Consider the following 40805-nt stretch of genomic DNA (forward strand, 5'->3'; position numbering starts at 1 on the left):
AGGACGATCGTGACCACGACTCAGCAGCGCCCGGCGACGCGCGCCCCCCGATACGACGACGGCGGTCGTCCTCCGCGAGTGATCTCGTTCTCGCAGAAGCTCAGCAAGTGGGATCTCCGCTTCTCGCCCTACCTCTACATCTCGCCGTTCTTCATCATGTTCGCGATCGTGGGACTGTTCCCCATCGCGTACACCGCGGTGATCTCGTTCATGGACTGGGACCTCATCCGCGGTGAGGGCGAGTTCATCGGCTTCGACCAGTACATCTGGATCCTGACGCAGCCCCATTTCTGGACGGCCCTGCGCAACACCTTCAGCATCTTCCTGCTCTCGAGCGTTCCGCAGCTCGTGCTCGCGATCTTCATCGCCGCTGTGCTCGACCGCAACATCCGGGCGAAGACGTTCTGGCGCATGGCGGTGCTCGTGCCCTACGTCGTCGCGCCGATCGCCGTCGGCCTCATCTTCAACGCGATGTTCGCCGACCAGTCCGGCTTCATCAACGGTGTGCTGCAGTCGATCGGCATCGGCGCCATCCCGTGGCACGTCGAGCCCTTCTGGAGCCACATCGCCATCGCGACCATGGTCAATTACCGCTGGATGGGCTACAACACCCTCATCCTGCTCGCGGCCATGCAGGCCGTGAACCGCGACTTCTACGAGGCCGCGACAGTCGACGGCGCGGGCCCCGTGCGGCAGTTCTTCTCGATCACGCTGCCCTCGCTCAAGCCCACGCTCATCTTCGTGATCATCACCGCCACGATCGGCGGCCTGCAGATCTTTGACGAGCCCCGCGTCTTCGACCAGGCCGGTCGCGGCGGCTCCGCCCAGCAGTGGCTCACCATCACCCTGTACCTGTACGACGTCGGCTGGGGGCAGTGGAACTTTGGTCGCGCGGCCGCGATGGCCTGGATCCTCTTCCTCATCATCGTGCTCATCGGCCTCGTGAACCTCGTCGTCACACGCACTCTCGTCCGCGACGAGGGGTTGCGGCGCGAGCTGTCGAAACGTCAGCAGAAGCAGCAGGCCAAGCAGGCGCAGCGCGCGCTGAAGGAGAACCAGGCATGAGCACGATCGGCACTCCCACCCCCCTCGCCACGGTCGAGGAGGGCATCCCCACCGCACGCGCGCAGCGTCGCGGGGCGCGCACCCGCCGCATCCGCGGCAGCCGACCGGGCTTCTTGACCTACGCCATCCTGGGTGCCGTGTTCCTGTCGGCCGTGTTCCCGCTCTACTGGTCGTATGTCATCGGATCCGGCGATTCCACGACACTGCGCAAGCCCTTCCCGTGGATCCCGGGCGGCAACTTCATCGACAACGCCATCTCGGTGATCTCCAACCCGGCCGTGAACTTCTGGCCGGCCCTGTGGAACTCCATCTACAGCTCGTTCCTCATCGCCGCAGCCGTCGTCATCACCTCGACCCTCGCGGGCTGGGCTTTCGCGAAGCTGCGCTTCCACGGCGGCCCCGCGCTGCTCGTCTTCGTCATCGCGACGATGGCCGTGCCCCAGCAGCTCGGCGTCGTGCCGCTGTACATCCTGTTCTCCGAGCTCGGGTGGACGGGGCAGATCGGCGCGATCATCATCCCGGCCCTCACGAGCGCCTTCGGGGTGTTCTGGATGACGCAGTATCTGCGCCAGGCGGTGCCCGACGAGCTCATCGAGGCCGCGCGCGTCGATGGAGCGTCGATGATCCGCACCTTCTGGACCGTGGGCATGACCGCCGCGCGCCCCGCCGCGGCGATGCTCTTCCTGTTCACGTTCGTCGGCGCCTGGAACAACTTCTTCTGGCCGTTCATCGTGCTCGACCGTCAGAACCCGACGCTGCCGGTGGCGCTCTCGCTGCTGCAGTCGAACTACTTCGTCGATTACTCGATCGTGCTCGCGGGCGTCATCCTCGCCACGATCCCGCTGCTGCTCCTGTTCATCTTCGCGGGCAAGCAGCTCGTCAGTGGCATCATGGCCGGGGCGGTGAAGGGATGACCCTGAACCTCGACCGCACCGAGCAGGAGACCATGACCGCGTCGCGCAGCTTCCCCACCGGCTTCCTCCTCGGAGCCGCCACCGCCGCCTACCAGATCGAGGGCGCCGCCTTCGAGGACGGGCGCACCGCGTCGATCTGGGATGAGTTCGCCCGCGTCCCGGGGGCGGTCATCAACGCCGACAACGGCGACGTCGCGTGCGACCACTACCACCGCTACCGCGACGACGTCGCCCTCATGAAGGACATCGGCCTCGACACCTACCGGTTCTCGACGTCGTGGTCGCGCGTGCGCCCCGACGGCGGCGCACTCAACCCGAAGGGCGTCGACTTCTACGAGCGTCTCGTCGACGAGCTGCTTGGCGCGGGCATCATCCCGTGGCTCACGCTGTACCACTGGGACCTCCCGCAGGCGATCGAGGAGCGCGGCGGTTGGACGCTCCGCGAGACGGCGGAGCGCTTCACCGAGTACGCCCTCGACCTGCACGATGCGCTCGGCGACCGCGTGCGGCACTGGACGACGCTCAACGAGCCGTGGTGCTCGTCGTTCCTCAGCTATACCGCCGGCATCCACGCGCCCGGCCGCTTCGACATCGGCGACGGCATGCTCGCGGCGCACCACTTGCTGCTCGGCCACGGGCAGACCGTCGCGGAGCTCCGCAAGCGCGACGCCGACCTGTCGCTCGGCATCACCCTCAACCTCACCGTGGCCGAGCCGGCCGACCCCGCCGACCCGGCGGACGTCGACGCGGCACGGCGCATCGACGGGCAGTTCAACCGGTGGTTCCTCGATCCGATCTTCCGCGCCGCCTACCCGGCCGACATCGTGGCCGACATCGAGAAGGTGGATGCGTCCGCCGTCGCCCGCTGGCGCGATGCGGTGCGTCCGGGCGATGAGGCGGTCATCGCGCAGCCGCTCGACGCACTGGGGGTCAACTACTACCACGGCGAGTTCGTCGGGGGACGTCCCGACCCGAACCCGCCGACCCCCGGCGATGCACCCACCGACCGCGTGACGGGCTCGCCGTGGCCCGCCGGCCACGACATCTTCTGGCACGAGCGGGGGCTGCCGCGCACGTCGATGCACTGGGAGGTGCAGCCCGCTGGCCTGACAGAACTGCTCGAGCGGGTGTGGACCGAATACGCCCAGCCCGTCGGCACGGTGCTGTACGTCACCGAGAACGGCGCCGCCTACGACGACGAGCTCGTCGAGGCGGAGGGCGAGAAGACGGTGCCCGACGCCGAGCGCACCGAGTTCTTGGGGGCCCACCTCGGTGCCATCCTCGACGCCCGGGATGCCGGTGTCGACGTCCGCGGATACTTCTACTGGTCGCTGCTCGACAACTTCGAGTGGGCCTGGGGATACGAGAAGCGTTTCGGCATCGTCCGCGTCGATTACCACACTCAGGAGCGCACGTTGAAAGACAGTGCGAAGGAGTATCGTCGGGTCATCGCAGATCGTGCGATCGACGTTCCCGCTGCCGCGGGCGCCGCCCGGACCGCTGTCCCGAGGTAGCCCCACCTGTGATCTCCGACCAGAACCGGACGGCCGCGACCATCGAAGAGGTCGCGGCCGTCGCCGGTGTATCGCGCTCCACCGTCTCGCGCGTCGTGAACGGCTCGACCGCCGTCAGCCCGGCCGCGCTCGAGTCCGTGCGGCGCGCGATCGCCGAGCTCAACTACGTGCCGAACCGCGCCGCGCGGTCGCTCGCGAGCCGGTCGACGATGGCGATCGCCCTGGTCGTGCCCGAAGACACCAATCGGCTGTTCGGCGACCCGTTCTTCGCCTCGGTCGTGTCGGGCATCAACGCCCGGATGAGCCGCAGCGACTACGTGCTGAACCTGATCATGGCCAGCGAGGACCCGGGCGACAAGACCGCCCAGTACGTCCGCAGCGGTGCCGTCGACGGCGCGATCATCGTGTCGCACCACACGAGCGACACGTTCATCGATCGCATCGCGGCCGCCGTCCCGGTCGTCTACGGCGGGCGCCCCGTGCGCACGCGCGGCGGCGACTACTTCATCGACGTCGACAACGTGGCGGGCGCGCGCGATGCGACCGCGTACCTCGTCGGGCGCGGGTGCCGTCACATCGGCGCCATCACGGGTCCGCCGTCGATGCCCGCGGGTGTCGACCGCGCGGAGGGGTACCGCATCGCGGTCGCCGAGGCCGGCTTGGCCCCGGCGCCGGTCGTCCAGGGCGACTTCACGATCGAGTCGGGCGCGGTCGCGATGCGCGCGATCCTCGCCGCGGGCGAGCCGCTCGACGGGCTCTTCGTCGCGAGCGACCTCATGGCGCGCGGTGCGATGCACGTGCTCGCCGCCGAGGGCATCCGCATCCCCGACGAGGTCGCCGTCGTCGGATTCGACGATTCCCCGATCGCACTGACCACCGAGCCCCAGCTGACGACCATGCGTCAGCCGTCGTTCGCGCAGGGCGAGTGCATGGCCGACGTGCTGCTCGCGCGTCTCGCGGGCCTGTCGCCGCCCGAGGTGACGATCCTCGACACCGAGCTCATCGTCCGCGGCTCGGCCTGACAGCGGCCCCGCCTGACAGCGCCGGGCGCGGTCGCGACGGCCGATCAGGCGACGGCGGCGTGGAGCGTGTTGTTCCAGGGGTCGTCGAACGAGACCGTGCGGCCGTCGTCGCGCACCGCGACGCCGTGATGGCGCAGGCGTTCGGCGAGGGCGCCGAGGTCGTCGGACGCGGGGAGGGCGAGGTCGACGCGGCCCAGGCCGAGCGCCGGCATCCGCGGGCCTGCGCCGCGGGAGTTCCAGACGTTCATCGCCATGTGGTGGTGGTATCCGCCGGCGCTGACGAAGAGGGCCTGGTCGCCGAGCGCTGCCGTGGTGTCGAAGCCGAGCGCGTCGATGTAGAAGGCGCGCGCCGTCGCGACGTCGCCGACCGACAGGTGCACGTGTCCGACCCGGGCGGGGTCGGACGCTGCGGCGACGGCGGTCGCGGCGCCGTCGAGCGCCGCAGGGTCGAGGTGCTCGCGCAGGAACGCATTCGGGTCGAGGTACAGGGTGGCCATCTCGACCTGCCCGTGCGTCCACGACCACGAGCTGCGATCGCGATCCCAGTAGAGCTCGATGCCGTTGCCCTCGGGATCCGTGAAGTAGAACGCCTGGCTGACGAGGTGGTCGGCGCTGCCGGTGAACGTGGTGGGGGCATGACGCGCGACGCTGTACAGCGCCGCGGCGAGGGCCGCCTGCGTCTCGAAGAGGATCGCCGTGTGGAACAGCCCCGCCGATCCGGCTGCCGCGTGCCGCAGCGCGGGCTCGTGGCGCAGGATCACGACCGGCCTGCCGGCGCGGCCGAGCGTGACGGTGTCACCCTCGGCCGCGAGCACCTGTAGGGTCACGACGTCGCGGTAGTACCGCGTCATCCCGTCGAGGTCGCCCACCAGCAGGGTGACGGCGCCCATGGTCGTGGCATCCGCCAATTTCCCATTCACACACATACACAACCCCCCGCCCCCCAGGGGCATTCCCCACGGGCGGCGCCGAGTGCACGGTGAAACGCCGAGTGCACGGCATCCTCGCGTCTGAAAGTCGTCCTTTCGACGGGATGCCGTGCACTCGGGGATGTCGCTACTGGGGGTCGCCGCCGAGCGGGCCGACGGCGGGGATGGGGCCGCCGTCGTCGGCGCCGGTCTTGCGCCAGCGGGCGATCGCGTTTCCTGCGTGATAGATCACGAGGGCGGCGATGGTGCCGAGGACGATCGCGCCGAACTGCAGCGAGCCGAGGTTCATCGCGAAGCCGGCGATCGCGATGACGAACGACACCGCGACCGTGTACTGGTTCACCGGGCGCGAGAAGTCGACGCGGTTGTCGACCCAGATCTTGATGCCGATCACGCCGATCAGACCGTAGAGCGCCGTCGTGACACCGCCGAGCACGCCCGCCGGGATGGTGTTGAACACCGCCCCCACCTTGGGCGAGAACGCGAGCAGGATCGCGACGATGCCCGCCACCCAGTACGCGGCGGTCGAGTAGACGCGGGTCGCGGCCATGACGCCGATGTTCTCGCCGTAGGTCGTGGTCCCCGAGCCGCCGAAGCCGCCCGCGAGGGTCGTCGCGACACCGTCGGCGATGAGGGCGCGCCCGGTGTGCTTGTTGATGGACGGGTCGTCGGTCATCGTCGCGACGCCGCGCACGTGGCCGACGTTCTCGGCGATCAGCACGAGCACGACGGGCAGGAACATCGGGACGATCGACCAGGCCGCGGCATCCCCGATCGCCACGAGGTGGAAGTCGGGCAGGCCGAACCAGTCGGCGGCCTCGACGGCCTCGAACTGCACCTGCCCCGTGACGGCGGCCACGACGTAGCCGACGATCACGCCGAGGAAGATCGAGATGCGGCCGAGGAACCCGCGGAACAGCACGCTGAAGAGGATGACGGCGCACAGGGTCACCGTCGCGATCTCGGGCTGCAGCTGGAAGTTGTTCCACGCCGCGGGGGCGAGGTTAAAGCCGATCAGCGCGACGATCGCGCCGGCGACCACGGGCGGCATGAGCTTCTCGATCCAGCCCGTGCCGAAGGCCTGCACGACGAATCCGACGGCGGCGAGCAGGACGCCCGCGACGACGACGCCGAGGAGTGCCTGCGTGATCTGCTCGGCGGTCTCGAGGCGATTGCCGCCGTTGAGCGCGGTGATCGGCGCGATGAAGGCGAACGACGAACCCAGGTAGCTGGGCAGCTTGTTGCGTGTGATCAGCAGGAAGACGAGCGTGCCGAGACCCGAGAACAGCAGGGTCGTCGAAACGGGGAAGCCGGTGATGATCGGCACGAGGAACGTCGCGCCGAACATCGCGACGACGTGCTGAGCGCCGATCGCGATGGTGCCGGGCCAGTTCAGGCGCTCGCCGGGCTTGACGACGGCGCCGCGCGCGACGGTGCGACCGTCGCCGTGGAGGGACCAGATGGGCATGGGGCTCCTCGGGATGATGAGGGATGCGGGATGGAGCGCGAGAGCGGCCCCACCCTACCTGGGAGATCCCTGGATGCCCGGTCGGCGCTCCGCGGAGCGGCACGACCCGTGATGCGAAGGGCGGGGTCAGCCTGCGAGCGTCTCGAGCAGCTCGCGGTACTTCGCCGCGGTGCGCTCGACGATCTCGGCGGGCAGTGCCGGGGGAGTGCCGGTCTTGTCCCAGTGGGCGCCCATCCAGTCGCGCACGATCTGCTTGTCGTAGCTCGCCATGCGCTCGGCGGGAGTCGTACCGGTTCGCCACGCGGCGGCATCCCAGTACCGCGACGAGTCGCTCGTCAGCACCTCGTCGGCCAGGACCAGAAGGCCGTCCTCGTCGAGGCCGAACTCAAACTTCGAGTCGGCGAGGATCAGACCATTCGCTTCGGCGAGGGCGGCGGCGCGCGTGTAGATCTCGAGCGACGCGTCGCGCAGGGCGGCGGCGGTCTCGGCGCCCACGAGCTCGACGGTGCGCTCGAACGGGATGTTCTCGTCATGCTCGCCGAGGGGTGCCTTGTAGGCCGGCGTGTAGATCGGCTCGGGCAGGCGGTCGCCGTTCTCGAGGCCGGCGGGCAACGGGATGCCGCACACCGTGCCGTTCTCGCGGTATTCGGCCCAGCCCGTGCCGGTCAGGTACCCGCGCACGATGCACTCGATCGGCTGCATGTCGAGTTCGCGCACGACCATGGCGCGTCCGGCGACCGCCGCGGGGGGCTCGACGCCGTCGAGGAGGTGGTTGGGGAGCGGGCGTCCGCCGTCGGCGCCCGCGAGCTGCGCGAACCACCACAGGCTGAGGCGCGTCAGCAGTTCGCCCTTGCCCGGGATCCCGGGTTCGAGCACCTGGTCGAACGCGCTGACGCGGTCGCTCGCGACGACGAGCATCCGGTCGCGCGCGCCGTCGGCAGGGCGATAGAGGTCGCGGACCTTGCCGGAGTAGACGTGCTTCCAGCCGGGCAGATCGAGGGCGCTCACCCGGCCATTATCCCGGAGCGGCGCGGATTGCCATCACCCGTCGAAACAAGCGTATAGTCCACATGGACTAATCGAGAGGGGGGGTGTCATGCCGGATGCCGTCGACCGACTCACCCCGCTGGGGCTGATGCTGCTCGCGCTGCTGCACGAGGACGACATGCACGCCTACGAGATGGTCCGTCTGCTGCGCGACCGCAAGGCCGACCGCCTCGTGGCGCTGACGCACGGCACGATCTACCACACGGTCGCCCGTCTCGAGCGGCAGGGTCTCATCGACGAGGTCGGCATCGACCGCGACGGAAACCGGCCGGAGCGCACGACCTATGCGCTCACCGATGCGGGCGCCGAGATGCTGCTGGCGTGGGTGCGCCGGGAGCTCCCCGCCATCGACCGGCCCGAGCGCTTCCGCGTCGCGCTCGCCGAGGCGCACAACCTCGACCGTGCCGACGTCGTCGCGCTCTTGAGCGAGCGACGCGAGGCCCTGGCGGCATCCCTCGAGGCGCACCGCAACGCCCGCGATCACGCCATCGAGCGCGGGTCCTATCCCCAGTTCCTGATCGAGGTGCACCGCGAGACGGCCCTGCTGTCAGCGGATGTCGCCTGGCTCGACGAAGCGGTCGAGTACATCCGTCGTTCCGACACCGTCTGGGGGGTCACCGACCTCTCCCCGACCGACCGCTATCTGGCACAGAGAGAAGCCGCACGCGCATGAGCGAGAAGACCAGCACCGTCCGCGCCCCTCAGGGCGCCCCGAACCCCGTCAGCCCGTGGCCCGCCCTGTGGGCGATGGTCATCGGGTTCTTCATGATCCTCGTCGACACCACGATCGTCTCGGTCGCGAACCCCGCGATCAAGGCCGCGCTCGACCCCTCGACCGGCAACCTCGACAACGTCGTGTGGGTCACGTCCTCGTACCTGCTCGCCTACGCGGTGCCGCTGCTGGTCACCGGCCGCCTCGGCGACCGGTTCGGCCCGAAGAACATCTACCTGATCGGTCTGGCCATCTTCACGGTCGCATCGCTCGCGTGCGGCCTGTCCGGGTCGCTCGAGGTCCTCATCATCGCGCGCGCCGTGCAGGGTCTCGGCGCCGCGCTCATGACCCCGCAGACGATGGCGGTCATCACCCGCACCTTCCCGGCGGAGCGCCGCGGCGCGGCCATGGGTCTGTGGGGCGCGACCGCCGGCGTCGCGACGCTCGTCGGCCCGCTCGCCGGCGGCCTGCTCGTCGACGGCTTCGGCTGGGAGTGGATCTTCTTCGTCAACATCCCGGTCGGCGTCGTCGCGTTCGTCCTGGCCTGGCGGCTGGTGCCGCAGCTCGAGACGCACGCGCATCGCTTCGACGTCGTCGGTGTCGTGCTGAGCGCGGTCGGTCTCTTCCTCATCGTCTTCGGTCTGCAGGAGGGCGAGCACTACGAGTGGGCCGCCGGCATCTGGGCGATGATCGCGGCGGGCGTCGTCGTGATGGCCGTGTTCGTCTGGACGCAGGCCCGGACCAAGAGCGAGCCGCTCGTGCCGCTCGAGCTGTTCCGCGACCGCAACTTCGCGATCTCCAACCTCGCGATCGCGGCGGTCGGGTTCACTGTGACCAGCATGGCCCTGCCGATGGCGTTCTTCACGCAGCTGGCCCGCGGTCTCACCCCGACGCAGTCGGCTCTGCTGCTCGTGCCGATGGCGCTGCTCTCGGGCGGTCTCGCGCCCCTCGCGGGCCGCATCCTCGACCGGGTTGACCCCCGTCTGCTGCTCGTCCCGGGCCTGACTCTCATGGTCGTCGGCCTCGTCGGGTACGCGCTGCTCATGAACACGGAGGCGCCGGTGCTGCTGCTCCTCATCCCGGCCGCGATCATCGGTATTGCGAACGCCGGCATGTGGGGTCCGCTCGCCACGACGGCGACCCGCAACCTGCCGCCGCGACAGGCCGGCGCGGGATCGGGCATCTACAACACGACCCGTACGGTCGGCTCCGTCATCGGCTCGGCCGCGATCGCCGCCTACATGCAGTCGCGGCTCACGGCGAACCTGCCCGGAGCGGGGGATGCCGCGAGCGGCGACTTCGCCAGCGGCGGCACGATGCCCCCGGCGGTCGCCGACGGTTTCTCGGCCGCGATGGCCCAGGCGATGGTCCTGCCGGCGATCGTCATCGCGGTGGCCGCGGTGCTCGTCATCTTCCTTAAGCGCCCCGCGCACCTCGCGCAGCGCTGAGCCGGGCTCGACCGGACGGGCCGCCCGCCGCCGCCATAACTCCTCAGGAACACGTCGACCTTGGACCGTCCTGCGGCCCACCGGCTGTGGGCGGCCCAAAACTGAGGAGTTGGCGCGGGCGGCCGCGGCCTAGTCCGCGACGCGCGCCGCGATATCGGTGCGGTGGTGCCCGCCCTCGAGGGTGATCTCGGCGAGGGCCCGGTAGGCGCGGTCGCGGGCTTCGGCGAAGTCGGAGCCGCGGGCAACGACGTTGAGCACCCGGCCGCCCGTGGCGACCAGCCCGTCGGTGGTCTCGGCGGTGGCGGCGTGGGCCAGGTGCACGCCCTCGACGGATGCCGCGGCGTCGAGGCCCTCGAGCGGGCGCCCGGTGACAGGCTGCTCGGGGTAGCCCTCGCTCGCCAGCACGACGGTGACCGCGGCGTCGGCGGAGAAGGTCGGTTCCGGCTCGGACTCCAGCCGCCCGCTCGCGGCGGCCATGAGCAGCTCCGAGAGCGGCGAGGTCAGCCGGGCGAGGACGACCTGGGTCTCGGGGTCGCCGAAGCGAGCGTTGAACTCGATCACCTTGATGCCCGCGTCGGTGAGGATGAGGCCCGCGTACAACAGCCCGATGAACGGTGAGCCCTCGGCGTCGAGGTGGCGGACGACGGGTTCGGCCACGGTCCGGGTGACCTCGGCGACGAAATCGCCCTCGCTCCCGAACCGGTCGGCGAGCCACGGAAGCGGCGAGTACGCGCCCATGCCGCCGGTGTTGGGACCCGCGTCGCCGTCGAAGGCGCGCTTGTAGTCCTGCGCCGGGCTGAGGGCGCGGACGGTGTCGCCGTCCGACACGAAAAACAGCGAGACCTCGGGTCCGGCGAGGAACTCCTCGACCAGCACCGGGCCGCTCGGCAGGTACGTGTCGGCGTGGGCGAGCGCGGCCGCGCGGTCGTCCGTGACGATCACGCCCTTGCCCGCGGCCAGGCCGTCGGCCTTGACGACATGCGGCGCGCCGAGCTCGTCGAGCGCCGCCTCGACCTCGGCGCGGGTGCGTGCGCGGACCGCGCGACCCGTGGGTACGCCCGCCTCGTCCATCACCCGCTTGGCGAACGCCTTCGACCCTTCGAGCTGCGCTGCGACCTTTCCCGGCCCGAAGACCGGGATGCCGCGCTCGCGCAGCGCATCGGCGACGCCGGCGATCAGCGGCGCCTCGGGCCCGACGATGACGAGATGGATGTTCGCGCTGCCGGCGAACTCGGTCACCGCGGCCGGGTCGTTCTGGTCGAGGCCCGGTACGAGCTGTGCGTCGCGGGCGATCCCGGCGTTGCCGGGTGCCGCGAGCAGTTCATGGCCGGCGCCTTCTGCGGCGAGAGCGAGGATGATGGCGTGCTCGCGCGCGCCCGAGCCGAGGACCAGGATCTTCACCCGGCCAGCCTACCGACCGGGCTAGCGTGGAACCCATGGCCCGCAGCATCCTCACCGCCGACGGCCGCGCCGCCCTGGCCGCGGTCGCCGCCGCCGACGCTTCCGGCGAGAAACCGGCCCGCGCCGACCTGGCCACCGCGGTGCGCTACCTGCTGCAGCTGCTCGTCGAGAAGGCACCGGGCAACTCCGTCGAGATGCGCGTCCCACCGTTCGGGGCGGTGCAGGTGGTCGAGGGCCCGCGCCACACCCGAGGCACGCCGCCGAACGTCGTCGAGACGGATGCCGCGACGTGGATCGCCCTCGCCACCGGTGAGCTGCTGTGGGCAGATGCCGCCACGGCGGGCCGGCTCCGGGCCTCGGGGACCCGAGCCGACCTCGGGGTGCTGCTGCCGCTGCGGCCCTGAGCCCGCTGTCGCGACGGGGCTGTTGCGACGGGGATCAGGCGGCGGGATGCGGTGCGTCGACCGGATCGGCCGAGGCATCCGGGTCGGCGCCGTCTCGGCCGCGTCGCGCGCGTCGCACCGCGAGCATGGTGCCGACGACGACCGCGACGATCGCGACCAGGAGGGCGTAGAGGCTCCAGGGGAGTGCGGCCGTGCCGATCTCGACGCTGACCGGCGAAGCCGACCCGCTGCCGATGCCGACGCCCTCGGGCACGACGGTCACCGTGCCGCCGAGCCAGCCGACCGACATGACCGGCAGCTCGCGCGTGATCTCGACGGTCGACCCGGGGATGATCTCCCGGACACCCGCGGGCTCGCTGTCGGTCGCGAACAGTCCGAGCGGTCCGGTGACGGCGATGGCGTCGGTGCCGATGACGCGGGTGTTCCCCGAGTTTTCGAGCGTGTACGTCACGGTGAGGGTGCCGGGCGAGAACGGGTTCCACGACGGCGCGTAGCCGGCCGAGGCTCCGGTGATCGACGCGGCGGGTGCCAGGTCGCCCGCGACGCGCAGGTTGATCCGCGTGCCCAGACGGCGGTCGACGGCGAGCGTGGCTGACGGATCGGTCGAGGTGAGGGAGGTCACGAGCCCGGCTGCGTGATCGCCGGGTCGGGCGTCGGCGGGCACCGCGATGGTGAAGGCGATGTCGGCACGCTGCCCCGGCATGAGCTCCACGGCGGGGGTGTCGACGGTCACCCAGCTGCCCGCTCCCTCGGAGGGGGTGCCGTCGACGAGGACGTCGATCTCGCCGCTCGAGGTCGTGAAGGCATCGGCGGCGTACACCGCGAGCGGCAGTGCCTGCGTACCGGTGTTGACGACGATCATCGTGTCGGCGATGACCGCGCCGGCTTCGACGTCGTAGGTGAAGTTGCCGCGGCCGACGCCGTTATCGTTGTCGGCCGTCTCGACGGTCCATCCGACGGTGCTGTCGGCATCCGCTGCCGGGCGGCCGGTCGCTGCGTCGGCCGCGGTGTCCGCCGCCGAGCCGGCGACCGCTCCGGCGATGACGCCGGCCAGGACGAGAAGGGTGACGGGGTGGGTGCGGCGGCGTTCGGGCACGGACGTCTTTCGTTGGTCGGAGGGAGGGCCGGAGGCCCCGGTGCGGTACCGGAGCCTCCGGAGGAGGTCACTGCAGGGCGGTGACGGTGAGCTTGCTCGTGTAGGCACCCGCGGGGGTGCTCGCCGGGATGACGAGCGACAGGTCGGCACCCACGATGGCCGCCGCAGCCGAGGTCGACGAGGCCAGCACGCGTGATGCGGCGAGCCCCGAGCCGCCGAGGCGCGTCGAGGGCACCGCCGCGCCTTCGGCCACCGAGGCGCCGGCCTCGATGATCTTCGGCGTCCAGCCGAGGAGATCGGCCGAGAACGTCGCCCCGCCGGCGGAGGTGAAGTCGCCGGCCTGGCCGGAGATGCTCCAGGTGTAGGCCGAGGTGCCGCCGGCGCGGGTGTCGGTGACGATGATGTTCGTCAGCGAGCCGTTGGCAACGAAGTTGCCGCCCTCCTGCGCCGCCGTTCCCAGGTCGGCGGGCGAGGAGCCGGCGAAGGCCCAGCCGAACGAGCCGCTCGGCTCGGTGGCTGCCTCGGGGACCTCGACGACGACGTCGTTCGCGCCGGCGAAGCTGATCGGCGTGAACGTCTCGAACGGCGCGTAGGTGGCACCGCTGCCGGCGTACGTGTACACGCCGTAGTTGCCGGCGAGGAGGTCGCGCGCCTCCGTCGTCGACACGGTCAGTTCGGCGGTGAACGTGCCGTCGGCCTTCAGCTCGATGGCGCCGGCCGCAGCGCCGCCCACGGTGGCGTGGCTCTCGGCGGGCAGCGCCCACTTCGTGTCGACGCGCTCACCACGAGCCGACGCGGGGGCGCCGGCCGAGGGCTTCCATTCGTCGGCGAACTTGCCGAAGGTGACGTAGGCGCCGACGAACTGTCCCGACAACGGCGGCCGGCTGCCGGTCGTCGCCGCGCCCGCGGGCAGGAAGCCCGACCCCGTGACGGTGATCGTCTCGCCGGCGCGATCGAGGTCGGCGGTCTTCGACACGCTCACCGCGGGGCTCTGCGTCGCGGCGGTGTACGAGACGGACAGCGGCGACGCGGGCTTGCGGGCATCGGCGGCGCCGCCCGACGAGTACCAGTAGCTGCCCTGGCCCGTGAGCACCTGGAAGTCGACGAAGGGCTGCGGGAACGCGCCCGCGTTCGCTCCGGTGGTGACCTGCGGAGTGCCCGAGCCGGTCGTCACGGTTCGACCGAGGTAGTCGGGCGTGACGGTGAAGCCGTCGCCGTCGACCTCGACACCGGTCAGGGTGGCGATGACGACGTCTTCGGCCGGGCTGAGCTGCTCGAACTTGTCGGGATCGTCCATCGAGGTGCCGTAGCCGCCCAGGGTCGCGGTGACGATGCCCGTGCCGTCGGCGGCGACGCTGAGGTGGGGGTCCGTGATCCACGAGCGCGTCATCCCGGAGTAGTAGGCCGAGGTGAACGTCCCCGTCCACTGGATCTCGGCGGTGCCGGCGACCGGGTCGACGACTCCCGTTCCCGCGCCGATCTCCACGACGTGACCGGAGTTCAGCCCGTTGCCGGTGGTGATGGTCGTGCCGGCCGCATCCGTCCGCAGGCCCGCGAACGTGGCCGCGGCATAGCTGCCGTCGGCCTGCTGCTTGAGGATCTCGACGTTGCCTTCCGCCTGCTTCCAGTTCGCGGACGTCACGCGGTCCGAGGCGGACGTCGCGGAGACGATGCCGGCGCTCAGCAGGTTGTAGGTCCCCGGTGCGAACGCCGCTGCGTTCGACTCGGCGTTGATGCCCCAGTGGAACACGGCATCGGTGATGTTCGTGTCCGCAGCGCTCGCCGGTGTGACGGCGAGGACGCCGCCCAGCGCGAGCGCGCCCGCGGCGACGGTGGCGGCTATCGGCCGCATCCGTCGTCCGCGACGCACGGTGGAAGATTCCATGGTTGATCCCTTCACGTGAGCCTCCCTGCGCGTCACGCGACTTCGGGTGGAGCGCGGCGCGTCCCGACGAATGCGGGTGTGTAGGCAAGGCTTACCTAATCACGGTGCGCGTGTAGGGTGCAAGGAGTAGGTGAGGCTTGCCTAACTCGAAGGAATCCATGAACTCCACGAAATCCCGTGTGCTCGGCGCTCTCGCCGTCGCCCTGGCCGCGACGCTGGCAGTGACCTCGTGCGATGCGATCACCGCGTCGGGCGAGGGCGTCGCTGCGGTCACGCCGCCACTGGCCGAGGTCACCACCCTCGACGATCCGAAGGCATGGGAGGGTCCGTCGACGGCGGTCGCCGCTCAGGATGCGGTCGACCCCGTCACCGAGGGCGCGCCGTCGCTGCCGGCGACGGTCATCGATGCGCAGGGCACCGCCGTGACCGTCACCGACACCTCGCGGATCCTGACCCTCGACATCTACGGCTCGCTGTCGCGGATCGTGTTCGAGCTCGGACTGGGCGATTCGGTCGTCGCACGCGACACCTCGAGCGGGTTCGCCGAGGCGGCCGGCCTGCCGGTCGTCACCGAGAACGGTCACGACCTCAACGCCGAGGCGATCCTCGATGCGGCACCGACGGTCATCCTCACCGACACGAGCCTCGGGCCGTGGGACACCATCCTGCAGATGCGCGACGCCGGCATCCCCGTCGTCGTGGTCGACTCGCACCGCTCGCTCGACAACATCGACGAACTCGTGCAGCAGGTCGCAGGTGCCCTCGGTGTGCCGGAGCGCGGTGTGCAGCTCGCGGAGCGGACGACCGCGGAGGTCGAAGCGAAGATCGCCCAGATCGCTGCCGTCGCACCGGCCGATCCGACGCGCAAGCTGCGCATGATGTTCCTCTACGCCCGAGGGCAGTCGGGGGTGTACTACCTGTTCGGGGACGAGTCGGGCGCCGACAGTCTCATCGAGGCGCTCGGCGGGATCGACGTCGCGGGCGAGATCGGCTGGCAGGGGATGCGGCCGGTCACGGATGAGGCGCTGGTCGATGCGAACCCCGACCTGCTCATCATGATGACGAAGGGCCTCGAGTCCGTCGGCGGTGTGGACGGGTTGACGGAGCACCTTCCGGCCATCGCGCAGACGAACGCAGGCCGTCACCGACGGATCGTCGACATGTCGGACACGACGGTCCTGAGCTTCGGCCCTGCGGCCGCCAGCGTGCTGGACGCGCTCGCCGTCGCGGTCTACGCGCCGGAGGCCACGCGATGAATGCAGCCCTGCCGGCACCGGCCGCCGACCTGCGATCCGCGGCACCCGCGAGACCCGAGACCGCTTCGGATGCACCTCCGTCGGACTCGTCGCGATCGCGCGTGCCCGGTCGACGCACCCCGATCCTCGTGACGGCCGTGTTCTGCGGCTTGTCCGTCGCGCTCGTCGTGCTCGCCGTGGTGTCGGCGGGCAGCGGGCAGCTCGCCATCCCGCCCGATCAAGTGGTGGGAGCCTTCGCCCGCGCGTGGAACGACGGGGTCGCGGCCATCGGCCTGCCGGCGCTCGCCGTGCCGGCGGGCGCGCCCATGGCGCACGTGAACGGCGAGGCGACGCTCTGGCTGATCCGCATGCCCCGGCTGATCATGGCGGTACTCGTGGGGGCCGCTCTCGCGACGGCCGGGGCCGTGATGCAGGGCATCTTCCGCAATCCGCTCGCGGAGCCGGGCATCATCGGCATCTCGTCGGGCGCAGCGGTGGGCGCCGCTGCCGCGATCGTGTTCGGGTTGTCCTTCGCCGGGCCGCTCACGTTGCCCCTGCTCGCCTTCGCGGGCGGGCTCGCGGCCACCGTGATCGTGTACTCCTCGGCCCGCGCCGATGGCCGGACCGAAGTGGTGACCCTCGTCCTCACCGGAATCGCCGTCAACGCCGTCGGCGGAGCCGCCATCGCGCTGTTCACCTACCTCGGCTCGACGCAGGAGCGCGAGCAGATCGTCTTCTGGCAGCTCGGTTCGCTCAACGGCACCCGCTGGCCCGACCTCGCCGTCGTCGCTCCTCTCACCGCTCTCGGCATCGTGGCATGCCTCTTCTTCGCCGGCAGCCTCGACCTGCTCGCCCTCGGGGAGCGCCAGGCGGAGCACCTGGGCGTGCGGGTCGAGCTCCTCCGGGTCGTCGCCATCGTCGTCATCGCCCTCCTCACCTGCGCCGCCGTCGCCTTCGTCGGGGTGATCGGCTTCGTGGGCCTCGTCGTGCCGCACCTCATGCGCATGGTGCTCGGCCCGGCGCACCGGCTGCTCCTGCCGGCCTGCGCGCTCGGCGGAGCGGTGCTGCTGCTGGCGGCCGACCTCATCGCGCGGACGGCGGTGCCCGGGTCCGAGCTGCCCATCGGGATGCTCACGGCCCTCATCGGCGGTCCGTTCTTCTTCTGGCTGCTGCGGCGCACCCGCCGTCGCTCCGGAGGATGGGGATGAACGCCGTGCTCCGTGCCCGCGGGATATCGGTGCAGATGGCCGGGCGTCGCGTTCTCGACGGCATCGACCTCGACCTGCGCGCGGGCGAGATGCTCGTGCTCGTCGGTCCGAACGGTGCGGGCAAGTCGACTCTCCTCGCCGTTCTGGCAGGAGACCGCGCTCCGGTCTCGGGGTCGGTCGAGCTCGACGGTGCGACGCTCGAGTCGTGGCCGGTCGCCGAACGCGCTCGGCGGCGATCGGTGCTGATGCAGAGCAACGAGGTGTCGTTCCCCTTCGTGGCCGGCGACGTCGTGCGCATGGGCCGGGCGCCCTGGCGTCGGCGCCCCGAGGCCGACCGCGACGATGCGGCCGTCGCGGAGGCGATCGCTGCGGGCGAGGTCGAGCGGTTCGCCGCTCGACCGGTGACGGGGCTGTCGGGCGGTGAGCGGGCGCGGGTCGCGTTCGCCCGCGCCTACGCCCAGGAGTGCCGCATCGCCCTCCTCGACGAGCCGACCGCCAGCCTCGACATCCGGCACCAGCATCGCGTGCTCGATCGCACGCGGCGACGGGCGGAGGCGGGTGGGGCCGCGATCGTGGTGCTGCACGACCTCGGGCTCGCGGCGGCCTACGGCGATCGGGTCGCGCTGCTCGATGGCGGTCGTCTCGCCGCCGTCGGCACACCGCGCGACGTGTTCGACCCCGAGCTGCTGAGCCGCGTCTACCGGCATCCGATCGACGTCGTCGAGGGGCCGCGCGGAAGCCTCATCGTGCTCGCCGACAGCCGCCCGGGCGACGCCGCGGCCGCCGGTCGCTCGCGTGCCACCGACCCCGCCGGCACCGAGCCGGCCCCGACCGAGGAACGGATCGCATGAACACCCGCCAACGCCTCGCCGCAGCAGTCGCGGCAACCGTCGTCGCCACCGCGGCCGGCATGTCAGCGGCACCGGCCGCATGGGCCGCGGCATCGGTCTCCGTCGCCACCGGCGACGGAGACGGGCGGGTGTCGGCCGACACCGCCACCGCGGTCACCGTCTCGGGCTCGGGCTTCCAAGCCATCCCCGGCGGCTTCGGCGGGATCTACGTTCTCATCGGCTGGGTCGACGACCCCGCGGGCGGCTCGTGGGCCCCGAGCGTGGGCGGCGTCGTCGGTGAGGATTATCGCTACATCCCCGACGTCGAGGCGGCCGACAACAACGGGTTCCAACGGTTCATCGCGTTCGCCGGCAGCCAGACCGAGAGCTCGGCCAACGGAGTGCTCGCCGCCGACGGCTCGTGGTCCATCGACATGGTCGTGCCGGGCGCGGTGTTCGAGAGCCGCGACCGTGACGGGAACGTCACGGCGGTCGACTGCCGTGAGCTGACCTGCGGCATCATCACGATCGGCGCCCACGGGGTCAAGAACGCGAACAACGAGACCTTCACCCCGCTCGACTTCTCGGCGGCCGCCGAGGCGCCCGCAGCCGAGAGCGCCGACGCGGCGCCGGCCGGGGGCGCCGTCGCGGGCGCCGTGCGGGTCGGGCTCGCATCGCAGACCGTCGACGCCGGTACCTCCATCGTCTTCACGGGACAGGGGTTCACCCCGGGCGAGCAGGTCGTCGCATCCCTCGACGGCGGCCTGGCCGCCGTCGGGCCCCTCACCGCGGGGTCGCAGGGCGAGGTCGCCGCGGCGCTGCCGGTACCCCGCGACATCCGCGACGGCACGCACCTCGTCACCCTTCGCGGCGCCGGTTCGGGCGCCGTCGCCGAGGCCGAGGTGACGGTGTCGGGCGGGACGGTGGCGGATGCCGCCGCAGCGACCAGCTCGGGGCAGACGCCGCCCTGGGCGTGGGTGGTGCTGCTGGTGTCGCTGACGGCCTCGGTGCTGCTGATCATCGCCAGCCTCATCACCGCGATCGTGCGGGCTCGCGCGCGACGTCGAGCCCGGCGCGCGACGGAGACCGCCTCCGCGCCACCCGCGTCTGACGGCGGCGTCGAGACTCGTCCCCGCGCCGTCACCGCGCCGGCCGGAGCGGTGCGATGAGCCGCAGGTCGGGGCGCCGGGGAGCGTGGCGCGCGACCGGTCGCATCCTCGCCGCGGCCGTGCTCGCCTGGGGGCTCGCGACGGCGCCGTCCGCGGCACTCGCCGACGGTCCCGACGACGTCATCGTCACGATCCCCGAGACCGACGCCAACGGGGGGCCGACCACTCCCCCCGGCAGCGACGGCCGGATCACCAACGCGCAGCTGAGATGGGGCCTCAACGCCGAGTCGGGCGGCGGGGCGTTCGCCGGCGGGTGCAACTTCCTCAGCGCGGGGCGAGCCGGTGACAGCGGCTCGGCGCGCGTCTGGTCGGCGTCCGACGGTCTCTACCGCGCGGCCGACGGTGCGGTCCGTATCGAGAAGCCCACGGCGGACGGCGGCTGGACCGCCGCATCGTGGGAGACCAAATGCCTCGACCCCGCGGGCGCGACCGTCACGACGGCGTCCACGTCGATGACGACCGGCAATCAGGTCGTCATCGACGGCGGCACGGGCAGCCGGACGGGCGGGGGGCTGGAGATCCGCTGGTCGGGCTCGTTCACCGTCGTCTTCTACGGCGGCATGACGTATTGGAGCGTCACCGACCCCGTGCTCTCGCTCGATGCTTCCGGCGCGGGGCGGCTCACCGGCACTGCCAGCGGGTATGGCACGTCGATGGACGACATGACGAAGTGGGAGCCGATCGCCGAGACCACCGTCGTGCTGGCCGACATCACGGGCGCGGCGGGCGAACGCGGCTTCTCCGCGGCGCCCGCGTATCTCGGCGTCGCCACCGTAGGGGCGGGGCAGGTCGAGCGGACCCCCCGGAACGCGGCGGTGTGGGGATCGTTCCCGCAGTCCTTCGTCGACTTCCATCGGCTGACCGGGCAGCAGGGCTACTGGCTCACGACCAACGGTGTCCGGGATGCCGCCAAGCCGGCGTCTCCGCTCACCGTCAGCTACGACGCCGCGTCGCCCGTCGCCGTTCCGCCACCCGCCGCGGGTGGCGCGGGCGCGACCGGTGGCGCGACACCGTCGAACCCGATCAGGCTCCCGTCATCGGCGGCCGAGGTCGCGTCGGACGTCCCGTCGTTCATCGCTGCGAACGCGCCGCTGACCGTGATGCCGCAGCCGCTCGGACTCGTCCCCGATGCCGCCGCGGCGATCTCGCCGCTCGTGCTGCCCCTGCTCGCGTCGGGGTCGGCTCTCGGCCTCGCCGCCATCGCGGTGCTCAGCATGATGCAGCGGCTGCCGTGGCAGCGGGCGCCCTGACGACGCGTCTCCCACCGTCGCGGCGACGTCGCGCGAAGAGAACCTCGGGAGGCGCCGCGTACGGTTCCTCCCGGGAAGCGCACCGCCCGGGATCACCCGGGCGGTGCGACAATAGGTGCATGAACGAGGAGATCACCGAGCGGGTCGAGTCGGCGCGAGTGCGTCGCGTCCCCAAGTACAGCGTGTTCCTCCTGTTGGGGGCCGCGGTCGGCATCATCCTGTCGCTCGCCCTCACGTTCGGCATCCCCGACGAGGGAGTCAGCACGAGCACCGGGCTGGAGTACTCCGCCGGTCAGGTCTTCGGGTTCGTCGCGCTCGGCGCGATCCCCATCGGCATGGCCGCCGGCGGTGTCGTCGCTCTCATCCTCGACCGGGCGGCGCGACGCCGCAGCCGTGAGGTGCGCATCCTCCACGAGCGCGTGCGCTCGGTCGACGTCTGACACTGCCGCCGAGCGTTCGAGATCAGGCGATCTCGGCGATGATCGGCGCGATCGCGGTGTCGAACGCGACCACGTCGCTGCGCAGCCCGTCGGTGACGGCGATCGTGAGCGACCCGATCCACCAGACCCCGCGCTGCGTGAGCGGCAGCACCTGCACGTTGAGTTCGAACGAGTGCGCGCGCCGGCCGATGCGGCGCTCGTGCTGCGCCAGCGCACCCGCGTAGGCACGGTACGCGACGGCGCCCGAACCGGAGCTGCGCGCGTTGTACCGGGCGTGGATGTCGCGGGCGAACGCGACCGCCTCGGCCGCATGGGGGAGCATCTCGCGCTCGAGCCGCTCGAAGCCCTCGGTCGGCAGGGCCACGAGGGTGTCGAAACCGTCGACGAGGTCGAGCGGCACGGGTGATGGGTGCGCGAGGGGTTCCACGGTCATCGCCCAGTACGCGCGCCACTGCCGTTCGAGCTCGGCCTGCGCGTCATCGTCGCGCACGGGCGGCGTCGCCTCGAGTCCGCGCAGGTGCGGCAGCTCCTCGGGGGAGCGGATGCCGAGCACCTGGCGCAGGTAGAGCGCGACGACGATGGCGGGAGCGGCATCCTCCCGCACCACCCACTCGGGAGTCCTCGCCGCGTTCATGGCGCCAGTTTAAAGCTGAGCGAGGGTCGGGCGGCCGGTGCCGCGGCGGTGATCCGCGGCACCGGCGCCCGCTGGAGCCGCCGTCAGTCGAACTCGACGGTGGCCCTTTCGTTGTTGAGGACGATGACCGGCGTGATGGGCGAGTATCCGGCGCTCCGGATGCCGGCGGCGTCGAAGCGCAGCAGCGGCGCACCCGCGTGCACGACCTCGCCCTGCTGCACGAGCGGCTGGAACCCGCGTCCCTTCAGGTCCACGGTGTCGATGCCCACGTGGATGAGCAGCTCGGTGCCGTCGGCCAGCGTCAGTCCGATCGCGTGGCCGGTGGGGAAGACCGACGTCACCGTGCCGTCGGCGGGAGCCACGACCGTGTCGCCGACGGGGTCGATCGCGAGACCCGGACCCATGGTGCCCTGCGAGAACATCGGATCGGGCACGGCCGACAGCGGCACGACCGCTCCCTCGAGGGGGGCGCGCAGCCGCACGACGGCGGGCGCCGTCGTCAACGCGGTCGCGGTGCCGGTGCCGTTCGTCGCCGCGTCGGCCGCGGCTCCCGTCGCCGGCTCGACGTCGCGCCCCGCGAGCACGTCGTCCATCGCGTCCTTCACGAACTGCACATTCAGCCCGTAGACGACCTGCACCGACTTGGCCCCCGTGACCATGGTCCCGGCGGCTCCGGCACGCTTCAGGGCGTCGCTGTCGACGCGGGAGGTGTCGGCGACCTCGAGCCGCAGACGGGTGGCGCAGTTGTCGAGGTCGACGATGTTCTCCTTGCCGCCGAGGCCCGCGATGAATCGCTCGGCGGTCGGGCCGTAACCGGAGTCGCGCGCTGCCGTCACATCCGCGTCGAGTGCGTCGTCATCCTCGCGCCCCGGCGTCTTCAACCGGAACTTCAGGATGAGGAAGCGGAACACCACGAAGTAGATCGCGAACCAGAACACGCCCATCACGGGGATCATCCAGGGGTTCTGGGCGAGCGGATTCATCCAGCCGAGCACGAGGTCGATGAAGCCCGCGGAGAACCCGAAGCCCATCCGCGTGGGCAGCAGGGCGGCGATGAAGACCGAGATCCCGGTGAACACCGCGTGCACGAGGTACAGCCACGGCGCGAGGAACATGAAGGCGAACTCGAGGGGCTCGGTGACTCCGACGAAGAACGAGGCGATAGCGGCGGAGAGCAGGATGCCCGACACCATCTTCTTGCGCTTGGTCTTGGCGGTGACGTACATCGCCAGCGCGGCGCCGGGCAGGCCGAACATCATGATCGGGAAGAAGCCGGTCATGTACTGACCGGTGACTCCGAACACGCCGTCGCCGTTCGAGCCCGCCAGGAAGTTGTTGAGGTCGTTGATGCCGGCCACGTCGAACCAGAACACCGAGTTGAGAGCGTGGTGCAGGCCGAACGGGATGAGCAGGCGGTTCATGAACCCGTAGATGCCCGCGCCGACGGGACCGAGTGTGGAGATCCATTCACCGAAGGTCACCAGTCCGCCGTAGACGACGGGCCAGACGAACAGCAGGATCACGGCGACGACGAGCGAGACCCCGGCCGTGACGATCGCCACCGAGCGCTTGCCCGAGAAGAACGACAGCGCGTCGGGCAGTTTCGTGTCCTTGAACCGGTTGTAGGCCCACGCGCCGATGAGGCCGCAGATGATGCCGACGAAGACGTTCTGCACCTTGGTGAAGGCCGGATCGACCTCGGCGACGTCGGCGATGCCGAAGAGGCCCGAGACCACGGTCGGGCTCAAGATGGTCGTGACGGTGAGCCACGAGACGAGGCCCGCGAGGGCGGACGTCCCGTCCGACTTGTTGGCCATGCCGATCGCGATGCCGATCGCGAAGAGCAGAGCCATGTTGTCGAGGAGGGCGCCGCCCGCTGCGGCGAGGAAGCTCGAGACGACATTCGCGCCGGCGGCCGACGAGATCCAGAACGCGATGCCGCTCAAGATGGCCGCGACGGGCAGGACGGCGACGGGCAGCATGATCGACCGGCCGAGTCGTTGGAAGAATTTCACGGGTCACTCCGATGTGCGCTGGGGGAGAGGGTTCTGACAGTATTGGTTAAGAACGTTTCCGAATTATTTCTCGGGAACTGTACTCGATCGGAGAGCGGATGACCACGACGTCCTCGGCAGGAGCCGGTGCGACGCGATCGCGCGGTCGCCGCATCCGCCCCGAAGACGCGCGCAGCAACAACCGGCGACTCGTGCTGCAGGCGCTCCATCGCGAGGACGGACTCTCGCGCGCCGACATCGCCCGCGCGACCGGGCTGTCGCAGGTGACGATCTCCGACCTCGTCGGCGAGCTCGTCGACGAGCAGCTCGTCGTCGAGAGCGGCCGTGGCCGTCGTTCCGGACCGGGGGCGCCGTCGCGGGCCCTGGCCCTGGCCCGCGCCTCGCGCAACGTCGTGGCCGTGTCGATCTCGAGCGGTGACACGTTCGAGGGCGTCGTGGCCGATCTCGCCGGCTCCGTCCTCGCCCGCGAGGTCGTCGAGCGTCGCGGCGCGACCGGCGACCCCGCCGTGACCCTGCTCGGTGAGCTCATCGACCGTCTGATCGCGCGCGCCGAGGCTCCGATCCTCGGCGTCGGGGTCTCGACCCCGGGCGTGGTCGACGGGACGGGAACCGTGCGCGAATCGTCGCATCTCGACTGGCACGACGTCGCGCTGCGCGGCATCCTGCACGATCGCACCGGTCTTCCGGTCGCCGTCGCGAACGGTCTGAACGCCGCCGGCGTCGGCGAGCTCAGCTACGGCCAGGTCGACCACGACCTCCTGCTCGTGCGCATCGGCGCGGGTGTCGGGGCCGCGGTCATCATCAACGGAGCCGTGGTGCACGGGCGCAACTGGACGGCCGGAGAGATCGGACACGTCGTCGTGACCGAGGGCTCGGGTCCCGTCTGCGCCTGCGGGCGCACCGGATGCCTCGAAGCCTGGCTGTCGGTGCCGCGACTGGCGGCGCGCGTGGCCGATGCCGCCGATGCGGCTGCGGCAGCCGACATCCGCCGCGAGGCCGGCCGATGCCTCGGCATCGCCCTCGCCCCGCTCGTCGCGACGCTCGGACTCACCGACGTCGTACTGAGCGGACCGGCCGAGCTGCTGGACGGCGCCCTCGTCGACGCCGCGCGAGAGGCGGTCGAGGCGCGGGTGCTGCCCATCGTCTTCGGCGACCTGGTCGTCCGCCGCGCAGAGGCCGACGGCGACCTCCGGCTGCGCGGCGCGGTCGGCCTCGTCCTGGCCGAGACCCTCGGCCTCACCTGAACCGACCCGAACAAGCCGACCCGAACAGATCGACCCGAGAAAGGCAGCGCCATGGCAGAAGTCGTCATCGTCCCGAGCGAGCAGGAGGCCGGCCGTCTCGTCGGCGATGCGATCGTCGACCTCGTCCGTGCCCGGCACGACGCCGTGCTCGGCCTCGCGACCGGATCGACGCCGCTCGCCGTGTACCGTCACCTCGCCTCCCGTGTCCGGGGCGAGGGTATCGACGTCTCGCAGGTGCGCGGCTTCGCCCTCGACGAGTACGTGGGCCTGCCCGCCGGCCACCCGGAGAGCTACCGGAGCGTCATCGAGCGCGAGGTCGTCGAGCCCGTCGGCTTCGACCCCGCACGCATCGAGGTGCCGCACGGCGACCTGGACGGCATCGAGACGGCGGGAGAGCAGTACGAGGCCGCGATCCGCGCGGCCGGCGGCATCGACCTGCAGATCCTCGGCATCGGCCGCACCGGGCACATCGGCTTCAACGAGCCGGGCAGCTCGCTCGCATCGGCGACGCGCGTGAAGACGTTGACCGAAGAGACCCGCGCCGACAACGCGCGCTTCTTCGACTCGCCCGACGATGTGCCGATGCACTGCATCACCCAGGGCATCGGCACCATTCTGCGGGCGCGACACCTGGTGCTGCTCGCGTTCGGAGAGGCGAAGGCGGACGCCGTCGCCGCGGCGGTCGAGGGACCGGTCAGCACGTCGGCCCCCGGCTCGGCCGTGCAGCTGCACCCGCACGTCACGGTTGTGGTCGATGAGGCCGCCGCGGCATCCCTCGCGCAGACGCCGTACTACCGCCACGCCTGGGCCAACAAGCCGTCCTGGCAGGGCATCTGACCGACGCGGCCACCCCCTCGGGCGGTCGCCATCGCAGCCCCCTGGCCTCGGTGCGGTGCGGTGCCGTCGCCGTGCCGTGCCGTGCCGTGCCGGTTCCGCGCACAGGCTGAGCGGCGCTCCAGTGCCTCGGGGGTGGGGTCCGGCCGCTCTCAGCCTGTGGACGGCACGGCCGATCGCCGTGCCGGCCGCCACCCGCACCGCCACCCGCACCGCCACCCGCTCCGCGGGCCTCGGCACGGCCGGGGCGAGCGCCGGTGCCGAGGTCGGCCCCGGATTCCGTGCCGTGAACAGGCTCAGGCCCGCCGGAACGATGCCTGAACGGCCTCAGACCGTGCTGAACCTGTCAACGGGACCGTCGAGACGGGACGGACGGGACCGACGGGACGGACCGGGCCGACGCAACGCCGAGCCCGACAGACCGGGCCCGAGGCGCGGGCGGAAGCGGGCCGGGGCGGCCCGCCGCGACATGCCCGGTGCTCGGGCGCTCCGCGGGCCGGTACTCTGGATGCCGTGGCCTCGAGTTCCACTGACCCCTATACCCAAGCCGGCGTCGACACCGCGGCGGGAGACCTCGCCGTCGAATTGATGAAGTCGGCGGTCCGGCGCACCCACGGCGATGAAGTGCTCGGAGGCGTCGGCGGCTTCGCCGGCCTCTTCGATGCCAGCGCGCTGCTCGGCTACACCAAGCCGCTGCTCGCGACCTCGACCGACGGCGTCGGTACGAAGGTCGCGATCGCGCAGGCCATCGACAAGCACGACACGATCGGCCAGGACCTGGTCGGCATGGTCGTCGACGACATCGTCGTGGTCGGCGCGAAGCCGCTGTTCATGACCGACTACATCGCGTGCGGCAAGGTCGTGCCCGAGCGCATCGCCGACATCGTCCGAGGCATCGCCGACGGCTGCTCGGCCACCGGCACAGCCTTGGTCGGCGGCGAGACCGCCGAGCACCCCGGACTGCTCGGCGTGAACGACTACGACGTCGCGGGTGCGGCGACCGGGGTCGTCGAGTCGGGCCAGGTGCTGGGCGCCGAGCGGGTGCGCGACGGCGACGTCGTGCTCGCGCTCGCCTCGAGCGGCCCGCACTCGAACGGGTACTCGCTCATCCGTCACATCATCACGGGCGCCGGCATCGGCTACGGCGATCAGGCGGCAGACTTCGGGCGCACATGGGGCGAGCAGCTGCTCGAGCCCACGCGCCTGTACACCTCGCCGCTCCTGCGTGTCATCGCGGAGCTCGGCGACGGCATCCACTCGCTCAGCCACGTGACGGGTGGCGGAATCGCGGCCAACCTCGCACGCGTCCTGCCGAAGGGCACCTGGGTCGACGTCGATCGCGCGACGTGGTCGCCGTCTCCGGTCTTCCGTGTGCTCGCCGACCTCGGCGACCTCGAGATCGAGCGCACCGAGGGCACCTGGAACCTCGGCATCGGCTTCTTCGCGATCGTGTCGCCGGATGCCGCGGATGCCGCGATCGCGGCACTCCGCGCCGACGGCATCGACACGTGGCAGGTCGGTGCGGTCTCGACCGGACCGCGCCCCGACGGACACTACGAACAGGGCGCCAAGGGTGTCGACGGCGGAGCCGTGCGCCTCGTCGGCGGTTACCGCGAAGCAGGAGCGAACTAACCCCCTATGTGCGGAATCGTCGGAATCGTCGGGCAGTCCCCGGCGAACCAGGAGATCTACGACGCCCTCCTCCTGCTGCAGCATCGCGGCCAGGACTCGACCGGCATCGCGACCGCCGAGAACAGCGGCGTCTTCCACATCTTCAAGGCCAACGGGCAGGTGCGCGAAGCGGTGCGCACGCGCGACATGCGGTCGCTGCTCGGCAACATCGGCCTCGGGCACGTCCGCTACGCGACGAAGGGCACCGCCTCGAGCGAGGAAGAGGCGCAGCCCTTCTACGTCAACGCCCCCTACGGCATCGTGCTGGTGCACAACGGCAACCTCACGAACACGCGCGAGTTGACGGAGGAGCTGTTCCGCAAGGATCGCCGCCACCTCAACACCAGCTCCGACACCGAACTGCTCGTCAACGTGCTCGCGAACGAGCTGCAGTCGACGATCTCGGGGCTCGACCTCGATCCCGACCAGGTGTTCCAGGCCGTCGAGCGCGTTCACGAGCGCGTCGAGGGCTCGTACGCTGCCATCGCTCTCATCGCCGGTCACGGGCTGCTCGCGTTCCGCGACCCGTTCGGCATCCGTCCGCTCATCCTGGGCACGCGCCGGGCCGAGAACGGCCGGGATGAGTGGACGGTCGCCTCCGAGTCGCTCGTGCTCGAGAACGGCGGATTCGAGGTCGTCCGCGACGTCGAGCCCGGCGAGGCGGTCTTCATCGACGCCGAGGGTACGCTGCACGCGCGCCAGTGCGCTCAGCAGACGCAGCTGGCCCCGTGCTCGTTCGAGTACGTCTACCTCGCGCGCCCCGACTCGATCATGAACGGCATCTCGGTCTACGAGGCTCGTCTGCGGATGGGTGAGCGTCTCGCCGACACCATCGCCACGTACACCCCGCAGGGTGCGATCGACGTCGTCATGCCGATCCCCGACTCGTCGCGACCGGCCGCGATGCAGGTGGCGCGCAAGCTCGGCATCGAGTACCGCGAGGGCTTCTACAAGAACCGCTACGTCGGCCGCACGTTCATCATGCCGGGCCAGGCGGTGCGCAAGAAGAGCGTGCGTCAGAAGCTCAACGCGATGTCGAGCGAGTTCAAGGGAAAGAACGTGCTCCTCATCGACGACTCGATCGTGCGCGGCACGACGTCGAAGGAGATCATCCAGATGGCCCGGGATGCCGGAGCCAAGAGTGTGACGTTCGCGTCGGCCGCGCCGCCGGTGCGCTACCCGCACGTCTACGGCATCAACATGCCCTCGCGTCATGAGCTCATCGCGCACGGACGGACGATCCCCGAGATCGCCGAGGAGCTCGGGTGCGACTATCTCGTGTACCAGGAGATCGACGACCTGAAGGCCGCGATCGTCGAGGGGACCGACATCACCGATCTCGACATGAGCTGCTTCGACGGCAGGTACGTCACGGGAACGGTGAGCGACGAGTACCTGGCCTGGGTCGAGGGCACCCAGCAGTCGTGACCTCGCTCTGGCGCGGACGCGTCCTGGCGTTCATCGGCGTCATCCTCGTCGCCTTCTCCCTGCGGTCCGCGGTCGCCTCGCTGTCGCCGATCCTCACGGAGATCGACGCCGACCTCGGGGTCCCGTCGTGGGTGGCCGGCCTCATCGGGGCGGCGCCCCCGGTGTGCTTCGCCGTCTTCGGAGTCATCACGCCGATCCTCGAGCGCAGGTTCGGGCTGCAGCGCCTCGCCGTGGCCGCCATGATCATTGCCGCGGTGGCGCTGCTGGGCAGGTCTCTCGCGCCGGATGCGGGCACCCTGCTGATCGCGACGACCATCCTCTTCGCTGCCATCAGCACCGGCAACGTCGTGCTGCCGCCGCTGATCAAGACGTACTTCCCCGACCGGGTCGGGACGATGACCGCGGTGTACTCGACGATGCTGGCGGTCGCCGCCTTCGTCCCGCCGCTGGTCGCCGTTCCCGTTGCCGACACCGCGGGTTGGCGGTTCTCGCTGGGGATGTGGTCGATCTTCGCCGCGCTCGCGATCGTCCCGTGGCTCGTCACGCTGCGCCGCTCGCGCATCGCCGCCGCCACCGCCGATGCGGCGGTCGCCCCGCCGCCGTCGCCGAACGTCCTCGGACGACTCGTGCGTCTGCCCATGGCATGGGCCATCGCGGTGACGTTCGCGGTCTCGGCGTCGAGCGTGTACGCGTCGTTCGCCTGGCTGCCGATCGTGCTCGTCGACCTCGCCGGCGTCTCTCACGCCGCCGCAGGGTCGCTCCTCGCCCTGTTCGGCGGCATGGGCCTGCCCTGGTCGATCATCGTGCCGCTCATCATCACGCGGTGGCGCCGGCTCGGACTGATCTACGTCATCGCCGCATCGTCCGGCATCGTGGCCGTCGCCGGTCTGCTCTTCGCGCCGGGCGCGGCCGTCGTGCTCTGGGTGGTGCTCCTGGGTACGCCGCAGATGCTGTTCCCCGCCGCGCTCGTCTTCATCCAGCGAAAGACGCGAACGCACGAGGGGACGGTCGCGCTCAGCGGTTTCGCCCAGAGCGTCGGCTACGCGGTCGCCGCGATCTTCCCGATCTCGTTCGCGCTGCTGCACGAGGCGACCGGCGAGTGGACGGCACCCCTGATCATGCTGGGCGTGCTCATGCTCGCGGCGATCCCCGCAGGAATCGTCGTGACGCGCCCGCACACCATCGAGGACGAGTGGGAGCAGCGCCACGGCGCATGGTGATGAGCCCAGTCAGGCCTTCTCGTCCTCGTATTCGTCGGAGTACTGATCGGCCCACTTGTCGACGTACTGATCGTCGTCCGAGTGGCCGAGCTCCTTCTCGAGCGAAGAGAAGTTGACATTGTAGGTGTCGTACTTCAGCTCGCGCGCGATCTTGGTGTGCTTCGCCTTTTGACGGCCACGCCCCATGCGAGACCCCCTCATTTCTGAGTCACGGGCTTTGTTCAGCGATGCCCGGAGCATTTCACGATCCGGCGCTGCGCCGGGGAAGAGTAGCATCAAGAATAACACGGGGGCCCCCAAGCCATCGCGGTGCCACCGCCGAGACAGGGGAGCGACCATGGTCGAGCAGCACTCCGTGAGCGATGAGAGCGAACTCCCGTCGACACCGGTCATCGTCGGCGTCATCCCCGGGCAATCTCCTCGTGTGGTCGTCGAGGCGGCGCGGTACGCCTCGATGCTCGGTGTCGGCCTGATCGTCGTGCACGTCGACGTGACGCGCTTCGTGACGTACGAGGATCCCGACGGCTACGTCCACACCGCGCCGATCGACCTGGGCGCCGTGTCGAGCGCGGCGCAGTTCGAGCAGATCCGTGCCGGCGCAGCCGAGGCGCTCGCGTCGACGACGGTCGACTGGACGGTCCACCAGCTCGTCGGTGATCCGGCTCTCGCCATCAAGCACCTCGCCGACCGTCTCGACGCGAAGCTGCTCGTGGTCGGCACCCGGCGGCGCGGTATCGGCGAATCCATCCGCGAGTTCTTCACGGGCTCCGTGGCGGCGCGCCTCGCTCACCGGCAGCAGCGGCCCGTGCTCGTCGTGCCGCAGGGGCGTTCCGTCGCCGATGACGAGGACCTCTGGGCCGAGTCCCCGGCCTGATCACCGGACGCGCGCCGGACCATCGGATGCGCGAGGCGCGGGCGCGGCCCACATCCTCAGGTCGCCCACCGACCGGTCGTATGCCCGCATCATCTGGCGGGGAGGCGCGCCGGTGAGCTGCCCGAGCATCAGCGACCGGCAGATGACCGCCGCGCAGGCCCGGTACGCCTCGTCGACGAGGGCGAGATCGCACGGTGCCGGATACTGACGGGCCTCGGCGGCCGCGCCGTGGAGCGCAGGGAACTCCGCCGCGAGCAGCTCGCGGAGCGAGCGGTGCCGGTTCCGGCCGACGGGCGTGGAGTGAGACCCTCGGACGAGCCCCGCCACGCGTTCCACGTTCCGCTGCAGGTCGAGCCGGGTGTGCCGCGTTCTCGCGATGATGATGTCCCTCGCCGTGCGGCTGGGGGCGCGCCGGCGGAGCGCCAGCGCATGCCGGCGGAGTGCTTCGGCGGTGCCCCGCGTCACAGCCGAGTTGCCGCCCTCCTCGAGTTCGAGCAGGGCGGGCGCCGCCCATCCGATCAGCCACAGCGAGAGGTCGTCGGTCCGGATCCGCGCCGTTTCCTCGACCGGGGCGATGCGGATCTCCACCGTGGGCGGCGTCACGATCTCTCGCTCGTCAGCCGGACGGTCACGTCGCCGAAGAGCACGGGCAGACCGGGATCGATGGCGGTCACGACACCGGGGGCCAGGCGTACGCCGTCGACGATCGTGCCGTTGCGGCTGTAGAGGTCGGTGACCACGATCGTGCCACGGGAGTCGACGTCGACGAGGGCGTGCGAGCGCGACGCCTCGCGGAACGGACTGTGCAGCAGGATGCGTTCGCGCCCCGGTGCGTGTTCCGGCGCCCGTCCGACGACGACGAGCGGCGCGGCGAGTGCGTGCCTGTCGGGGCCGAGGTGGACACGGAGGCGCCAGCCCGGGGGCGCAAGTGCCGGGACGTTCGGCGGGGCGAGGTCGTCGAGGGTGTCCGCATTCACGCCGCCTCCCGGATGCCGGGACGTCACGAGCCATCTGCCCGCTGACCGGCGACATCATCCTCGGGTGGCGGACGCGCGGAAACAGCGCGCTCCGGCCGCACATGCGTGCGGCCGGAGCGGATCTGAGGGTCTTCGACCGGTTTTGCCGTGTCCGGTCAGGAACCGTGCGGTGGTCGCTCCGACCCGGTCCGCAGGGTCTCGAGCAGCTCCCATCGCATCCGGTCGAGCCCGGCGGTGAGGGCGTCGACCGCGGCGGGGGAGATGTCGCCGTCGCGAGCGAGGTGCGAGCGCAGGTCGGCTTTGACGTCCGCGCGGAACTCGCCGATCGCGACCTCCGCGCGGTGGGCCTGCGCGCGAGCCTCGGCGCGGGGGCTCGCGGGCTGCGGCGCACGCGTCGCCGACTCGCGCTCGGAGCTCGCGGCGGACGCGAGGTCTGCCTGCAGACTCTTCATCGCCGCGCGGACGCTGCCCCGCACCTCCTCGGCGATGAGGCGGACGCTGTCGGCGAGACCCGCTTGGATGCCGTCGAGGTCGTGCCGACGGGCGTCGAGCTGCTCCCGCCCGGCGTCCGTGATCTCGTAGACGGTCTTGCGCCCGTCGACGGTCTTGGTCACCAGGCCCTCGTCCTCGAGCTTGGACAGGCGTGGGTAGATGGTGCCGGCGCTCGGAGAGTAGGTGCCGCCGGTCCGCTCGGACAGCGCCTGCATCAGGTCGTAGCCGTGACGCGGCGACTCGTCGAGCAGCGAGAGCAGGTACAGCCGCAGATCACCGTGCGAGAAGACGGGAGCCACGGTCATCGCTCCAGATCGTGCTGCGTGTCGTCGCCGGCGGGGTGCGCGAGCTGCTCCGGGGTCTCGGCCTGTGACGCGTCGAGCTCGGGGGCGGCGGCCGACACGGCGGGCGCGGCGGCATCCGGGATCGCCGGGACCGCCGGGGCCGGACGGCGCAGCACGGTGAGGTCGCCGGCGACCGAGTTGGTTCGGACGTCGACGAAGGAGCCGCTCAGCTCACCGGTCGACCCGGTGAAGTTCGTGAGCGGACCGGCGCCCTGCCCGGAGCGCACGGCGCCGTCGATGAGCACTCGGCCGCTCACGCTGCGCACCTGGTAGTTGGCCGGCAGCCCGTCGTCCAGCCGGACGGTCGCGTCGCCGCCCACGGTGTGGAGGGTCACCGACTGGATCGGACCGGAGGAGTCGACGAGCATCGCCCCCGAGACGGTGTCGATGTCGGCCGCGCGGAGGGTTCCGATCGCGGCGACGTCGCCCGACACCGACTTCGCGGTGAGCGCTCCGGCCAGCTCGCGGATCTGCACATCGCCCGAGACCGCGTTGGCGCTGACGTCGCCGGTGATGCCGTCGATGATGATGTCGCCCGAGACGGTGTTGACCCGGGCGTCGGCCTCGAGCCCCGTGACCAGCGCGCTCGCGCTGACGACGCCGAGGGTGAGGTCGGTACCCCGGGGCACGGCCACACTGATCTCGGCCTGCGGTCCGGCGGATCCGAAGTTGCGGAAGACCTGCACGAAGTTGTCCCAGCGCAGCTGCGGGTGATCGATCTCGACGCCCTCTCCGGTGGCCTCGATGCGCAGGTCCTTGCCCGTGACCGCATGGACCTCGATGCGGACGCCCGGTTCGTCGTGCGCCACGATGTCGATCTGCCCGCCGACCATGCCGACCTTGAGCTTGCGGATGTCGTCGATGTCGATCACGCGGCTCTCACCGGGGTGGACGATCCATTTCTGCAGTGTCATGGCGATCCCTCTTCCTAGGCGACGGTCGTCGCGGTCGTATCGCGATATATCGCGTTTCGTTACGATAACACGATATATCGCGTCTGTCAGCACCGGGAAAACAAGAACGCCCCCACCCGCGGGTGGAGGCGTTCGAGAGGCGCGACGGTCAGGCGCGCTTGTTACCGCTGATCACTCGGAACAGGAACGCGATCAGTGCGATCACGCCGACGATCAGGGCGACCCAGAGCAGCCAGCTCAGCGCGCTGTTCAGACCACTGACGATCGCGAGCACGATCGCCACAACGATGATGATGATGAGGAAGATGTTCATGGGGGCTCCTTGTCTGTCTCCCAATGTCCGTCCCACTTCGGGACGCAGACCCTGGTGAGGGCTGTACGCAACATTAAAGAAAGCCGAGCGTGAGCCGCGAGGACTTGACGACGTCATTTGCGCGGTGGTATCCGCGCGCACTGGAGGAGATGCTGCCTCGTCACGGTGCCGAGAAGAAGCGGGCTACGCCTTCCCTCCGATGCCTGTCAAGAACCTGCGACGGCAGCCGGGAGCGTCCTACCGTCGGCATCGGAGAGATGGGAGATCGCCATGCCACAGGGACGCGGGTCGAACAGCCTGAAGGACCCCGAACTGTACGAGGAGCTCCGTGAGGACGGCGCCTCGAAGGAGAAAGCCGCCCGCATCTCCAACGCCGCCGCCCACGACGGCCGGGACGAGGTGGGCAGCCGCGGCGGTTCGTCGGGCGACTACGAGGACTGGACCGTCGAGGAGTTGAAGAAGCGCGCGAAGGAGCTGGGGATCTCCGGCTACTCCGGCAAGAAGAAGGCGCAGATCATCTCGATGCTGCGCGATCACTGAGGTGGCTCGTCTCGTCCGGGTGCGGCCCGATATCGACTCCGGCATTCGACGTATCCGCTCCGGCAAGGGGTTCCGGTACACGGATGCCTCCGGCACGGCGATCGGTCGGCGCGACCTCTCGCGCATCCGTACGATCGTCATCCCACCCGCGTGGCAGGACGTGTGGATCTGCGCCGACCCGCAAGGGCACATCCAGGTCGTCGGCACCGACGACGCCGGGCGTCGCCAGTACATCTACCACCCCGACTGGACCCGCAGTCGCGACAAGGGCAAGTATGCGCGCGCCCTGCAGCTGGCGGAGTCGCTGCCGCGGGCCCGGTCGCGCGCGACCGCCTCGCTGCGGCGTTCCGGCCTCGACCGCGAGCGTGTCCTCGCCGCCGCTTTCCGCCTGCTCGACCGCTCGGCGCTGCGGATCGGATCGCAGCGCTACCTCCTGCAGCACGGCAGCCGCGGTCTGACGACGCTGCGGCGCCGGGATGCGTCGGTGATCGACGCCGTCGTGAGCCTCGCGTTCTCGGGCAAGAGCGGCCAGCGCCAGGCGCTCGAGATCTCCGACCCCGATCTCGCGACCGCGATCATGCTGTTGATCGAGGGACGCCCGTCGTCGCCGCTCCTCGCCTGGCAGCGCGAGCGCCGGCGCGTACCGCTCACCCCGACCGAGGTCAACGCCTACGTGCGCGCGCTGACCGGCGGGCCGTTCACCGCGAAGGACTTCCGCACCCTGCGCGGCACCGTCGTCGCCGCCGACGCGCTGGCCCGCATCGGCGTCGCCGAGACGGCGCGTGCGCTCCACCAGGCCGAGGTCGAGGCGGTGCGTGCCGCCGCCACCGCCCTGGGCAACACGCCGGCGGTGGCCCGGAGCTCGTACATCGATCCGCGGGTGTTCGAACGCTACCGCTCCGGGATGCTGCTCGACACCACGGTCTCACCCGAGTCCGCCATCCGCTCCCTCGTCCTCGGCTGACGCGCCCCCGGCCGCGCCGCTGCCGCGGTGTGGCTGACGCCGCGGCCACGCGGCCGGGACTACGGTGGCGTCGTGGTCGAGCGGGTGAGCATCTCGCCGCTCACGCTGATCCTCGTGGTGGTCGGCGGCGCGGCGGGCGTCGCCGCGCGGGCGGCCCTCACGCTCCCGTTCGGCGGGTGGTCGCACCCGCTCGTCGTGCCCGCCCTGACACTGGGCTGCAACATCCTGGGGTCGTTCCTGCTCGGCATCGTGGTGGGACGATGGGGAACCCGGCGACCGCGCTTGCGCGCCTTCGTCGGCACCGGGGTGCTGGGGGGATTCACGACCTACAGCGCATTCGCCGTGCAATCCATCCAGGTCGCCACCAACGCGCCGGTCGTCGGCCTCGCCCTCGTCCTCGCCTCGCTCATCGGCGGGCTCCTCGCGGCAGCGCTCGGGCTGTCGGTCGGCGCCCGGCGAGAGGCGGACGCATGAGCGGTCCGAGCGGGGGGATGCTGATCGCCCTCGTCGTCGCCGGCGGTGTCGGTGCCGGTATCCGCTACGTCGTCGACGTCATGATGACGCGCGGCCGTCGCGACGCCTTCCCGATCGGCATCCTCGTCGTGAACACCACGGGCTCGGGCCTGCTCGGGCTGCTGACCGGCCTCGGCGCCGTCGTCGCGCCGGACTGGCTCGCGGTGCTCGGTGTGGGACTGCTCGGCGGGTACACGACCTTCAGCACGGTGTCGGTCGAGACCGTGCAGCTCGCACGGCGCGGCCGCCGCGACTGGGCCGTGCTCAACCTCGCCGGGACGCTCGTGGCCGCCGTGGTCGCGGCCGCGATCGGCCTGACGCTCGGCGGCCTCATCGGACGCGTGGGATACTGAGTCTCGATACATTCCTGTATCGGCGAGCCCCGCGCTCGTCCCCCGCACCACACCGACTGCGTCGGCTCCGACGCGACCGAGGGATCCCGTGTCGAAACTCGCCGTCCTCAGCCTCAAGAACCGCGCTCTCATCGCGCTGATCACGATCGTCGCGGCGGTGTTCGGCGGTCTCGCGCTGACGAGCCTGAAGCAGGAGCTGATCCCCTCGATCGAGCTGCCGCAGCTCTCGGTCGTGACGACCTACCCGGGTGCGTCGCCCGAGGTGGTCAACACCGACGTCTCCACCCCGATCGAGACCGCGATCCAAGGTGTGCCCGGACTCGAGTCGACGACGGCGACGAGCTCGACCAACGCCTCGATCATCCAGGCGTCCTTCACCTACGGCACCGACCTCGCCACCGCCGAGCAGAAGATCCTGCAGGCCATCAACCGCATCGACAGCCAGCTGCCCGATGGGGTGACTCCCAACGTCCTGAGCTTCTCGCTCGACGATTTCCCCGTCATCCAGCTCGCCGTCACGGGCTACGACGACGAGGAGTCGGTGCAGGCGCGGCTCGAGAGCACCGTCATCCCCGATCTCGAGGACGTCGACGGCGTCAACGCCGCCCAGGTCGTCGGCGGGCGCGCCGAGCGCATCACGATCACGCCCGACCAGACCGCGCTCGCCGAGGCGGGCTTCACGCAGCAGGCGATCCGTGACGCGCTGGATCAGAACGGCGTCCTGTTCCCGGGCGGCGAGATCACCGAGGGCGACGAGTCGCTGACGGTGCAGACCGGCGCGAAGATCGCCTCGGTCGACGAGCTGTCGGCGCTTCCGCTCGTGCCGACGGATGCCGGTCAGCTCGCCGCCGCGACCACGACCATCGGCGACGTCGCCGCTGTCGCGCAGGAACCGTCGCCCGTCACCTCGATCTCGCGCGTCGACGGCGAGCCCGCACTCACCATCGCCGTCACGAAGCTGCCCGCCGCCAACACCGTCGACGTGTCACGCGGGGTGCTCGATGCTCTCCCGGCGCTCGAAGACGACCTGGGCGGCGACGCTCAGTTCACCGTCGTGTTCGACCAGGCGCCCTTCATCGAGCAATCGATCGAGGCCCTCACGCAGGAGGGCCTGCTCGGCCTCGTCTTCGCGGTGCTCGTGATCCTTGTCTTCCTGCTCTCGGTGCGCTCGACCATCGTCACCGCGATCTCGATCCCCACCAGCGTCCTCATCACCTTCGTCGGCATCCAGGCGTTCGGCTACTCGCTCAACATCCTCACCCTGGGTGCGCTCACGATCGCCATCGGCCGCGTCGTCGACGACTCGATCGTCGTGATCGAGAACATCAAGCGCCACTACGTCGAGGGCGCCGACAAGCTCGCATCCATCACGCTCGCCGTGCGCGAGGTCGCCGCGGCGATCACGGCGTCGACCATCACGACCGTCGCCGTCTTCCTGCCCATCGCCTTCGTCGGCGACCTCACCGGCGAGCTCTTCCGGCCGTTCGCACTCACCGTCACGATCGCCATGGCCGCGTCGCTCTTCGTCTCGCTGACGATCGTGCCGGTGCTCGCCTACTGGTTCCTGCGCCCGGGACAGCCCGTCGTCGCGGCGGACGGCCGTCGCGTCGACCCCGAGCACCCCGACGCCCCGCCCTCACGACTGCAGAAGGCGTACCTGCCGGTGCTGCGCTGGACGCTGCGCCACTCCGTCGTCACCCTCGTCGCCGCGCTCGTCGTGCTCGGCGGGACGCTCGCCGCCGTCCCCTTCATGAAGACGAACTTCCTCGGCGACTCGGGGCAGAACACGTTCACCATGACGCAGACGCTCGGCCCGGCCGCATCCCTCGAGGCGGAGGACGCCGCGGCGCAGCGCGTCGAGGACGCCATCCGCGACCTCGACGGCATCGATGCCGTGCAGGTGTCGATCGGGTCGTCGGGATCGCAGTTGCGCGATGCGTTCTCGGGCGGCGGCGGCGGAGTCACCTACTCGATCACGACCGACAGCTCGGCCGACCAGCTCGACGTGCGCGACCGCGTGCAGCGCGCGGTCGCCGACCTCGACGGTGTCGGCGACATCCAGATCGCCGCCGGCAGCGGTGGCGGGTTTGGCTCGAGCGACATCGAGATCGACGTGACCGCGCCCGATCAGAGCGTGCTGAGCGACGCGACGGATGCGGTCGTCGCCTCCCTCGAGGGTGCCGACGGCATCAGCCAGGTCACCTCCAATCTGTCGGCGTCGCTGCCGTACATCGCCGTGACGGTCGACCGCGCCGCCGCCGCATCCCTCGGTCTCTCGGAGGTCGCCGTCGGTGGCATCGTGTCGAGCACGATGCAGCCCCAGTCGATCGGCACCGTCGAGATCGACGACACGTCGCTGACGGTCTATCTCGCCGCGACCCAGGCTCCCGCATCGATCGACGAACTGCGTCAGCTGACGATCCCGACGGCAGGCGGCGTGATCACGCTGCAGGACGTCGCGACCGTCGAGCAGAGCGAGGGCCCGACCTCGATCACGACGCAGCGCGGGCAGCGCACCGCGACCGTCACGGTCACGCCCGCCGGCGACGACCTCACATCGGCGTCCGGCGTCGTGTCGGACGCGCTCGACACCGTCGAGCTGCCGCAGGGCGCCGACGCCGAGATCGGCGGCGTGCTGACGCAGCAGCAGGACGCGTTCGGCCAGCTCGGCCTCGCGGCCCTCGCGGCGATCCTCATCGTCTACATCGTGATGGTCGCGACCTTCAAGTCGCTGCGGCAGCCGCTGCTGCTCCTGGTCTCGGTGCCGTTCGCGGCGACGGGCGCGGTGCTCCTGCAGATCGCGACCGGCGTCCCCCTCGGCGTCGCCTCGCTCATCGGCGTGCTCATGCTCATCGGCATCGTCGTCACGAACGCGATCGTCCTCATCGACCTGGTCAACCAATACCGCGAGAAGGGGCTCTCGGCGCACGACGCCACCATCGCGGGTGGCTCGCGTCGACTGCGCCCCATCCTCATGACCGCGCTCGCGACGATCTTCGCGTTGACGCCCATGGGCCTCGGCATCACCGGACACGGCGGGTTCATCTCGCAGCCGCTCGCGATCGTCGTCATCGGCGGCCTGATCTCGTCGACGCTGCTGACGCTGCTCGTCCTCCCGACGCTGTACAACCTCGTCGAGGGCTTCCGCGAGCGCCGGACGGCGCGTCGTCGCGCCGGGGCGGACTCGCGTGCGGACGGCGCGGCGGGTGCGGTCGGTGCCGGCGCCGACGGCACGGGACGCGCGACGCCGAAGACCCGGCGCGAGCGGCGGCTCGCCGAGGCGGCGACGGCCGAGCCGACGCATCTCGTCGTCCCCGTCGACGGCTCTGCCGACGCGCCGACGCACCTGGTCATCCCCGTCGCGCCCGACGACAGCGATGCCTCCGCCGCGCCGGCCGGTGGCTCGCAGGCCGGGCGGGCGGGTTCGGCGTCCCGTCGACAGGTCCAGCGCATCCCCGGGTCGTCGCGCGGCCCCCGTCGTCGCCGCCCAGCCTGATCGCGGGACGAGGCGCGCGGCAGACCCCGGCTGCGGGGCCGGCCGCGCGGGTCGCGCTCTGCCCCGTCGCCATGCGCGGGATGCAAGGGACTGCGGCCGACACCCCGGCTCCAGGCGCGTCGGGCCGGCGTGTCACGGCAGAACACGTGCATCGCGGCGCGGGAGGGGACCGGGGGATGCCGAACCACTCGCCCGATTCCCAGGCGGATGCCGTATCGTTGGCGGGTCGGCTCTGGACAGCGCGTGATCGCGACAGGTTTTGTGAGTCCTTGGGGCCGATGGTGAGCGTCGATCGGCGCGCATGACCATCATGTGAATGGCCCCCGGCCGACGGATGTCCGGGTTTGCCCGCGTGCGCGCGGGCGCTGTTCTCGTGCAGAGAACCCAGAAGGACACAACCATGCCCAAAAACAAGAAGCCCGCCGGCGGACGCGCTCAGAACTTCGAGCCCCGCTTCGGCAAGAAGACCTCGTTCCAGGACGCGAAGCGTCGCCCCGGCCAGTCGTCGGCGGGAACGGTCGGCAGCAAGAGCCCCGGCCACCGCGGATACCGCGCCGAAGCCGAAGACACCGGACGCAAGAACCGGTGGTCGTCGCAGGAGCGCGCCGGTCGCGACGAAGCCCGCGGCATCCGCTCGCAGGCACGTGACGATCGCGGCGGACGCGGCGAGCGTTCTCCCCGTGACGACCGCGGTGGTCGCGACGACCGAGGCGGTCGCGAGCAGCGGGGTTACGGCAACGAGCGCCGGTCGGATGCCGGCGGCCGCCGTCCCTACGAGGCGCAGCCGCGTGACGACCGTCGCACCTTCGGCGACGCGCGTCCGTCGTTCCGCGATGACCGTCCGCGTCGTGACGACCGGCCGGCTCGTTCGTTCGACGATCGTCCGCGTCGCGATGCCGGTGACCGTCCGAACCGTGACGACCGTCCGCGTCGTGACTTCGG

38 protein-coding genes and 1 pseudogene are annotated in these 40805 nt (G+C 70.9%); 25 read left to right on the top strand and 14 right to left on the bottom strand.

The window, feature by feature from the left end:
- Positions 1–9 precede the first annotated feature (9 nt).
- From BLT21_RS10265 to BLT21_RS10280, 4 genes are read left to right on the top strand one after another with little or no spacing between them, the layout of a single operon-like run.
- Positions 10–1065: a carbohydrate ABC transporter permease gene (locus tag BLT21_RS10265; protein WP_371113435.1), complete on the top strand. Its 1056-nt coding sequence runs from the start codon at positions 10–12 to the stop codon at positions 1063–1065.
- Complete coding sequence (locus BLT21_RS10270; RefSeq protein ID WP_091501682.1) at positions 1062–1979, top strand: carbohydrate ABC transporter permease; 918 nt, start codon at positions 1062–1064, stop codon at positions 1977–1979. Before BLT21_RS10265 ends, BLT21_RS10270 begins: the two co-directional genes overlap by 4 nt.
- On the top strand, positions 1976–3493 hold the full coding sequence (locus BLT21_RS10275; protein WP_256336022.1) for a GH1 family beta-glucosidase: 1518 nt from the start codon (positions 1976–1978) through the stop codon (positions 3491–3493). Before BLT21_RS10270 ends, BLT21_RS10275 begins: the two co-directional genes overlap by 4 nt.
- A gap of 8 nt (positions 3494–3501) precedes the next feature.
- Positions 3502–4515, top strand: a complete 1014-nt coding sequence (locus tag BLT21_RS10280; RefSeq protein ID WP_091501684.1) for a LacI family DNA-binding transcriptional regulator — start codon at positions 3502–3504, stop codon at positions 4513–4515.
- Between the two features lie 44 nt (positions 4516–4559).
- Here the strand turns inward: BLT21_RS10280 and BLT21_RS10285 are convergent, their stop codons facing one another.
- The 3 genes from BLT21_RS10285 to BLT21_RS10295 all read right to left on the bottom strand — a co-directional run bounded on the left by BLT21_RS10285 (position 4560) and on the right by BLT21_RS10295 (position 7920).
- Positions 4560–5405, bottom strand: a complete 846-nt coding sequence (locus tag BLT21_RS10285; protein ID WP_176786875.1) for a VOC family protein — start codon at positions 5403–5405, stop codon at positions 4560–4562.
- Positions 5406–5571: 166 nt separating this feature from the next.
- Positions 5572–6912 (bottom strand): uracil-xanthine permease family protein, encoded by a 1341-nt coding sequence (locus BLT21_RS10290; protein ID WP_091501688.1) that lies wholly within the window; start codon positions 6910–6912, stop codon positions 5572–5574.
- 126 nt (positions 6913–7038) lie between these two features.
- Positions 7039–7920 carry a phosphoribosylaminoimidazolesuccinocarboxamide synthase gene (locus BLT21_RS10295; RefSeq protein WP_091501691.1) on the bottom strand — a complete coding sequence of 294 codons (882 nt, stop codon included), beginning with the start codon at positions 7918–7920 and terminating at the stop codon, positions 7039–7041.
- 88 nt (positions 7921–8008) lie between these two features.
- Between BLT21_RS10295 and BLT21_RS10300 the strand changes: the two genes are divergently transcribed.
- Complete coding sequence (locus tag BLT21_RS10300) at positions 8009–8632, top strand: PadR family transcriptional regulator (RefSeq protein WP_091501693.1); 624 nt, start codon at positions 8009–8011, stop codon at positions 8630–8632.
- Entirely contained in the window at positions 8629–10119 is a 1491-nt protein-coding gene (locus BLT21_RS10305; RefSeq protein WP_091501695.1) for a DHA2 family efflux MFS transporter permease subunit, read from the top strand. The genes BLT21_RS10300 and BLT21_RS10305 overlap by 4 nt, the downstream gene beginning before the upstream one ends.
- A gap of 129 nt (positions 10120–10248) precedes the next feature.
- On the opposite strand, the gene purD is transcribed toward BLT21_RS10305, so the two are convergent.
- Positions 10249–11520, bottom strand: a complete 1272-nt coding sequence (purD, locus tag BLT21_RS10310) for a phosphoribosylamine--glycine ligase (RefSeq protein ID WP_091501698.1) — start codon at positions 11518–11520, stop codon at positions 10249–10251.
- Positions 11521–11555: 35 nt separating this feature from the next.
- Here purD and BLT21_RS10315 point away from each other — a divergent pair, with 35 nt between their 5' ends.
- Positions 11556–11924, top strand: coding sequence for a sterol carrier family protein (locus BLT21_RS10315; RefSeq protein WP_091501701.1), 369 nt, complete (start codon positions 11556–11558; stop codon positions 11922–11924).
- Positions 11925–11958: 34 nt separating this feature from the next.
- Here the strand turns inward: BLT21_RS10315 and BLT21_RS10320 are convergent, their stop codons facing one another.
- Both BLT21_RS10320 and BLT21_RS10325 read right to left on the bottom strand, forming a co-directional pair.
- A complete protein-coding gene (locus BLT21_RS10320) occupies positions 11959–13020 on the bottom strand; it encodes a hypothetical protein (protein WP_091501703.1) in 1062 nt (353 codons plus the stop codon).
- A 67-nt stretch (positions 13021–13087) separates the two neighbouring features.
- Positions 13088–14905, bottom strand: a complete 1818-nt coding sequence (locus BLT21_RS10325) for a hypothetical protein (protein WP_143024972.1) — start codon at positions 14903–14905, stop codon at positions 13088–13090.
- Between the two features lie 158 nt (positions 14906–15063).
- Here BLT21_RS10325 and BLT21_RS10330 point away from each other — a divergent pair, with 158 nt between their 5' ends.
- The 6 genes from BLT21_RS10330 to BLT21_RS10355 all read left to right on the top strand — a co-directional run bounded on the left by BLT21_RS10330 (position 15064) and on the right by BLT21_RS10355 (position 21037).
- Positions 15064–16161 (top strand): heme/hemin ABC transporter substrate-binding protein, encoded by a 1098-nt coding sequence (locus BLT21_RS10330; RefSeq protein WP_091501707.1) that lies wholly within the window; start codon positions 15064–15066, stop codon positions 16159–16161.
- Between the two features lie 101 nt (positions 16162–16262).
- A complete protein-coding gene (locus tag BLT21_RS10335) occupies positions 16263–17348 on the top strand; it encodes a FecCD family ABC transporter permease (RefSeq protein WP_256336023.1) in 1086 nt (361 codons plus the stop codon).
- On the top strand, positions 17345–18199 hold the full coding sequence (locus BLT21_RS10340; protein ID WP_091501711.1) for a heme ABC transporter ATP-binding protein: 855 nt from the start codon (positions 17345–17347) through the stop codon (positions 18197–18199). The genes BLT21_RS10335 and BLT21_RS10340 overlap by 4 nt, the downstream gene beginning before the upstream one ends.
- Positions 18196–19347 (top strand): hypothetical protein, encoded by a 1152-nt coding sequence (locus BLT21_RS10345; protein ID WP_091501714.1) that lies wholly within the window; start codon positions 18196–18198, stop codon positions 19345–19347. The genes BLT21_RS10340 and BLT21_RS10345 overlap by 4 nt, the downstream gene beginning before the upstream one ends.
- The gene (locus BLT21_RS10350) at positions 19344–20597 is read left to right on the top strand and encodes a hypothetical protein (RefSeq protein ID WP_091501717.1); all 1254 of its coding nucleotides are present in this window, start codon (positions 19344–19346) and stop codon (positions 20595–20597) included. The genes BLT21_RS10345 and BLT21_RS10350 overlap by 4 nt, the downstream gene beginning before the upstream one ends.
- Positions 20598–20716: 119 nt before the next feature.
- Positions 20717–21037, top strand: coding sequence for a potassium transporter Trk (locus BLT21_RS10355; RefSeq protein WP_091501719.1), 321 nt, complete (start codon positions 20717–20719; stop codon positions 21035–21037).
- 22 nt (positions 21038–21059) lie between these two features.
- On the opposite strand, the gene BLT21_RS10360 is transcribed toward BLT21_RS10355, so the two are convergent.
- Both BLT21_RS10360 and nagE read right to left on the bottom strand, forming a co-directional pair.
- Positions 21060–21671: a zinc-binding alcohol dehydrogenase gene (locus tag BLT21_RS10360; RefSeq protein ID WP_091501720.1), complete on the bottom strand. Its 612-nt coding sequence runs from the start codon at positions 21669–21671 to the stop codon at positions 21060–21062.
- Positions 21672–21754: 83 nt separating this feature from the next.
- Complete coding sequence (gene nagE, locus BLT21_RS10365) at positions 21755–23686, bottom strand: N-acetylglucosamine-specific PTS transporter subunit IIBC (RefSeq protein ID WP_091501722.1); 1932 nt, start codon at positions 23684–23686, stop codon at positions 21755–21757.
- A gap of 98 nt (positions 23687–23784) precedes the next feature.
- On the opposite strand from nagE, the gene BLT21_RS10370 reads away from it, so the two are divergent.
- From BLT21_RS10370 to BLT21_RS10390, 5 genes are all read left to right on the top strand, one after another.
- Positions 23785–24930 (top strand): ROK family transcriptional regulator, encoded by a 1146-nt coding sequence (locus tag BLT21_RS10370; protein ID WP_091501724.1) that lies wholly within the window; start codon positions 23785–23787, stop codon positions 24928–24930.
- A gap of 51 nt (positions 24931–24981) precedes the next feature.
- Positions 24982–25767 (top strand): glucosamine-6-phosphate deaminase, encoded by a 786-nt coding sequence (gene nagB / locus BLT21_RS10375; protein ID WP_091501726.1) that lies wholly within the window; start codon positions 24982–24984, stop codon positions 25765–25767.
- 510 nt (positions 25768–26277) lie between these two features.
- A complete protein-coding gene (gene purM / locus BLT21_RS10380) occupies positions 26278–27396 on the top strand; it encodes a phosphoribosylformylglycinamidine cyclo-ligase (protein WP_091501728.1) in 1119 nt (372 codons plus the stop codon).
- 6 nt (positions 27397–27402) lie between these two features.
- Positions 27403–28863, top strand: a complete 1461-nt coding sequence (purF, locus tag BLT21_RS10385; RefSeq protein WP_091501730.1) for an amidophosphoribosyltransferase — start codon at positions 27403–27405, stop codon at positions 28861–28863.
- Positions 28860–30083: an MFS transporter gene (locus tag BLT21_RS10390; RefSeq protein WP_091501733.1), complete on the top strand. Its 1224-nt coding sequence runs from the start codon at positions 28860–28862 to the stop codon at positions 30081–30083. The genes purF and BLT21_RS10390 overlap by 4 nt, the downstream gene beginning before the upstream one ends.
- Before the next feature lie 9 nt (positions 30084–30092).
- On the opposite strand, the gene BLT21_RS10395 is transcribed toward BLT21_RS10390, so the two are convergent.
- Positions 30093–30269: a DUF3073 family protein gene (locus tag BLT21_RS10395; protein WP_091501735.1), complete on the bottom strand. Its 177-nt coding sequence runs from the start codon at positions 30267–30269 to the stop codon at positions 30093–30095.
- Between the two features lie 169 nt (positions 30270–30438).
- Between BLT21_RS10395 and BLT21_RS10400 the strand changes: the two genes are divergently transcribed.
- Positions 30439–30957, top strand: coding sequence for a universal stress protein (locus BLT21_RS10400; protein WP_371113436.1), 519 nt, complete (start codon positions 30439–30441; stop codon positions 30955–30957).
- Here BLT21_RS10400 and BLT21_RS10405 read toward each other — a convergent pair whose 3' ends face one another.
- The 5 genes from BLT21_RS10405 to BLT21_RS15670 all read right to left on the bottom strand — a co-directional run bounded on the left by BLT21_RS10405 (position 30958) and on the right by BLT21_RS15670 (position 33997).
- Entirely contained in the window at positions 30958–31560 is a 603-nt protein-coding gene (locus BLT21_RS10405) for a hypothetical protein (protein WP_091501739.1), read from the bottom strand. It lies immediately after the preceding gene.
- Positions 31557–31934, bottom strand: a complete 378-nt coding sequence (locus BLT21_RS10410) for an FHA domain-containing protein (RefSeq protein WP_176786876.1) — start codon at positions 31932–31934, stop codon at positions 31557–31559. Before BLT21_RS10410 ends, BLT21_RS10405 begins: the two co-directional genes overlap by 4 nt.
- A gap of 155 nt (positions 31935–32089) precedes the next feature.
- The gene (locus BLT21_RS10415) at positions 32090–32731 is read right to left on the bottom strand and encodes a PadR family transcriptional regulator (protein ID WP_371113437.1); all 642 of its coding nucleotides are present in this window, start codon (positions 32729–32731) and stop codon (positions 32090–32092) included.
- Positions 32728–33684, bottom strand: coding sequence for a DUF4097 family beta strand repeat-containing protein (locus BLT21_RS10420; RefSeq protein ID WP_091501742.1), 957 nt, complete (start codon positions 33682–33684; stop codon positions 32728–32730). The genes BLT21_RS10415 and BLT21_RS10420 overlap by 4 nt, the downstream gene beginning before the upstream one ends.
- A 148-nt stretch (positions 33685–33832) precedes the next feature.
- Complete coding sequence (locus tag BLT21_RS15670) at positions 33833–33997, bottom strand: hypothetical protein (RefSeq protein WP_176786877.1); 165 nt, start codon at positions 33995–33997, stop codon at positions 33833–33835.
- Positions 33998–34267: 270 nt separating this feature from the next.
- Between BLT21_RS15670 and BLT21_RS10425 the strand changes: the two genes are divergently transcribed.
- The 6 genes and pseudogenes from BLT21_RS10425 to BLT21_RS10450 all read left to right on the top strand — a co-directional run.
- Positions 34268–34537, top strand: coding sequence for a DUF7218 family protein (locus BLT21_RS10425; protein ID WP_091501743.1), 270 nt, complete (start codon positions 34268–34270; stop codon positions 34535–34537).
- 1 nt (position 34538) lies between these two features.
- Positions 34539–35501, top strand: a complete 963-nt coding sequence (locus tag BLT21_RS10430) for a DNA topoisomerase IB (RefSeq protein WP_176786878.1) — start codon at positions 34539–34541, stop codon at positions 35499–35501.
- Between the two features lie 72 nt (positions 35502–35573).
- Positions 35574–35975, top strand: a complete 402-nt coding sequence (locus BLT21_RS10435; protein ID WP_256336024.1) for a fluoride efflux transporter FluC — start codon at positions 35574–35576, stop codon at positions 35973–35975.
- Positions 35972–36367, top strand: a complete 396-nt coding sequence (gene crcB / locus BLT21_RS10440; RefSeq protein WP_256336025.1) for a fluoride efflux transporter CrcB — start codon at positions 35972–35974, stop codon at positions 36365–36367. Before BLT21_RS10435 ends, crcB begins: the two co-directional genes overlap by 4 nt.
- Before the next feature lie 88 nt (positions 36368–36455).
- Positions 36456–39863 (top strand): efflux RND transporter permease subunit, encoded by a 3408-nt coding sequence (locus BLT21_RS10445; RefSeq protein ID WP_091501745.1) that lies wholly within the window; start codon positions 36456–36458, stop codon positions 39861–39863.
- A 400-nt stretch (positions 39864–40263) separates the two neighbouring features.
- Positions 40264–40805, top strand: a pseudogene (locus BLT21_RS10450) (ATP-dependent helicase); the annotation flags it as partial.

Source organism: Microbacterium sp. cf332, assembly GCF_900102175.1.
Taxonomy (GTDB): domain Bacteria; phylum Actinomycetota; class Actinomycetes; order Actinomycetales; family Microbacteriaceae; genus Microbacterium.

Excerpts from the sequence above, each read along its gene's own strand:
- BLT21_RS10270 (WP_091501682.1), top strand. The coding sequence starts at position 1,062 with ATGAGCACGATCGGCACTCCCACCCCCCTCGCCACGGTCGAGGAGGGC.
- BLT21_RS10275 (WP_256336022.1), top strand. The coding sequence starts at position 1,976 with ATGACCCTGAACCTCGACCGCACCGAGCAGGAGACCATGACCGCGTCG.
- BLT21_RS10285 (WP_176786875.1), bottom strand. The coding sequence starts at position 5,405 with ATGGGCGCCGTCACCCTGCTGGTGGGCGACCTCGACGGGATGACGCGG.
- BLT21_RS10290 (WP_091501688.1), bottom strand. The coding sequence starts at position 6,912 with ATGCCCATCTGGTCCCTCCACGGCGACGGTCGCACCGTCGCGCGCGGC.
- BLT21_RS10300 (WP_091501693.1), top strand. The coding sequence starts at position 8,009 with ATGCCGGATGCCGTCGACCGACTCACCCCGCTGGGGCTGATGCTGCTC.
- BLT21_RS10305 (WP_091501695.1), top strand. The coding sequence starts at position 8,629 with ATGAGCGAGAAGACCAGCACCGTCCGCGCCCCTCAGGGCGCCCCGAAC.
- BLT21_RS10315 (WP_091501701.1), top strand. The coding sequence starts at position 11,556 with ATGGCCCGCAGCATCCTCACCGCCGACGGCCGCGCCGCCCTGGCCGCG.
- BLT21_RS10325 (WP_143024972.1), bottom strand. The coding sequence starts at position 14,905 with ATGGAATCTTCCACCGTGCGTCGCGGACGACGGATGCGGCCGATAGCC.
- BLT21_RS10330 (WP_091501707.1), top strand. The coding sequence starts at position 15,064 with ATGAACTCCACGAAATCCCGTGTGCTCGGCGCTCTCGCCGTCGCCCTG.
- BLT21_RS10340 (WP_091501711.1), top strand. The coding sequence starts at position 17,345 with ATGAACGCCGTGCTCCGTGCCCGCGGGATATCGGTGCAGATGGCCGGG.
- BLT21_RS10345 (WP_091501714.1), top strand. The coding sequence starts at position 18,196 with ATGAACACCCGCCAACGCCTCGCCGCAGCAGTCGCGGCAACCGTCGTC.
- BLT21_RS10350 (WP_091501717.1), top strand. The coding sequence starts at position 19,344 with ATGAGCCGCAGGTCGGGGCGCCGGGGAGCGTGGCGCGCGACCGGTCGC.
- BLT21_RS10355 (WP_091501719.1), top strand. The coding sequence starts at position 20,717 with ATGAACGAGGAGATCACCGAGCGGGTCGAGTCGGCGCGAGTGCGTCGC.
- BLT21_RS10360 (WP_091501720.1), bottom strand. The coding sequence starts at position 21,671 with ATGAACGCGGCGAGGACTCCCGAGTGGGTGGTGCGGGAGGATGCCGCT.
- BLT21_RS10370 (WP_091501724.1), top strand. The coding sequence starts at position 23,785 with ATGACCACGACGTCCTCGGCAGGAGCCGGTGCGACGCGATCGCGCGGT.
- nagB (WP_091501726.1), top strand. The coding sequence starts at position 24,982 with ATGGCAGAAGTCGTCATCGTCCCGAGCGAGCAGGAGGCCGGCCGTCTC.
- purF (WP_091501730.1), top strand. The coding sequence starts at position 27,403 with ATGTGCGGAATCGTCGGAATCGTCGGGCAGTCCCCGGCGAACCAGGAG.
- BLT21_RS10395 (WP_091501735.1), bottom strand. The coding sequence starts at position 30,269 with ATGGGGCGTGGCCGTCAAAAGGCGAAGCACACCAAGATCGCGCGCGAG.
- BLT21_RS10415 (WP_371113437.1), bottom strand. The coding sequence starts at position 32,731 with ATGACCGTGGCTCCCGTCTTCTCGCACGGTGATCTGCGGCTGTACCTG.
- BLT21_RS10420 (WP_091501742.1), bottom strand. The coding sequence starts at position 33,684 with ATGACACTGCAGAAATGGATCGTCCACCCCGGTGAGAGCCGCGTGATC.
- BLT21_RS15670 (WP_176786877.1), bottom strand. The coding sequence starts at position 33,997 with ATGAACATCTTCCTCATCATCATCATCGTTGTGGCGATCGTGCTCGCG.
- BLT21_RS10425 (WP_091501743.1), top strand. The coding sequence starts at position 34,268 with ATGCCACAGGGACGCGGGTCGAACAGCCTGAAGGACCCCGAACTGTAC.
- crcB (WP_256336025.1), top strand. The coding sequence starts at position 35,972 with ATGAGCGGTCCGAGCGGGGGGATGCTGATCGCCCTCGTCGTCGCCGGC.